At 38.4% G+C, this 56,703-nt stretch carries 63 protein-coding genes and 3 pseudogenes (2 of these 66 only partly in view); 46 read left to right on the plus strand and 20 right to left on the minus strand.

Going from position 1 to position 56,703, the window contains the following annotated elements; translation table 11 throughout:
- The 4 genes from PI20285_RS01680 to msrA form a co-directional block, all read left to right on the plus strand.
- Positions 1–186, plus strand: partial view of a MarR family winged helix-turn-helix transcriptional regulator gene (locus PI20285_RS01680; protein ID WP_057773460.1) — the final stretch only. It extends 276 nt beyond the left edge of the window; 186 of the gene's 462 nt are visible here — the last part of the coding sequence; the start codon falls outside the window, past its left edge; it ends in the stop codon at positions 184–186.
- Position 187: 1 nt separating this feature from the next.
- On the plus strand, positions 188–1,600 hold the full coding sequence (locus PI20285_RS01685; RefSeq protein WP_057773463.1) for a DHA2 family efflux MFS transporter permease subunit: 1,413 nt from the start codon (positions 188–190) through the stop codon (positions 1,598–1,600).
- Between the two features lie 198 nt (positions 1,601–1,798).
- On the plus strand, positions 1,799–2,233 hold the full coding sequence (gene msrB / locus PI20285_RS01690; protein ID WP_057773465.1) for a peptide-methionine (R)-S-oxide reductase MsrB: 435 nt from the start codon (positions 1,799–1,801) through the stop codon (positions 2,231–2,233).
- Between the two features lie 24 nt (positions 2,234–2,257).
- Positions 2,258–2,773 (plus strand): peptide-methionine (S)-S-oxide reductase MsrA, encoded by a 516-nt coding sequence (gene msrA / locus PI20285_RS01695; RefSeq protein ID WP_057773466.1) that lies wholly within the window; start codon positions 2,258–2,260, stop codon positions 2,771–2,773.
- Between the two features lie 78 nt (positions 2,774–2,851).
- Here msrA and PI20285_RS11585 read toward each other — a convergent pair whose 3' ends face one another.
- The 3 genes from PI20285_RS11585 to PI20285_RS01705 form a co-directional block, all read right to left on the minus strand.
- A complete protein-coding gene (locus PI20285_RS11585; protein ID WP_156406511.1) occupies positions 2,852–3,007 on the minus strand; it encodes a hypothetical protein in 156 nt (51 codons plus the stop codon).
- A 77-nt stretch (positions 3,008–3,084) separates the two neighbouring features.
- Positions 3,085–3,714 carry a histidine phosphatase family protein gene (locus PI20285_RS01700; protein WP_057773469.1) on the minus strand — a complete coding sequence of 210 codons (630 nt, stop codon included), beginning with the start codon at positions 3,712–3,714 and terminating at the stop codon, positions 3,085–3,087.
- A 104-nt stretch (positions 3,715–3,818) separates the two neighbouring features.
- Positions 3,819–4,697 (minus strand): aldose 1-epimerase family protein, encoded by an 879-nt coding sequence (locus tag PI20285_RS01705; RefSeq protein WP_057773471.1) that lies wholly within the window; start codon positions 4,695–4,697, stop codon positions 3,819–3,821.
- Between the two features lie 184 nt (positions 4,698–4,881).
- On the opposite strand from PI20285_RS01705, the gene PI20285_RS01710 reads away from it, so the two are divergent.
- The 6 genes from PI20285_RS01710 to PI20285_RS11780 all read left to right on the plus strand — a co-directional run bounded on the left by PI20285_RS01710 (position 4,882) and on the right by PI20285_RS11780 (position 9,528).
- On the plus strand, positions 4,882–5,685 hold the full coding sequence (locus PI20285_RS01710) for a Cof-type HAD-IIB family hydrolase (protein WP_063698265.1): 804 nt from the start codon (positions 4,882–4,884) through the stop codon (positions 5,683–5,685).
- A 173-nt stretch (positions 5,686–5,858) separates the two neighbouring features.
- Complete coding sequence (locus PI20285_RS01715; RefSeq protein WP_057773475.1) at positions 5,859–6,311, plus strand: MarR family winged helix-turn-helix transcriptional regulator; 453 nt, start codon at positions 5,859–5,861, stop codon at positions 6,309–6,311.
- 8 nt (positions 6,312–6,319) lie between these two features.
- On the plus strand, positions 6,320–7,297 hold the full coding sequence (locus tag PI20285_RS01720) for an amidohydrolase family protein (RefSeq protein WP_236698828.1): 978 nt from the start codon (positions 6,320–6,322) through the stop codon (positions 7,295–7,297).
- A gap of 469 nt (positions 7,298–7,766) precedes the next feature.
- Positions 7,767–8,807, plus strand: coding sequence for a zinc-dependent alcohol dehydrogenase family protein (locus tag PI20285_RS01725; protein ID WP_057773479.1), 1,041 nt, complete (start codon positions 7,767–7,769; stop codon positions 8,805–8,807).
- Positions 8,808–8,959: 152 nt separating this feature from the next.
- Entirely contained in the window at positions 8,960–9,286 is a 327-nt protein-coding gene (locus PI20285_RS11775; RefSeq protein ID WP_057773481.1) for a TMEM175 family protein, read from the plus strand.
- 41 nt (positions 9,287–9,327) lie between these two features.
- Positions 9,328–9,528, plus strand: coding sequence for a hypothetical protein (locus tag PI20285_RS11780; protein WP_057773482.1), 201 nt, complete (start codon positions 9,328–9,330; stop codon positions 9,526–9,528).
- A 13-nt stretch (positions 9,529–9,541) separates the two neighbouring features.
- Here the strand turns inward: PI20285_RS11780 and PI20285_RS01735 are convergent, their stop codons facing one another.
- Genes PI20285_RS01735 through PI20285_RS12035 form a run of 5 tightly spaced genes read right to left on the minus strand, consistent with a single transcriptional unit; the run spans position 9,542 to position 11,275 of the window.
- Positions 9,542–10,120 (minus strand): histidine phosphatase family protein, encoded by a 579-nt coding sequence (locus PI20285_RS01735; protein WP_057773484.1) that lies wholly within the window; start codon positions 10,118–10,120, stop codon positions 9,542–9,544.
- A complete protein-coding gene (locus PI20285_RS01740) occupies positions 10,117–10,332 on the minus strand; it encodes a hypothetical protein (RefSeq protein ID WP_057773486.1) in 216 nt (71 codons plus the stop codon). The genes PI20285_RS01735 and PI20285_RS01740 overlap by 4 nt, the downstream gene beginning before the upstream one ends.
- Positions 10,333–10,355: 23 nt before the next feature.
- Positions 10,356–10,571, minus strand: a complete 216-nt coding sequence (locus tag PI20285_RS01745; RefSeq protein WP_057773488.1) for a hypothetical protein — start codon at positions 10,569–10,571, stop codon at positions 10,356–10,358.
- A 4-nt stretch (positions 10,572–10,575) separates the two neighbouring features.
- Positions 10,576–11,055: an amidohydrolase family protein gene (locus PI20285_RS01750; protein WP_323707580.1), complete on the minus strand. Its 480-nt coding sequence runs from the start codon at positions 11,053–11,055 to the stop codon at positions 10,576–10,578.
- Positions 11,056–11,083: 28 nt separating this feature from the next.
- On the minus strand, positions 11,084–11,275 hold the full coding sequence (locus PI20285_RS12035; RefSeq protein ID WP_338107466.1) for a hypothetical protein: 192 nt from the start codon (positions 11,273–11,275) through the stop codon (positions 11,084–11,086).
- Positions 11,276–11,406: 131 nt separating this feature from the next.
- Between PI20285_RS12035 and PI20285_RS01755 the strand changes: the two genes are divergently transcribed.
- Entirely contained in the window at positions 11,407–11,775 is a 369-nt protein-coding gene (locus PI20285_RS01755) for a MerR family transcriptional regulator (protein ID WP_057773492.1), read from the plus strand.
- Between the two features lie 117 nt (positions 11,776–11,892).
- Here the strand turns inward: PI20285_RS01755 and PI20285_RS01760 are convergent, their stop codons facing one another.
- The 3 genes from PI20285_RS01760 to PI20285_RS01770 form a co-directional block, all read right to left on the minus strand.
- On the minus strand, positions 11,893–13,527 hold the full coding sequence (locus PI20285_RS01760) for an APC family permease (RefSeq protein ID WP_057773494.1): 1,635 nt from the start codon (positions 13,525–13,527) through the stop codon (positions 11,893–11,895).
- Positions 13,528–13,547: 20 nt separating this feature from the next.
- On the minus strand, positions 13,548–14,213 hold the full coding sequence (locus PI20285_RS01765; RefSeq protein WP_057773496.1) for a histidine phosphatase family protein: 666 nt from the start codon (positions 14,211–14,213) through the stop codon (positions 13,548–13,550).
- Between the two features lie 187 nt (positions 14,214–14,400).
- Entirely contained in the window at positions 14,401–16,257 is a 1,857-nt protein-coding gene (locus PI20285_RS01770) for a cation:proton antiporter family protein (RefSeq protein WP_057773498.1), read from the minus strand.
- Between the two features lie 244 nt (positions 16,258–16,501).
- Here PI20285_RS01770 and helD point away from each other — a divergent pair, with 244 nt between their 5' ends.
- From helD to guaA, 3 genes are all read left to right on the plus strand, one after another.
- Entirely contained in the window at positions 16,502–18,796 is a 2,295-nt protein-coding gene (gene helD / locus PI20285_RS01775; protein WP_057773500.1) for an RNA polymerase recycling motor HelD, read from the plus strand.
- 19 nt (positions 18,797–18,815) lie between these two features.
- Positions 18,816–19,742 carry a type I pantothenate kinase gene (gene coaA / locus PI20285_RS01780; protein WP_057773502.1) on the plus strand — a complete coding sequence of 309 codons (927 nt, stop codon included), beginning with the start codon at positions 18,816–18,818 and terminating at the stop codon, positions 19,740–19,742.
- Positions 19,743–19,879: 137 nt separating this feature from the next.
- Entirely contained in the window at positions 19,880–21,433 is a 1,554-nt protein-coding gene (guaA, locus tag PI20285_RS01785; protein WP_057773504.1) for a glutamine-hydrolyzing GMP synthase, read from the plus strand.
- 35 nt (positions 21,434–21,468) lie between these two features.
- On the opposite strand, the gene PI20285_RS01790 is transcribed toward guaA, so the two are convergent.
- Together PI20285_RS01790 and PI20285_RS01795 are read right to left on the minus strand one after the other, a co-directional pair.
- Entirely contained in the window at positions 21,469–22,692 is a 1,224-nt protein-coding gene (locus PI20285_RS01790) for a site-specific integrase (RefSeq protein WP_057773506.1), read from the minus strand.
- The gene (locus tag PI20285_RS01795; protein WP_057773508.1) at positions 22,689–22,940 is read right to left on the minus strand and encodes a DUF3173 domain-containing protein; all 252 of its coding nucleotides are present in this window, start codon (positions 22,938–22,940) and stop codon (positions 22,689–22,691) included. The genes PI20285_RS01790 and PI20285_RS01795 overlap by 4 nt, the downstream gene beginning before the upstream one ends.
- A 488-nt stretch (positions 22,941–23,428) precedes the next feature.
- On the opposite strand from PI20285_RS01795, the gene PI20285_RS01800 reads away from it, so the two are divergent.
- The 10 genes from PI20285_RS01800 (at position 23,429) to PI20285_RS11590 (ending at position 31,119) form a co-directional block, all read left to right on the plus strand.
- On the plus strand, positions 23,429–23,788 hold the full coding sequence (locus tag PI20285_RS01800) for an ArsR/SmtB family transcription factor (RefSeq protein WP_010579436.1): 360 nt from the start codon (positions 23,429–23,431) through the stop codon (positions 23,786–23,788).
- Positions 23,775–24,134: an arsenite efflux transporter metallochaperone ArsD gene (gene arsD / locus PI20285_RS01805; protein ID WP_010579435.1), complete on the plus strand. Its 360-nt coding sequence runs from the start codon at positions 23,775–23,777 to the stop codon at positions 24,132–24,134. The genes PI20285_RS01800 and arsD (PI20285_RS01805) overlap by 14 nt, the downstream gene beginning before the upstream one ends.
- Positions 24,135–24,214: 80 nt before the next feature.
- The gene (arsA, locus tag PI20285_RS01810; protein ID WP_057773510.1) at positions 24,215–25,945 is read left to right on the plus strand and encodes an arsenical pump-driving ATPase; all 1,731 of its coding nucleotides are present in this window, start codon (positions 24,215–24,217) and stop codon (positions 25,943–25,945) included.
- A 75-nt stretch (positions 25,946–26,020) separates the two neighbouring features.
- Positions 26,021–27,316: an arsenic transporter gene (locus PI20285_RS01815; RefSeq protein ID WP_010579433.1), complete on the plus strand. Its 1,296-nt coding sequence runs from the start codon at positions 26,021–26,023 to the stop codon at positions 27,314–27,316.
- A 16-nt stretch (positions 27,317–27,332) separates the two neighbouring features.
- The gene (locus tag PI20285_RS12000; protein ID WP_010579432.1) at positions 27,333–27,467 is read left to right on the plus strand and encodes a hypothetical protein; all 135 of its coding nucleotides are present in this window, start codon (positions 27,333–27,335) and stop codon (positions 27,465–27,467) included.
- A 187-nt stretch (positions 27,468–27,654) separates the two neighbouring features.
- A complete protein-coding gene (gene arsD / locus PI20285_RS01825) occupies positions 27,655–27,984 on the plus strand; it encodes an arsenite efflux transporter metallochaperone ArsD (RefSeq protein WP_010579431.1) in 330 nt (109 codons plus the stop codon).
- A gap of 23 nt (positions 27,985–28,007) precedes the next feature.
- Positions 28,008–29,408, plus strand: coding sequence for an FAD-dependent oxidoreductase (locus PI20285_RS01830; protein ID WP_010579430.1), 1,401 nt, complete (start codon positions 28,008–28,010; stop codon positions 29,406–29,408).
- A gap of 202 nt (positions 29,409–29,610) precedes the next feature.
- Positions 29,611–29,967, plus strand: coding sequence for an ArsR/SmtB family transcription factor (locus tag PI20285_RS01835; protein WP_057773512.1), 357 nt, complete (start codon positions 29,611–29,613; stop codon positions 29,965–29,967).
- 25 nt (positions 29,968–29,992) lie between these two features.
- The gene (locus tag PI20285_RS01840; protein WP_010579428.1) at positions 29,993–30,607 is read left to right on the plus strand and encodes a CadD family cadmium resistance transporter; all 615 of its coding nucleotides are present in this window, start codon (positions 29,993–29,995) and stop codon (positions 30,605–30,607) included.
- 341 nt (positions 30,608–30,948) lie between these two features.
- Entirely contained in the window at positions 30,949–31,119 is a 171-nt protein-coding gene (locus tag PI20285_RS11590; protein WP_156406512.1) for a hypothetical protein, read from the plus strand.
- Positions 31,120–31,259: 140 nt separating this feature from the next.
- Here the strand turns inward: PI20285_RS11590 and PI20285_RS01845 are convergent, their stop codons facing one another.
- Positions 31,260–31,460: a helix-turn-helix domain-containing protein gene (locus PI20285_RS01845; protein WP_010579427.1), complete on the minus strand. Its 201-nt coding sequence runs from the start codon at positions 31,458–31,460 to the stop codon at positions 31,260–31,262.
- Between the two features lie 78 nt (positions 31,461–31,538).
- Positions 31,539–31,931 (minus strand): sigma factor-like helix-turn-helix DNA-binding protein, encoded by a 393-nt coding sequence (locus tag PI20285_RS01850; protein WP_010579426.1) that lies wholly within the window; start codon positions 31,929–31,931, stop codon positions 31,539–31,541.
- Positions 31,932–32,375: 444 nt separating this feature from the next.
- On the opposite strand from PI20285_RS01850, the gene PI20285_RS01855 reads away from it, so the two are divergent.
- The 13 genes and pseudogenes from PI20285_RS01855 (at position 32,376) to PI20285_RS01915 (ending at position 43,651) form a co-directional block, all read left to right on the plus strand.
- Complete coding sequence (locus tag PI20285_RS01855; RefSeq protein WP_057746220.1) at positions 32,376–33,548, plus strand: IS256 family transposase; 1,173 nt, start codon at positions 32,376–32,378, stop codon at positions 33,546–33,548.
- A 103-nt stretch (positions 33,549–33,651) separates the two neighbouring features.
- Entirely contained in the window at positions 33,652–34,122 is a 471-nt protein-coding gene (locus tag PI20285_RS01860) for a hypothetical protein (RefSeq protein ID WP_041094431.1), read from the plus strand.
- Positions 34,123–34,199: 77 nt separating this feature from the next.
- Complete coding sequence (locus PI20285_RS01865) at positions 34,200–34,571, plus strand: BlaI/MecI/CopY family transcriptional regulator (protein WP_041094429.1); 372 nt, start codon at positions 34,200–34,202, stop codon at positions 34,569–34,571.
- Complete coding sequence (locus PI20285_RS01870) at positions 34,558–34,809, plus strand: heavy-metal-associated domain-containing protein (RefSeq protein WP_041094427.1); 252 nt, start codon at positions 34,558–34,560, stop codon at positions 34,807–34,809. The genes PI20285_RS01865 and PI20285_RS01870 overlap by 14 nt, the downstream gene beginning before the upstream one ends.
- Positions 34,769–36,127 carry an HAD-IC family P-type ATPase gene (locus PI20285_RS01875; protein WP_342353095.1) on the plus strand — a complete coding sequence of 453 codons (1,359 nt, stop codon included), beginning with the start codon at positions 34,769–34,771 and terminating at the stop codon, positions 36,125–36,127. The genes PI20285_RS01870 and PI20285_RS01875 overlap by 41 nt, the downstream gene beginning before the upstream one ends.
- A gap of 72 nt (positions 36,128–36,199) precedes the next feature.
- A complete protein-coding gene (locus PI20285_RS01880) occupies positions 36,200–37,276 on the plus strand; it encodes an IS30 family transposase (RefSeq protein WP_057775409.1) in 1,077 nt (358 codons plus the stop codon).
- 81 nt (positions 37,277–37,357) lie between these two features.
- A pseudogene (locus PI20285_RS01885) lies at positions 37,358–38,134 on the plus strand (HAD-IC family P-type ATPase); the annotation flags it as partial.
- An 18-nt stretch (positions 38,135–38,152) separates the two neighbouring features.
- On the plus strand, positions 38,153–39,604 hold the full coding sequence (locus PI20285_RS01890) for a multicopper oxidase family protein (protein WP_057736512.1): 1,452 nt from the start codon (positions 38,153–38,155) through the stop codon (positions 39,602–39,604).
- A gap of 223 nt (positions 39,605–39,827) precedes the next feature.
- On the plus strand, positions 39,828–40,520 hold the full coding sequence (locus PI20285_RS01895; protein WP_041094421.1) for a response regulator transcription factor: 693 nt from the start codon (positions 39,828–39,830) through the stop codon (positions 40,518–40,520).
- Positions 40,517–41,872 (plus strand): sensor histidine kinase, encoded by a 1,356-nt coding sequence (locus tag PI20285_RS01900; RefSeq protein WP_225423649.1) that lies wholly within the window; start codon positions 40,517–40,519, stop codon positions 41,870–41,872. Before PI20285_RS01895 ends, PI20285_RS01900 begins: the two co-directional genes overlap by 4 nt.
- 14 nt (positions 41,873–41,886) lie before the next feature.
- A complete protein-coding gene (lgt, locus tag PI20285_RS01905) occupies positions 41,887–42,690 on the plus strand; it encodes a prolipoprotein diacylglyceryl transferase (protein ID WP_041094419.1) in 804 nt (267 codons plus the stop codon).
- A 30-nt stretch (positions 42,691–42,720) separates the two neighbouring features.
- The gene (locus tag PI20285_RS01910; RefSeq protein WP_057736513.1) at positions 42,721–43,128 is read left to right on the plus strand and encodes an ArsC/Spx/MgsR family protein; all 408 of its coding nucleotides are present in this window, start codon (positions 42,721–42,723) and stop codon (positions 43,126–43,128) included.
- Between the two features lie 151 nt (positions 43,129–43,279).
- Positions 43,280–43,651 (plus strand): CopY/TcrY family copper transport repressor, encoded by a 372-nt coding sequence (locus PI20285_RS01915; protein ID WP_057775412.1) that lies wholly within the window; start codon positions 43,280–43,282, stop codon positions 43,649–43,651.
- A 30-nt stretch (positions 43,652–43,681) separates the two neighbouring features.
- Here PI20285_RS01915 and PI20285_RS01920 read toward each other — a convergent pair whose 3' ends face one another.
- Both PI20285_RS01920 and PI20285_RS01925 read right to left on the minus strand, forming a co-directional pair.
- Complete coding sequence (locus PI20285_RS01920; RefSeq protein ID WP_105782154.1) at positions 43,682–44,566, minus strand: IS3 family transposase; 885 nt, start codon at positions 44,564–44,566, stop codon at positions 43,682–43,684.
- Complete coding sequence (locus tag PI20285_RS01925) at positions 44,551–44,808, minus strand: transposase (protein ID WP_063698079.1); 258 nt, start codon at positions 44,806–44,808, stop codon at positions 44,551–44,553. The genes PI20285_RS01920 and PI20285_RS01925 overlap by 16 nt, the downstream gene beginning before the upstream one ends.
- Before the next feature lie 160 nt (positions 44,809–44,968).
- Between PI20285_RS01925 and PI20285_RS01930 the strand changes: the two genes are divergently transcribed.
- The 6 genes from PI20285_RS01930 (at position 44,969) to gshAB (ending at position 51,641) form a co-directional block, all read left to right on the plus strand.
- Complete coding sequence (locus PI20285_RS01930; protein ID WP_041094417.1) at positions 44,969–45,340, plus strand: cupredoxin domain-containing protein; 372 nt, start codon at positions 44,969–44,971, stop codon at positions 45,338–45,340.
- Between the two features lie 35 nt (positions 45,341–45,375).
- The gene (locus PI20285_RS01935; protein ID WP_052467356.1) at positions 45,376–45,648 is read left to right on the plus strand and encodes a cupredoxin domain-containing protein; all 273 of its coding nucleotides are present in this window, start codon (positions 45,376–45,378) and stop codon (positions 45,646–45,648) included.
- Positions 45,645–47,564: a copper-translocating P-type ATPase gene (locus PI20285_RS01940; protein ID WP_041094413.1), complete on the plus strand. Its 1,920-nt coding sequence runs from the start codon at positions 45,645–45,647 to the stop codon at positions 47,562–47,564. The genes PI20285_RS01935 and PI20285_RS01940 overlap by 4 nt, the downstream gene beginning before the upstream one ends.
- A gap of 254 nt (positions 47,565–47,818) precedes the next feature.
- Complete coding sequence (locus tag PI20285_RS01945) at positions 47,819–48,406, plus strand: LemA family protein (protein WP_041094412.1); 588 nt, start codon at positions 47,819–47,821, stop codon at positions 48,404–48,406.
- A 12-nt stretch (positions 48,407–48,418) separates the two neighbouring features.
- Positions 48,419–49,207, plus strand: a complete 789-nt coding sequence (locus tag PI20285_RS01950; protein WP_041094410.1) for a TPM domain-containing protein — start codon at positions 48,419–48,421, stop codon at positions 49,205–49,207.
- Between the two features lie 160 nt (positions 49,208–49,367).
- Complete coding sequence (gene gshAB, locus PI20285_RS01955; RefSeq protein ID WP_082623200.1) at positions 49,368–51,641, plus strand: bifunctional glutamate--cysteine ligase GshA/glutathione synthetase GshB; 2,274 nt, start codon at positions 49,368–49,370, stop codon at positions 51,639–51,641.
- 129 nt (positions 51,642–51,770) lie between these two features.
- On the opposite strand, the pseudogene PI20285_RS01960 reads toward gshAB, so the two are convergent.
- Positions 51,771–52,028, minus strand: a pseudogene (locus PI20285_RS01960) (NusG domain II-containing protein); the annotation flags it as partial.
- 215 nt (positions 52,029–52,243) lie between these two features.
- Here PI20285_RS01960 and merR point away from each other — a divergent pair.
- The 3 genes and pseudogenes from merR (at position 52,244) to PI20285_RS01975 (ending at position 55,864) form a co-directional block, all read left to right on the plus strand.
- Positions 52,244–52,636 carry a mercury resistance transcriptional regulator MerR gene (gene merR, locus PI20285_RS01965; protein ID WP_020220203.1) on the plus strand — a complete coding sequence of 131 codons (393 nt, stop codon included), beginning with the start codon at positions 52,244–52,246 and terminating at the stop codon, positions 52,634–52,636.
- Between the two features lie 24 nt (positions 52,637–52,660).
- Positions 52,661–54,300: pseudogene (gene merA, locus PI20285_RS01970) on the plus strand (mercury(II) reductase).
- Positions 54,301–54,541: 241 nt separating this feature from the next.
- Positions 54,542–55,864, plus strand: coding sequence for an ISL3 family transposase (locus PI20285_RS01975; RefSeq protein WP_041094404.1), 1,323 nt, complete (start codon positions 54,542–54,544; stop codon positions 55,862–55,864).
- Here PI20285_RS01975 and PI20285_RS01980 read toward each other — a convergent pair.
- Together PI20285_RS01980 and PI20285_RS01985 are read right to left on the minus strand one after the other, a co-directional pair.
- Entirely contained in the window at positions 55,836–56,087 is a 252-nt protein-coding gene (locus tag PI20285_RS01980) for a SurA N-terminal domain-containing protein (RefSeq protein ID WP_179947332.1), read from the minus strand. The two genes, PI20285_RS01975 and PI20285_RS01980, sit on opposite strands and share 29 nt — an antisense overlap.
- An 18-nt stretch (positions 56,088–56,105) precedes the next feature.
- Positions 56,106–56,703, minus strand: the 3' portion of a protein-coding gene (locus PI20285_RS01985; RefSeq protein WP_236698810.1) for a C40 family peptidase. 530 nt of this gene lie beyond the right edge of the window; 598 of the gene's 1,128 nt are visible here — the last part of the coding sequence; its start codon lies beyond the right edge, outside the window — the gene reads right to left on this strand; the stop codon is at positions 56,106–56,108.

Genomic DNA, 56,703 nt, shown 5'->3' on the forward strand with positions numbered 1-56,703 from the left:
CAAATTCAATTGACATTCAAAGCGCAGCCGTTTGTGAAGCTTAATCAACGTTACATGGAAGTTAGACGGGCTAGTTTGGAAGCTAGTTTTACTGCTGCAGAGCTTCAAAATTTTACCGAAATTTTGAAGTTTTTAACTATTGATGAAGCTGGAAAGAACTATGGGAAGGATCACGAGAAAAAATAATATGAAGAGTAAAAATAGACAACAAATTCGCCCCCAAGTCATTGCGGCGGTTATTGCGACAGGATTAATGTCTTTTAGTGGTGTGATTGTCGAAACCGCCATGAACATTACATTTCCAACCTTGATGAAGGAATTTAACATCACAACCAGCACTGTACAATGGTTAACCACGGGATATTTGTTAACCGTGGCGATTATTGTGCCACTCTCGTCAGCGTTAAAAACACGTTTTAAAACCAAATCCTTATTTATGGTAGCTAATTTATTATTCTTGCTAGGCCTAATTATGGATGCTGTTGCTCCTGTTTTCCCAGTGTTGTTGCTGGGGCGAATCATTCAAGGGTGTGGAACTGGGATTGCCTTGCCTTTGATGTTTAATATTATTATTGACCAGGTTCCGGCTAGTAAGCTGGGCATGATGATGGGGATCGGAACCCTGATTACCGCTGTGGCCCCCGCAATTGGCCCCACGTTTGGCGGTGTGGTCGTTGCTAGTCTAGGCTGGCGGTTTGTGTTCATCATTTTAATGCCTTTATTGTTAATTTCGTTGTTTACAGGAATGAAGACGATTGAACAAAAACGGCCGACGAGAAAGATCAAATTTGATCCACTAAGTATTTTGTTAATTGCTGTGACGTTTATTGGTTTAATTCTTGGATTCAGCAATATGGGTGCGATGCGTTTTGCTAGTTTGCCTGTCGTGGGGGCTCTTATCGTTGGATTGCTTGGCGTAATTGGGCTTGTTTATCGTAGTTTACATATTTCCCAGCCAGTTATTGATCTGCGTGTGTTAGGGAACAAAACTTTTTCGGCACATGTATTTGTATTTTTTAGTTTGCAACTAATTTCATTAGGGATGTCCTTCATTTTGCCAAACTACATGCAGTTGGTAAATGGTGCATCATCCACTACCGCCGGGTTAATTGTTTTACCAGGCGCTGCTTTAGGTGCAGTGATGTCGCCAATTAGTGGCCGAATTTTTGATCATTTTGGGGCCAAAAAACTGTTGCTTACCGGAAGCGCGGTCGTCTTTATCGGTTTGGCGTTATTTACGATTTTTGCCCTAAACATTAAAGACAGCCTTATCTTAAGCATCTACGTGTTCTATATGTTTGGGATTGGTTTGATTTTTGGAAACGTCATGACGAATGGCTTAGCCAACCTTAAAAACACACAACAAACAGATGGAAATGCCATTTTAAATACGATTCAACAATTTGCTGGAGCAGTGGGAACCTCACTTGTCTCCACAATTATTGGAGCGAGTCAATTAAGTAAAGGCAGCTCACAAGGCGAATTAACAGCTTTAGGTTCACGCAACGCTTTGTTAGTTTTAACAATTTTGATGGGCTTTGTCATAATTGTGCTAATGTATGCAGTTAAAAGTAAGTCGTCCGCTGAGACTGGTCATTAAAAAATATCAACAACATGCTAGAAATGAGTAAATGCAAGTTGATAGCATTGAGGCTGAGCAATCAAAATTTGTTGTGTGATAGCAACAGTTATTGCTGTTAAGCTCGCCCGCGAATAAGCATAAGACAAAAACCTTGCAATTTAATGAGAAGCTCGTAGAATAACCTTTGCACCAAAATCTAACAAGGGGTGATTTTAAATGGCAGAATCAGATAAAGAATTACAACAACGACTTACACCAGAAGAGTTTGAGGTTACGCAACATGCTGTCACGGAACGTCCATTTAGTGGCAAATATGATGACTTTTATGAAGATGGCATTTACGTTGATGTAGTGAGTGGTGAACCATTATTTAGCTCCAAGGATAAATATGATGCTGGTTGCGGGTGGCCGTCATTTACCCATCCCATTGATCAGGCGGCGCTTAAATCAGACACAGATACGTCGTTTGGGATGGTTCGTGATGAAGTACGAAGTAAAACTGCCAACTCGCATTTAGGACATGTCTTTGATGACGGCCCAACTGAAGCAGGTGGCCACCGTTTTTGTATTAATTCAGCGGCGCTACGCTTCATTCCCGCCGACAAATTGACGGCAAACGGTTATGAACAATATGAACATCTTTTTAACTAATTTTTGTGAGGAGTGACAATAATAATGGAAGAAACAGCAATTTTTGCAGGTGGTTGTTTTTGGTGTATGGTCCAGCCATTCGAAGATCAACCAGGAATTAAAAAAGTCCTGTCAGGTTATACGGGTGGCCATGTTGCCAATCCAACGTATGAACAAGTTAGTACGCATACAACTGGCCATACCGAAGCCGTAGAAATAAAATTCGACCCAGAAAAGATTTCCTATAAAGCATTGGTTGAACTGTACTGGCAACAAACGGACCCAACTGACGCGATGGGCCAGTTTCAGGACCGTGGTGATAGCTACCGTCCCGTTATTTTTGTGCAAAATGACGAACAACGCCAAATTGCTGAAGCATCTAAACAGGCATTACAAGAAAGTGAACGATTCAGCGATCCAATTGTAACAACTATTGAAGACGCAAAACCATTCTACGTAGCAGAGGAAGAACATCAAGAGTTTTATAAAAAGAATCCTGCACGATACGCGATAGAAGAAATGGGCGGCAGGGAGAAATTTATAAACGATAACTGGAAATAATGAATTCTGATAAGATTGCGGTGACGTGATCAATAAAAACGACATTGCCTATTTAAGGCCAATGTCGTTTTTTAAAATCTATTTTTCTAGTTTGCGGATCGGTAAACCCATTTCAGCGAGTTGCCGGTTAACCAATTCGTCATGGATCCGACTTAATTTATCCTGTTCGGTTTTGTCTTTGCCAGTCGGCTCAGTTAAACATGCGGGCATGTCAGTTTGGTTCTTATCTGTCATTTTGCCACCTGCTTTCTATTTAACTTCATTGTCTCACGAGGCGAAACTAAATAAAAATATCTTGCTTAAACTGCTTTCTACTTATCGTAGGCCACAACTTCTGCTTGATTATCAGTAAAGTTGAGAATGTTTAGACTGCCATTTTTGATTGGTAAGTGGACATCGATCTGCGGATTTAAAAGCTGAATAAGACTTCGGATGGCATCCATGTGTGAAACTACCAATAGCGTTTCCCCATCGTTTGCTTTTTCGGCTAGTTGATCAATCCCGGCTAAAATTCGTTTTTTAAAAGTTTGGGCGTCTTCGGCATCATGAAAAGGATCAGCGGCATGCATGGCATCGCGAGTCTCATAAAAAGTGTGGTCCTTTAAAAAGTCATCAATGCCATTGTAGCCGAGGGGACGGCAAATTGTGTCCCACGTTTCTGGACCGTTGGCACCTTCAAAGTAACCAAAGAAAGCCTCACGAATGTTTGGAAGTTGTGTGACTTTTAGAGCGTCATTTTTTGTGTCATCCAAAATGATGTGAGCCGTATGAACGGCTCGGGTTAGATCACTAGAAAATGCTTGATCAAAGTGAACGTCTTGTACTTTTTTTGCAGCCATATGGGCGTCTTCAATGCCTTGTGGTGTGAGCGGTGCATCGGCCCAACCTTGCATCCGATCATATTTATTAAGATAAGTCTCACCATGACGAATGAGATACACAGTAAATTTTTTGATAAGAACACTTCCTAATTTTAGTTTAATTATAAAAAGAGCAGCACATGAAAATCGCACTACTCTCAGTTTAACATGATTGTTCGATAAGCTTATGAGAATTCAATCCCATATTCAAAGGATTGTGTTTCGCCAGGTTCGGCGAAGTTGTTACCCTTCTTGTTTGCCCAATCGGTTGGTTCGTTGCTAGCCTGATCGGGTAAACCAGCAAATGGTTCGATGCAAAGGTAAGGTTCAGTCGCATTTTCCATAGTCCAAAGAGTGACATAAGGGAAATGTTTGATGTTTAATTTGATCTGGTGAGCAGTCTGATTGGAGCTAACTGTGACTGATTCAATCTTTTTCGCATCAAGAATAATTAAACCATCATCAAAAGTTTTATGGTCTAGTTTTAAGACATTCCCATCGACAGCTTCAAACGGTGCTTTGGTGCCATCTCGGAAAGGTGCCGGGTTGATGCCTAACTGTTGGATTTCCTTTGGATGAGGTCCAAAAGTTAGGGAATAATCTTCAAAAACACCATCGTCATCGATTGGAATATTGAGACCGGGATGAGAGCCCAAAGCATATGGCATTGTCTGTTTGTCATTATTTGTGACGCTGTATTTTGTTAAAAGTTGGTTGCCAACTAATTTATAGTCAACTTGTAAAGTGAACTCAAATGGATAGTACTCTTTAGTTTTTGGACTAGCCTTTAATTGTAGTAAAACTTGATCATCGGCTTTACGAACATTTTCCCATTGTAAATCGCGCGCAAAACCGTGTTGAGGCATTGGGTAGGTTTGACCATCGACAACATAATGATCATCATTTGATCTCCCAATTGAAGGGAAAAGGATTGGTGCATGACGTTTCCAAGCTTTCCCATTCCAGATGTAGTCAAAGTTTCCTTTTAAATCTACCACGTGTGTAATTTGGGCACCAAGTTGGTCAATTTCAACTTCAAGTTTGTTATTTTTAATTGTAATCATTCATATTGCCTCTTTTCAATTTATTGGGTACAGGTATATGATGGAACAGTTGGCAAATAATGTAAAGGCTTTCTAGATTAAAAATGAAGAACTTTAAAAACTTTTCAGACGATTTCAGAAAACTTAAAGCAAAAGGTTTACTTATGGCCAACAGAAAGTTAGGAGGTACCATATTTTGATCAAAATGATTGCACTAGATTTGGATAATACATTACTTAATTCCAAGATGGAAATAAGTGATATGAATACAAAAATTTTGAAAAAGTTGCACAAGCAAGGTAAAAAAATTGTTTTGTGCACTGGCCGACCGATTAATGCAATTTGGGATTGGCTGAACCAGTTAGGGCTCATGAGCGAAGATGACTATTCAGTTAATTTTAATGGGTCATTAATTGTGCATAACATCGATAAAAAGCCCTTGATGGCAGATGGCATGAAACGAACCCATTTTAAGAATTTGCACGACTTTTGTGTGAATAATAACTTTCCGTTAGATATTTTGGATTTTAGCGGTCTGTACCCAATTAGTGATTTACCGATTTCAGGGTATGAAAAACGGTTTGGGACGAGTTTACGGGCAGCCTATACGCCATTTTTCAAACTGCCTGAAGTTGACTATAGTAAAGCGGTAATCTGCACAGAGCCGGCAACGATTGATCAAATTGTGAAAACTTTGCCTAAACAATTAAAAGAAGATTTTCACATTGTCAGATCACAACCGATGATTTTGGAATTTTTAAAACCCGGTATTGATAAGGGGTCGGCACTTGATCTATTGTTAAGGCATTTTGAATGGACGAGAGAAAATTTAATGACTTTCGGGGATGCTGAAAACGATTTGGAAATGTTGGCTAGTGCTGGGATCGGTGTCTCAATGGCAAACGGCACCCCAGAGGCCAAACAAACCGCTAATCATGTCACAGCTTTGGATAATAATCATGATGGTGTGGCGGATTTTTTGGAGACTTATTTTGCGACAAATGATTAACACTGCTTATCAAGAGAGCTTACTAAATTTGATTCATTTTTATGGATTAAGTTTAAGTAAGCTCTTTTTTTTAAAACTAATTACTTGCGTGCGCAACTGTATTGCCATATAATCTGTATTTGAATCTTAAGAAAACCAGTTTGTCCAAATAATAACAGACAGGAGATGAGGATTTGCAAGGAGCACGTGAAAATTCAATTCATAAGTGGTTAATTATTGCTAGTCGACAGGTTAGCCTACATCTTGATCAGCGATTAGCCACAATTGGCATGAGTGTCAGTCAGTATTTTTACATTCTAAAAATTCACGATAACCCTGGCCTCACGCAAAAGGCGTTGGGGGAGACTGAGTTTATTGATCAAAGTAATGTGACGCGAGCGATTAAGCAATTAATTGTTCAAGGCTTTGTGAAACGGCATCAAAATCCTGATGATAAACGAGCATACCAACTTACTTTGACTGAAAAAGGAACAACGATTTATCCACAAATTCTGCAGATTCTTGATACAGAAGAAGCAGAATTGGTGAAGGGGATTGAAGCACAAGGTTCCAGCTTTAATCAAAAAGCTTTTGTTGATGCGTTACAGACCATGAGTCGGCTGCATGAAGAGCCAAACAAAAAATAAGGAGAACTATGATGAAAATTATTACCGTTGAAGAACATTTCGATACACCAGCTAATATTAAGCAGTTTAATGAATACTCAAAAGTGAAGAATAACAATCCGCGCCAAGAAATTCTTGGAAAGACTTTGACTAATTTCGACAAACGGATTGAGTATATGGATAAATATGGCATCGATATGCAAGTGATTTCTGATGCTGGTAACTCGCCGCAAGTTTTACCTGATGAGTTGATTGTCGATGCTTCTCGTGCGCAAAATGACACATTGACAGAGGCGGTTTCTACCCGTTCAGATCGTTTGGCCGGGTTAGCAACATTACCAGTCAATAAACCTGAAGAGGCCGCTAAAGAACTTGAAAGAGCTGTTAAAACACTTGGCTTAAAGGGTGGCATCATTAGTGGTACGATTGATGGCCAATTTTTAGACGCTCCTAAATTTGAACCGATTTTTGCGATGGCCGAAAAATTAGATGTACCATTGTATTTACATCCTGGCGTTATTAGAGATGAGCAAAAGAAAATTTTGTATGATAGTAAAGCTTATTCACCAGCCTTAGCTACGTTTATGGGCGGCGCTGCCTGGGGCTGGCATATGGAACAAGGAATCCAAATGGTTCGGTTGATTGTTTCTGGTTTGATGGAAAAGTATCCTAATCTTAAATTAGTTTCGGGGCATTGGGGTGAATTCGTGCCAATGTTCCTTGAACGATTATCAGAATTTTTACCATTCTCTGGGCTAGATTTACCACATTCTTTTGGGTACTACTACAAACGAAATGTCTACGTCACACCATCTGGGATGTTCACTAATCCGCAAATGCAAATGGTACTCACGGAAATGGGCGCCGTTCATTTAATGTATTCAGAGGATTATCCATACATTGAACGAAAAGAACAAGTCAATGAATTTATTACCAAAGCTGATTTGACGGATGACCAACGTGAGCAATTTGCCCATGGGACGGCCGAAAAATTATTTAAACTATAAAATCTAAAAATAGACATTACAAATTAACTTTCAGTTAAGAGAGTTGCTGTAATGTTTATTTTTGATTGGTCGGAATTTTTTGAAATTGCTTGCCATAATGGTTAGTGTAAAGTTTTAGTAGGAAAATTAAAAAAGCCTTTTCAAAACACGAGAAGACCGTTAATCTTCTAATTAGGTGTAGTGGAGGCGTTGATGAGAGAGTGTGTCGATGTCACTTGGCGATTTATCGCTTAGAGACATGGGAGACTGGAGAGATCCACTTCTGGCCTGTAAAAGGCAGAAGTTAGCTCGCAAGCGACCCACACGGCCCCACATCAGCGCCGGAACGGAACTAAAAGCAGATAAAATCTAATTAGCGGCACTACCTACTAAAACTTGAAACATATGCCATAATGCGGACTTTAAGATTTATGATAAACTTGTATAATATTAAGCATAGCAATAAAAAACTTTTTTAGGAGATGTTTTTTTGAAAGCAGCAGTATTTATGGAACCAGGAAAAATGGAAGCTCATGAGGTTGAAAAACCACAAATCGAAAAACCAAGCGATGCGCTCATCAAAATTGTCAGAGCCTGTGTGTGCGGTTCTGACTTATGGTGGTATCGTGGCATTTCAAAGCGAGACACAAACGTCACGGTAGGGCATGAAGCGATTGGCGTTGTGGAAGAGGTTGGCTCCGAAGTCACTGATATCAAAGTGGGAGACTTCGTGGTTGCGCCATTTACACATGGTTGTGGACACTGTGCTGCTTGTTTAGCTGGTTTTGATGGCGATTGTTTGAATCCAGTATCTGGGACTAGAGGCGGTTATCAAGCAGAATATTTACGCTATACAAACGCTAACTGGGGATTAGTTAAGATTCCTGGACAACCTAAAGATTATTCAGATGAACAGCTAAACTCGTTGTTGACCTTATCGGACGTTATGGCTACTGGTTATCATGCAGCTGCAACTGCTGAGGTTAAAAAAGGCGACACAGTGGTGGTTATGGGTGATGGTGCCGTTGGGTTATGTGGTGTGATCGCTGCTAAATTACGCGGTGCAAAACGCATTATTGCCATGAGTCGCCATGAAGACCGACAAAAATTGGCTCTTGAGTTCGGTGCTACTGATATTGTACCTGAGCGTGGTGATGAAGCTGTTAAACACGTGATGGAATTAACTGGTACTGGTGCTGATGCGGTGCTTGAGTGTGTCGGAATGGAACAATCTGTAGATACGGCCGTTAAAGTTGGCCGTCCCGGTGCCGTTGTTGGCCGAGTGGGTATTCCTCAAAAAGCCGAAATGAATACTAATAACCTTTTCTTCCGCAATATTGGGTTGCGTGGCGGAATTGCGGCTGTGACAACGTATGACAAAGAAATTTTGTTGGATGCAGTCTTAAATAACAAGATTAACCCAGGAAAGGTATTCACAAAGCGCTTTGACCTGGATCATATTGAAGATGCTTATGAAGCAATGGACAAGCGAACAGCCATTAAGTCTTTGTTGGTGATCAGCGAAGGTTAAATAAAAAATCATTCCTAATTGAATAGGGATGATTTTTTTGCGGCCTAAAATTTTGATTAATTGCCAGAGAGAAACATAATTTTCGCGTATTTTAAAGAAACGTTATAGAATTGGTTTTAAATTGATAGTCAATAAAGATAGAAGGTGTTGTGATGTCTAAAAGTCGACTTGAAGCTTTTACTGATGCAGTTATCGCAATTATTATGACTGTTTTGGTATTGGAATTAGGACCATTGACTGATTTATCTTGGCATGGTTTATGGCATATTAGGACAGAATTTTTATCTTATATATTTTCATTTTTCATTTTGGCAGTCACATGGAATAACCATCATCATATGTTGCAGGCGGCAAAAAAGATTGACGGAAGTGTTCTATGGGCAAATATGAATCTCTTATTTTGGCTTTCGCTATTTCCATTTGTGACGGCGACAGTCGACAAAAATTGGTATTCACATTTTGCTGAAACTCTCTATTGATCTTGTACTTGTTATACAATGTGGCGTGGAATATTTTAAGGATGACGTTAACACATGCCAATCCGAAGCTGGGGCGATTTTTAGGTTACAAAGACGTCTATACTTTCTTCGGGGTCCTTGTGGTCATGTTCTTAACATTTTTCTGGGCCCAAGCCGGAATTATCGGCTGTTTTGTGGCCACTTTATTTTGGATAATTCCGTATCGAGATATTGAAAGGCTCTTTGCTAAGTCAGATAATTAAAAAATAAGGAAGGTTAGGTTTCTGGGTTAAAATCACGAATGACTTTTGCTAACTTAAAAGTGGACTGGTCAAAGTGATAAACGAAAATGGTGCCATTTGAAAAACCTTTTTCGAGTTCTTCCGTAGGGTCCTGTAACATGCGCAAAAAATTAAAACAGGCGCCACTATGAGAGACTGCCAAGACTTGTTGATTACCGGGTTTAGACATAATCTTTGTCAAACATTCCAACATCCGTTTACCAACGGTATTAGAAGATTCACCACCATAAGGCAAGAAAAAAGTTTCAAAATCTTTGGGGGCCTTGGGACTCAGACGCTCGCTTTCACCTTCAAAAACACCGTAATTTTGTTCCTTGAGAGCTTTTACCCGTTGATAAGGTAAACGATTTTGTAAAATTAACTCAATTGTGTCAGTGCACCGCTCAGAAGTTGAACTATAAGCATGATCCAGTGGAATTTTGGCGAAGAATTTTCCTAGGTTTTGCGCTTGGTCAACTCCTTTTTTAGTTAGCGGAGAATCACACCAGCCTTGAATTTTATGTTCAATATTAAATAAAGTTTCTCCATGACGAACAAGATATAAAGTTTTCATTTTGAACCATCTCCTGACAAAGTAAGTGCAGCTGTATGAATTTTTTGAACACTATTGATAACAAAAGGAAAACCAATATAGGGTAATAGCTGAACGGTTGCACCAAAATCGGCTGATTGCCTCTCCTTTTTTTGAGTAAAGGAGAGGCTTTTTTGTTGAAAAACACCGTTTATTATTGACAGGGCGGTGGCAACTTTGGGGATTCCAATCACAGGAGTTAGCTGGTAGACGATTTCTAAAATCTTTTCCGGTTGAACAGGTCAAGTGCTTGTTGCGTTTGGAATTCGATTAAGTCGGTAGTGCCTTGAACAAGCATAGCAATTAACGGAATCAATGTGCGATCACTTTTTAAATGCTGAGCTGTTTTTTGATCAATATCAGTTAATAAAGGTTGCACTAATTTAGAAAATTCTGGATCTGTTTTGAATAAATTAATATTTGTATTGGGCATGGATTTATTCCTCCGATGACTGGTTGAGTAAACTTTTCCAATTATTAAAAAATATTTGTTGTCTTTCTATTTTAGTCAGATTGATCTTTTCAATCGCTTCTTGAATAACTTTGGTGGGCCCGATTGGCGGAATTCCCAGCGGGGTATCGGTTCCAAATAAAACATGCTTAATACCAAAGAAATTAATGGCTAACTGTAAGGCCTCAGAATTAACCAGAAGTGCGGTATCTACATAAAACTTTTTAAAATCTTGATAGTTTTTTTCGCCTTGAATATGGCGGATGCGTTCAGAGAAATAAGGAACCATTGCTCCAGCATGGTGGACAATAATTTTTAGCTCGGGGAAACGGGTAAAGTAATTTTGGTTCACAATTTGGTTCATGGGCAATGTTAATTCGTATTCCCAGCTAAAAGTTATATTATTATCTTTTTTTTGAGTATCAAAAACGGGATGCAACCAAATTGGTTTATTAATCTGAGCCATCTTTTCAAAAATTGGCGCATATAGCGGATCAGTGATTGGCCTGACGACACAGTTTTGCTGCCTGAGCCGCATCTGTAAAATCTTCAGGATTTAAATTAATGATCGAAAGAATTTCTTGATGGTGAGCAAGAAGGCCTTTTTTTCGTTGTTCAAGATCAGAAAGTAGGGGATTTTCCATCCACTTATTTTGTTCTAATGCGTTTGGCGCGATTTGCAGCATCTGATTTTTAAAATGTGGTGGAAGAACGTGAGCGAAAACATCAATGATTGTGTTTATTTTTTTGCCTCCAGTTTTATCTATTGTAAATATTACTACTTGAAGTATACTTCAAGTCAAGGAGTGTGTGGATAATGAAAATTGATGGTGTAGCCAAAAAATATAATCTATCGACAGCCACGCTTCGTTACTATGAGCGAAATGGCTTGTTGGGTCCGATTAAACGGGTGAATGGGATTCGGTATTTTGAAGAGTCCGATTTACAACGAATCGAATTTATTTTATGTGTCAAAGAATGTGACATGACGCTGGGACAAATCAGGCATTTTATTGAGATGTTTCAAAAAGGTGATCAAACGTTGACTGAACGTCTAACTGTTTTAGAGAATCAATTGGCACAATCCAAACAGAAAATGCAGCAGCTACGGCAATCTATGCAACATTTGGAAGGAAAGATTGACGATGTGAAACTACTAATTGATGAAAATGTGTATGTAAAGTAGGATTTTTTTGAAAGTGAATGTTTATGGAAAACATTTAAAAAATCACTAAATGCAATCGAAAAAGCCCAAGTCCATGTATTCACAGGACTTGAGCTTTTTTCGTCGGTAACGGTTATTTTAATTTTGTGTAGAATGATTTCGCGTAATTAGTTTAAAGACAATCTGGTAAACAATCATAAATAAAATGACGTTTAAAGCCCAACTAAGAATCATTGTGGCAATCCCTGCACCGTGTAACCAAGGGGTGAGGAAGAAGCCGATAACTACAAACACAACCAAAGCTAAAGGCGTTGATAACCAAGCTTGTTTGGTGAGATGCTCACGACCAATTTTTGCCATGTAAGGTAAAACGGCAGAAAGGGCGATGAAGATAATCGGAATAACAATATTTAGTGTTAATTCCTTTGTATATAACACCGTTCCTGGAGTAGCATCGGTTGGTCGAATTCCCATGACTGAGAAAATCAAGGTTATCAATAAGCACCAAAGCCCTACTAACCAAGCAAAACGGTCACTTTTAATGAATTTGTATTCTGAAGGATATTCCTTACTTTTAGCACGAATACGCATGAATGCGTAGAATACAAAACTTGTGACAAATGGTGACACAATTCCGTTGATATTTAACAGCCAATTGAACATGTCATTGATACTTGGGAGCCAATTGCTTAAGAACAATACCAGAGAAACGATGGCGGTTGTTAACCAGTAACCATTGATTGGCAAACCATCATTATTTAATTTAGTAAGCTTCTTGGGCAAGTATTTTTTAGAAACATTTGAAATGAAGATTCGGGTGCTAGCATCCAAAATGACAGCCAATTGGGCACACATGTAAACAAATTGGGCAACGGCAAAGATGTACATCAGGATATTGCCCATGCCGAATTGCTTACCAAGCGCTTGAAAGGCGTAGTAGGAACCGTTCATCTTCAAATCATAAGGCAAATGATGGGCGTTAAAGAACACCCCTAATGAGAATGAACCAAAGACAGTTAAAAATCCAGTCATAATCAAAAGCATCATCATGGCTTTAGGAAAATCACGATTGCCATGTTTCATTTGTTTAACGTAAGGACCAGCCAATTCGGCTCCGTTAATGGCAAAGATTAACAAACCAAAAGTGGATAAGAAATGACCATCGATTTTTGGAATGAACGCTTTTAAATTAAACGGTTGGGTTTCAATGTGACGACCATGCATCAAAGCGGCCACTGTCATGACAACAAACAAGATGGTCATGATAAACATTGCGGCGCCACCGATGGTACTCATAATTTCCAAAGACTTGTTTTTAAATAAATGCTGGAACCAAATGAATCCAAGGAAGATAATGGCTGTGAAAACGGCAAACATAAATGTCGACATGTATTTATTGAGATCGCCGTTTCCTTTTACTAGCCAGCTGATAGAGACAACTACGGAATTGGCGACGTCGACTACGTAAGGAAGCCCGGCAATCCAATACAGGAAGGCAACCATGTAGCCAGCTAAGTCGCCGTTTGTGGAACGAATCCATGACGATAAACCGCCACCTTCGTTTTGAAAAGTGGAACCTAACTGGCCAACCATCATTTCATAAGGCCAAACAAAGAGGAGCAGCATAAGGATCCAAGTTGTGACAATCGCTAAACCTTGGTTATGGAAGTTGTAAATTAAATCATCAAACCCGATAACTGTTACAAAGTCCATCAGGGCAACGACTGGCCAACTTATGTAGTGTTTGTTGGCATCTAAGGGTGAGTTTTTCATTTTTTTAAATTCTCCTAATTTTAATTAATTGTTTCGTCTGTTCGATTGAAATAATTAACAGAAATTTGAGAATCCTGAATGGTTAATTTTGTGATGCTGCCGTTGCTAGGACTGGTGGTAATATCCATGTCCGGGGCATAGCGGCCCACAATACTGCGAATCGTTGTCCCATGAGAAACAACGAGAATTTTATCCTGATCTTGACTGTGGTCGATCAAGTAATCAAAGCCCTTATCCAAGCGTTGCCAAAAATCATGGTGGTCTTCAGCTTCATGGAAAGGATCAGCAGCCTTAACGGCATTTTTTGATTCACTTATATCGTGATCAATCAAAAACTCGTGAAAAGTCCGTACAGAACTGATCGGTTGTAAGACTTGGAACCAGGTTTGTGCAGAATCAGCACCTTCAAAATAACCATAGAATTCTTCTCGAAACTCTGCTAATTGTTTTACAGCGAGGCCCGGAGATTTATTGCTATGAGCGATGGTGTTAGCTGTATTAAACGCACGCGTGGTATCACTTGAGTAGGCCGCAGTGAAGGGGATATTTGCTAATCGTTGACCAGCAACTTTAGCATCATGCCAACCTTGCTCAGTTAAAGGTGAGTCTGACCAGCCTTGCATCCGATTGTAACGGTTGAAAAAAGTTTGACCGTGACGTACAAAATAAACTTCAAATGTTTTCATATCAATGCTCCTTTCTGTTTAATGTCCGAAAGTTATTGTATCACAGGCTATGACTGTAGTTGTAGCCTTTTTTAGATGCTAATTAGACCGATTTAAGTCCAATCGGTGTGATAGCTTATAAGGCATCGCTTACAAAAAATAAGAAAATCATCAGATATCATCCGATGATTTTCCTATTTTTGGTGCATTAATTCATTTTTCCTAGTTCGTGACGAATTTCTTCAGTATCTTCTTTGTTACCAGTAAAAATAAGTCGATCGTTTAGTTCTAATTGGGTAGACCCGACTGGACGAATGAGATGGCGATTGCGAAAGATTTGACTGATGGTGATTTTTTGAACAAATGGTAAATTCTTAATTTCAATGCCAGTGTATTTCCGATTGCGGACTTGTACTTCAAAAATAGTGTTTTTCGTGTCCCTTAAGAGCAGCAATGTGGATGGAGTTTCAATTAGGCCACGTAACATGGCAATGTTGACCTCTGGGGTATTGTAGATTTCAATTCCTAGATCTTGTAATTCTTTTTCATGCTCATTTAAGATGTTCCGATCCTCAAAACGGACAAGTACCCGCCGCACACCATAAGCTTTAGCAGCTTTTGCTAATTCATAATTTTCCTCTGCGCGAAAATGCCCCACAACTAAAATATCAGTATCAAATACGCCTTGGTTAATGAGCTCATCAGAATTTAGATTAGCTAATAGGTTAGCTTTGACTTCACTGTTGTAGGTACGAAAGTTCTTTTCGTTATCCGTATACATTTGAATATCGTACCAACCTTGTGTGAGTTGCTGGGCGACTGGAACAGTAAAAATATTTGCGCCGATGAAATGGACAATTTGTTTATTGAGATCTTCTGGTTCGGGTTTGTAAAACTTGCTAAAAATTAACGGTGACACAATGCAAGTTAGGACGGCAGCCAACAAGAACGCGCCAGATTGGTGACTATTAATGGTGTGCATGTTCTTTGCGACCTGGAGAATTGCGACAACCATTGTAATGGTGGCGGCTGATAAACTCGTTCCGGCAATGGCATTCATATTTTTAAATCGTAATTTTAAAATTGGATATACTGCTAGTTTGGCAATGATATAGGCGAGAAAGAACAACGGAATTAAGGTTAAGGCTTGCGGATCACTTAATAAGGTCCGAAGATTTAAGCCAATGCCACTCATCATAAAAAAGATGGGGATGAAAAAGCCGTAGCCAATCGAATCTAGTTTATCCTTAGTGCTTTCACTAGGTCGCAAAAGTTTGAGAATAATTCCGGCAATAAAGGCGCCTAAAATATTTTCTGCACCTACTGAAGAGGCCACAGTAACCATGGCTACAATTAGGAAAAAGGCTAGGCGAATATCTAGCTGGGTGGTCGATTTATTGATCTGTTCAAAAAAGTTAAAGAATAGTTTAAACCGATGCAATAAGAAAATCGCCACTACAATAATAAGCAAGAGTAGCCAGAGACTTTTACTGCTATTACCAAAAACCGAGGCATAGATAGTTAAGCCTAACATCGGGACAACTTCACCTAAAACCGCGATCAGAAGCACTGTTTGCCCGAAAGCTTTACTCAGGAGTTCGTTTTCTTTTAGCGTCGCAATTACGATACCCAGCGAGATTGTCGCAAACAAAATGGCAGCTAACCAGAAATCGGAAAAAAGGTTGGCCCATTTAAAAATTCCGGCCAATCCTAAAGAAATGACGATAATCGTTAAGTAAGCGAGACACGCCAATAGAACCGGGGACCATTTTGAAACTTGAGCCGCGTTCTTTTTGGCGAGTGGTGAAAGCTCTGGAGATGATTTTTTAAACAAATCAAAGTTAATTTCCATGCCACTTAGAAATAATAAAATGATGACACCAATGTCGGAAAGCTGTTCTAAAATTCCGGTCGTGTGAACAACGTTTAACAAACTGGGGCCAAGAATGATGCCGAGGATGATTTCAACAACCGCGGTTGGTAAAAAAGTGATTTTAAAATGAGCCATTAGCATGGGTGTAATTAAGGCCGCAAATAGCATAATGAGTAACGACAATTGATTCATAATAGGTTTCCTCCCGCATCATCATAATTATGGAATTAGAATAGCACAAGTAATTTTTATAAACAATTTTTCCTATGAATGAAAATTCGCTTATACTATAGGAAGGACAATCTTTGAGTTGTAGCTAAAAGAGTGGTATCATATTTACTTAATTTATTAGAATTTTTTGCGGCAAACATGCGCGCATGAAGTTTCCATTTTTTTGTGTCACTTATCGTCACAACAAGCAATTTGGAGGGGTTTCATGACAGATTCAATTCAAAAGTATGAACAGACACATCTTGACGGTGTAATTGCTAAGGTTCAAGAGGCAATTAAGAAGGCTGACAAAGATGCCAAAACTGCAGAAACAGACTCTAAAGCGATTGATAAAAACTTTGTCAATGAAGTTCGTATAAATACGAGCTCGTATACAGGCATGATGGACACTGCAATTTCGGTCCGTCAGCAACAACAGTTATTATCTGAGCGTCAAAATAGTTGGCGACATGCAAGTCAACAATTAGACGTCTTGAAGCGTCTTGAAAAGCGGCCTTATTTTGCGCGCATTGATTTTCACGAAGCTGGTGAAAAAAAGGATGAAACGATCTACATTGGACTCGGTTCGTTTTCTGATAATCCAGATCATTTCTTGATTTATGACTGGCGTGCACCAATCTCGAGTGTTTATTACGATGGTGAATTAGGAAATGTTTCTTACGAAACGCCGGATGGCACCCAAGAAGTGGATGTAAAATTAAAACGTCAATTTACTATTGAAGACGGCAAAATTGTGACAGTATTTGATACCAATGAAACGATTGGGGATCAGATGCTGCTTAAAGCGCTTGGTAACTCTTCTGATACCAAGATGAAGAGCATTGTTTCGACCATTCAAAAAGAACAAAACCAAATTATTCGAGACACGCATTCCGATCTTCTGTTTGTACAAGGGGCAGCGGGTTCTGGTAAAACGGCTGCAATTTTACAACGGGTGGCTTATCTGTTGTATCGCTATCGAGGAAATTTAACGGCGAGCCAAGTCATTATGTTTTCACCAAACCAAATTTTTAACGATTACGTGGATCAAGTTTTGCCTGAACTGGGCGAGCATAATATGGTTCAGATGACGTATTATCAATTTACGAAACGCCGAATCCCTAATATGGAAGTAGAGACCCTGCAGCAACGATTTGAAGGACGGACTGATTCTGTTTCCAAGAAAATTAGACGTTTAGAGAATAGTTTGGTTTACTTTAATGCCGTTACGAAATATGCGGAACACCTTGGATCAGCGGATATGAAGTTCCGTAATTTGATGTTTCATGATAAACCATTTGCGGATCAACAAAAGATTCAAGATATTTATTACGGGTACAACGAAAATTATCACTTGGGCAATCGCTTAGATGCAACCAAGGAAGCTTTATTAAAGTCGCTAAATCAACATATTGGTAGCGAGGTTCGTTCAAAGTGGGCTGAAGAGGCTGTTCAGTCGTTAAACCATGAAGATCTTGAGAAACTATATGGTGGTGAACCAAAAGAATTTGATGATAGTGATAAGGAATTCAAATTCTTAGCTCGTAAATTGGTTATCCAAGCGCTGCAACCCGTTCGCAATGCCATTGTGCATAACCGTTTTCTAAATATTAATTCTCAGTATGTACACTTTTTAAAGAGCGTTCCGCACCTGGTTAATTTGGAAAAAGCCGGTTTAACAGCGGCCGATTGGCAAACTTATGTGGATGAGACGGTTGCTAACTTTAAGAAGCACACGATTTCACTAAATAATACGTCTGCATATCTCTACCTTTATGATTTAATCGTCGGTAAAAAAGGCGAACGTGATATGCGTTATGTGTTTATTGATGAAATTCAAGATTACACGGCCTTTCAGCTAGCTTACTTAAAGTACAACTATCCACGGGCTAAGTTCACTTTATTGGGTGATTTGAACCAATCAATTTACAGTAATGAAAGTACTTCAACACTATTGGCGGAGTTATCCACCATGTTTGACAAAGAAAAAACGCGTGTGATCCAACTTGAAAAATCTTACCGTTCCACGCAACAAATTACAGATTTCACTAAAGAAATCTTGAAAAATGGTGAAGCGATTGAAGCCTTTCAGCGCGAGGGAGATTTGCCCGTTGTTAGTGTGAAGGCAAGTTTTGATTTAGCTGTCAAACGGGTCCAAGCACAAATGGCGAAAAATGAAAAAGACGGCGAATCTACTGCCATCATTGGGAAATCCGTTGCCGAGTGTCAAAAGATTACCGATGGTTTACGCAAACAAGGTGAAAAAGTTACCTTAATCAAGACAGAAAATCAGCGCTTGGCCGACGGAGTGGTGGTCGTGCCTTCATACTTGGCTAAAGGACTTGAGTTTGATGCAGTAATTGTCTGGGATGCTTCAGATGCAACGTATCATGACGAAGATGAACGCCAATTATTGTACACGATTTGTTCACGTGCAATGCACCGTTTAACAATTGTGGCGACTGAAAAGATGTCACGATTGTTCGATCGAATTGATTCCAATTTGTACGACTTGGATTAAATTTTAGTGGAGAAGTGAAATGGTAGAAGAAGATCGCAGTTACTATCGCTTTTTTAAAGATGATTGGAAAAAGCTTGCACCAGAAGCTAAGTTACCATTGTCTGGTCAGCAATTAAAAGCCATTAAGTCTTTAAATGACCGCATTTCATTACAGGATGTGCAGGATATTTATGTGCCGTTAGTCCATTTACTGATTAAGAAATTCCGCAGTTTTCAGGAGTGGCAGGCAACTAAGACTGACTTTTTAAGTTTGCCAGAAAAACGAGTGCCATTTGTGATTGGTATTTCTGGGAGTGTGGCGGTTGGAAAAAGTACCACCGCCCGGTTGTTACAAGTGTTACTGACGAATTTCTTTCCAGATTTAAAATCGCAATTAATTACAACAGATGGGTTCTTATATTCAAATACTGAATTAGAGAAACGTGGGATTCTAGATCGAAAGGGATTCCCGGAAAGCTATGATATGGCGAGTCTTTTGAGTTTTATGGGCTCAGTAAAAAATGGCCAGGAAAAGATTCAAGTGCCCCTTTATTCACATCAAAGCTATGACATTGTGCCAGATCAATATGAGTCGATTAATAATCCGGATATTCTGATTGTTGAAGGGATTAATGTTTTACAATTGCCTTCTAATCAAAATATTTATATCAGCGATTTCTTTGATTGGTCTGTTTATGTGGATGCTAATCCGGAATTAATTGAGAAATGGTTTCTGGAACGATTCGGAATTTTGTTAGATACGGCTTTTCACAATCCAGATGACTACTATTATGAATATGCCCAATGGCCGCGTGAAAAAGCCTTTGCGGAAGCCAAAAGGGTCTGGGAAACGGTTGATTTACCTAACTTAAATGAATTTATTTTACCAACCCGATCTCGCGCCAATGTGATTTTGCATAAGGTAGAGCACCATGCGATGGATATGGTTTATCTTAGAAAGTACTAGACGCAAAGGAATCTTTTGTTAAATAAGCCAGTTTGAAACAAACATGTTTCAAACTGGCTTTACTTTAAGCTTTATAATAGATAGAATTGAACCAGAATGTTTTTGTTACTTAAACTAATATTAATGAGGTGAAAGGCTTGGCTAATGTAGATTTATCGCAATTTGATAAAATCATTGTTTTGGACTTTGGTAGTCAGTATAACCAACTAATCACACGAAGAATTCGCGAATTTGGCGTTTATTCGGAATTGATGTCACACAAGATTTCAGCAGATGAAATTCGTAAAATCAATCCGAAGGGAATCGTGTTTTCTGGTGGCCCCAATAGTGTTTATGATGATGACGCTTTTCGGGTTGATCCTGAAATTTATAACTTGGGGATTCCAATTTTAGGAATTTGTTATGGGATGCAGTTGATGTCTTATAACTTGGGCGGCAAAGTCGAACCAGCTGATAACCGTGAATACGGACACGCTGATATTGATGTTACAGACGCGCAAACACCTTTGTTTAAAGGATTACCAAGTCATCAAACTGTTTGGATGAGCCATGGTGACTTAGTCAAGGAAGTACCAGAAGGTTTCACGGCTGTTGCAACCAGCAAGAATTGCCCAATTGCTTCCATTGAAGATCCAAAGCGGAAATTCTACGGGATTCAATTCCACGCCGAGGTACGTAATACTCAGTATGGAAATGAAATTTTGAAGCACTTCGCGTTTGATGTCTGTGAAGCACGCGCAAACTGGTCAATGGATGACTTTATTGACTTACAAATCAAGAAAATTCGTGAAGAAGTCGGCGATCGTAAAGTATTACTCGGACTTTCTGGCGGGGTTGATTCTAGTGTGGTTGGGGTGCTTTTGCATAAAGCCATTGGCAATCAATTAACCAGCATTTTTGTAGACCACGGTCTGTTACGTAAAGGTGAAGCTGCCCAAGTAATGGATAGTCTTGAAGGTAAGTTTGGCCTAAACGTTGTAAAGGTTGATGCCCAAAAACGGTTCATGGACAAATTAGTTGGTGTTTCTGATCCTGAAAAGAAACGAAAGATCATTGGCAATGAGTTTATCCAAGTCTTTAATGATGAAGCTCAAAAGCTTGATGGGATTGACTTTTTGGCCCAAGGAACGCTATATACAGATGTGATTGAAAGTGGAACCGATACGGCACAAACAATTAAATCGCATCATAACGTTGGTGGATTGCCAAAAGATATGCATTTCACATTGATCGAACCATTACGGACTTTATTTAAGGATGAGGCACGTGATTTAGGTGAGAAACTAGGAATGCCTTCCGATTTAGTTTGGCGGCAACCATTCCCGGGTCCTGGTTTGGGGATTCGTGTGCTTGGTGAACTTTCTGAAGATAAATTAAATATTGTGCGCGATAGTGATTGGATTTTGCGTGATGAAATTAAAAAAGCCGGATTAGATCGTGATATCTGGCAGTACTTTACCGTTTTACCAGGCATCAAGAGCGTTGGTGTGATGGGTGACGGGCGCACATATGATTACACAGTTGGTATCCGGGCCGTTAATTCAGTCGATGGGATGACAGCTGACTTTGCCCGCATTCCATGGGATGTGTTGCAGAAGATTTCGGTGCGGATTGTAAACGAAGTCGATCATGTTAATCGAATCGTGCTCGATATTACGAGCAAGCCACCAGCAACGGTTGAATGGGAATAGGCGAAGCTAAGATATAAATACCGTTATACCGGCGTTTATTGACTCTTTTCTTCTGTATTTCCCGTTGCTGGCACCGAAATGGCACCAGTAATGTGTTTCTTACCCGTAAACTGATTACGAGTGGGGGTAACGGCCTGATGATCTGCTGGCGTGAAATCAACTAGACCATTAAGGTGTCGTGCTGTTTCAAAGTTACTGTTTGGATATAGATGTCCATAAGTTCCTAAAGTTGTTTGAATGTCTTCATGTCCCAAACGTTCCTTAATAATTAATGGGTTTTCCCCAATACTAATTAACAAGGAAGCATGAGAATGTCGAAGCGCGTGGACACGAATTCGATGAACATTCGCGGTCTTAGAATAAACGCTGATTACTTTGGACAGTGATCCGCGAGTAGTTGGTACACCATTGTAAGAAAGCACAAAATCTGTTTTAACTTCAGACGCTTGAATCTCTTTCCACTCGGAGAGATATTCAAGTGTCTTTTTGTCTAACGGAACTGTCCGAACACTGGCGCGAGTTTTAGGTGAAGTAAATTCATAGTTAAACGCATTTAAATAATAAAGTGTTTTGTTGATACGCATTGTACCGGCTTCAAAATCAATGTCTTCCCACTGAAGGGCGGTTGCTTCACCGATGCGGGCACCGGTCATAAACAGAAGCCAAATTGTGGTGAAATTGAAACGTTGATAGTAGTCATTAAGATCCATTAAGGAAATGACTTTCTCGAACTCGGTTTTAGTCCAGAAATCAATCTTCTTCTTTTCCTTCTTTAAATTGCCAACAATTTTTGTTGGATTCTCTTCACAGAATCCTAGTACAATTGCACGATCAAAAACCAAAGATAACAAGCATTGAACTAGGCGGGTGTATGAATTACTTACTTGACTCTTCATCGTGATTTGCCATTTCTGTATATCCACCGGCGTAATTTTGTTAATGAAATACTTGTTAAATCCTTTGAATTGCTTTCGAAAGACGCTAACGCGACTGTCAAAAGTAGCCTTTTTGACATGACCTTCATACCAAGGAATAAAGAATTGCTGACAGAAGTCGCCAAAGGTGATCTGATTAGTTGAATCTTCTTTAACTCCATTTGCCATTAAATCACGATAAGCAGTTTTTGCCTCACGCATTGTTTTAAATCCGCTACGGCGCTTTTGGACTCGTTTACCGGTTTGTTCATCTACGCCAATATTAGCACGGAAATAATAGGTACCACCTGCTGCTTTTTTTATTACTTCGGTTGTCTTTGTCATTGTGATTGCTCCTCTGACGCAGATGCACCGATTTTAGCTAACTCTGAAAGAGTTCGAGTATTAAGTGTAAGACCTAATACTTCTTCAACCGCAGTTACTGGAACGCGGCCTAGCTTCTGTGACTTGTAATAGGGACAACCTTTCTTGACCATTAACAGTTTTGCACGTCTGATAATGTCTTTGGAAGCCCAAGGCCCATATCCTAAAGCCACAAGTTCATGTTTAGTCATAGTGACAACGTGAACCATGATTAGCCTCCTTTCGTTGGAAGCTAGACCGTATACCTTAGCTTCCATATTAACAGGATTGAGGAATAAGTGCAGCTCAATTGTGTCGGAAAATTTGCTACCCAGTTCCGTCACTAACGGACATAGGAATTGCACCTCTCCTGCTTACGTGGGAGCCTCGCGGAAGTATCATTATTAACTTAACTTGTACGATCATTAGTTAAAGGTCGTAATCGAAGAGTGGGTGGCGCTCGTATTCCTGGTCATGGCGTCCGCTGATCAACAGTTCAAGTAAAGTTAGAAAGTTTGGGTAGCAATATTCAGTTTTCAAAGGACTCACAGGTGTTATTGCCTGCTCACTATATACATACAGATAAAAATAGAAAATGAAACCCAAAAAGCAAACTAATCGAAAAAAGATTAGCTGAAATAATGCTTGACGTTTACATAGATATAGGTCTATATTGTAGATATAGATACGTGTCTATATTTGTGAGGGGAGAACGTCAATGGATTATCAAAATTATGTGCTAATGCTAAAAGCAATGGCTGACCCTAATCGTCTCAAAATCATTGATTTACTTTCCTGCGGTTCGCTTTGTGCCTGTGATATTTTAGAACATTTTGATTTTTCACAACCAACGTTATCGCACCACATGAAAGTTTTACAAAATGCTGGGATCGTCACGGCACGTAAAGAGGGTAAGTGGCAGCATTATACATTGCAGGCTGAATTTACGGCTAAATTTAGGCAAGGGACTGAACTACTTTTAGCCAGCAATGAAGAATGCGTTTGTCATGGTGACGATTGCATAGATCAGCAGACAAGTCATTCCAGAAAGGTTGTTATCACTAATGAAAAAAGTTGAATTATTTGAACCAGCGATGTGCTGTTCTACCGGGGTTTGTGGGCCAGCGGTCAATGAAGATCTATTAATGATCACTTCAGCGTTTGACGCGTTACAAGGTGTTTCCAGCGTTGAAGCCGACCGGTATAATCTTAGCAATAATCCAGATGTCTTTAGTCAGCGGGCCGATATTCTAGCTGCAATCAAGGATGATGCCGATGCAACATTGCCGATCACTGTTGTCGACGGCAAAATTGTTAAAACCGGCGCTTACCCAACAATTGATGAGTTATCGGAATATACTGGTTTAGTTTTCGTGCCGGCTGATCAATCAAGCGGCTGTTGTGGTGGAAGTGGCTGCTGCTAATTTTTTGGTTGAAGCAAGAAATGGCACAGCCGTTTCTTTTAAATTATATATAGATGATTATCTATGTTAGGAGAATATATATGCGCGAATATCAACCACAAAATGCTAATTTAACTCATTATTTATTTTTCACTGGTAAAGGGGGCGTCGGTAAGACCACAACGGCTAGTGCCACCGCCCTCAATCTAGCTGATAGCGGTCAGCAAGTGATGCTGGTCTCCACTGATCCAGCTAGTAATTTACAGGATGTATTTGATACTGATTTGACCAATAAACCCAAGGCAATCACCGGTGTGCCCGGTCTATTTGCCGCTAACTTTGATCCGGTGACTGCTGCCGGTGAATATCGGGAAAGCGTCGTTGGTCCTTACCGCGGCGTGTTACCGGATGCAGCAGTCAAAAATATGGAGGAACAGTTGTCTGGTTCATGTACGGTCGAGATCGCATCGTTTAATGAATTCGCTAAATTTTTAACTGATCCCGCTGTCGATCAGCGCTTTGATTATATTATTTTTGATACAGCGCCGACTGGTCATGCGTTGCGTATGCTGCAATTGCCCTCAGCTTGGAATAATTACTTGGCGGAAAATGATCGTGGGGCTTCATGCTTAGGCCAACTAGCCGGGATGGGCGACAAAAAAGCAATTTACGCCAAGGCTGTGGCTACTTTAAGTAATGGCGAATTGACCACCTTAATGTTAGTCACGCGTCCCCAAAAAGCATCATTACTGGAAGCGGCGCGGGCAGCCCAAGAATTAGCTGATATTGGCATGCAAAATCAACAATTAATTATTAATGGAACGTTGAAAACACCGACTGATCGTGCTTCCCATGCTATTTTTGAGCAGCAGCAGACTGATTTGCAACAGATGCCAGCAACATTACAGGCGTTGCCCCAAGCAGAAGTACCGTTACGAGCGTACAATGTTACTGGCCTAGATAAGTTGAGATTAGTTTTACAACCGGAACAACCAAGTTTAGCAACTTATCCGGCAATTACCAATCACTATCCTAATTTAGATACCATTGTTGCTGATTTAATTAAGACTAACAAAAAAATTATTTTCACCATGGGTAAAGGCGGCGTAGGTAAAACTACGGTGGCCGTGCAGATCACTAAAAAGCTGGTGGCCCAGCATAAAACCGTTCATTTAGCCACCACTGATCCGGCTGATCATCTTGATTTCTTTAACACAGATGATCCTGCAATCACCATCAGTCATATTGATGAACAGCAGGTACTTAAGGACTATCAAAATGAAGTGCTGACGACGGCGCGTCAAACCATGAAATCGGCCGATGTTGACTATGTGGCTGAGGATCTACGCTCACCATGTACGCAAGAAATTGCCGTTTTCCGCGCTTTTGCTAACATTGTCGCCCAAAATGATAGTGATGTTGTAGTCATCGATACGGCGCCAACCGGCCATACGCTACTGCTACTGGATTCGACTCAAAGCTATGCCAAAGAAGTCAAACGCACTGCCGGTGATGTGCCTCAAGCAATCGTTGATCTGTTACCGCGGCTACAAGATCCAGCGCAGACTGAAATTGTAATGGTGACTTTACCGGAAACAACGCCAGTTTATGAGTCGATGCGCTTGAATGATGATCTAGATCGGGCCCAAATTGCGCACACCTGGTGGTTGGTCAATCAAAGTATGCTGGCAACGGAAACAACGCATCCTTGTTTGCAGGCCCGGGCGCAAAATGAAGTTGAATGGATCGAAAAGGTTAAGCAGATTTCCAATGGTCATTTTGCAGTTGAACAATGGCAACCAGATTTTGAGCAGGCGTTATTAACGATTTAGCGTTATTAAAATTTGAAATAAAGGTATCAATTAATCAGGGTAGCAATACCCTGATTTTGGTAGTTGGGAGGAACCATGCAAGTCTTTTTCGCCGTTTTTATATTTTTACTGACATTATTATTTGTTATTTGGCAACCTAAGGGACTATCAATTGGCTGGACTGCGATTGGTGGTGCCGTTCTAGCACTATTATTCCGGGTGGTCACGTTTAAAGATGTTGGCACTGTCACCGGAATCGTTTGGAACGCGACTTTATCTTTCGTCGCAATTATTTTGATCTCACTAATTTTGGATGAGATTGGTTTTTTCGAGTGGGCTGCCTTACATATGGCGCGGCTAGCTAAAGGTAATGGCGTGCGCATGTTCATTCTGATCGCCGTTTTAGGTGCAATTGTCGCCGCCTTATTTGCTAACGATGGTGCAGCGTTGATTTTAACGCCGATCGTCTTGGCAATGGTCCGTGCGTTACATTTCGATGAAAAGCGGGTTTTCCCATTTATCATTGCTAGTGGCTTCATCGCTGATGCAACATCACTACCGTTAGTTGTCAGTAATCTAGTCAATATTGTATCAGCTGATTTCTTTGGTATCACATTTTCGGAGTATGCGCTACGGATGTGGCTACCGGATCTTTTTTCATTAGTTGCTAGCATCGGTATTTTGTACTTATATTTTCGTAAGGCGTTACCTAAACACTATGATGCCAGCCAAGTTGCTGAACCAAAATCGGCGATCAAGGATCAACGATTATTTAAATTTTCTTGGGTCGTGCTGGCAGCGTTATTGATTGGTTACTTTAGCAGTAGCTTCCTAAATATTCCAGTTTCGATTATTGCTTTGACGATTGCCTTGATCTTTTTGCTAGTCGGTCAGCTAAGTCATCACGTCAATACCAAGGCCGTTATTAAAGGTGCACCGTGGAATATTGTTTTCTTCTCAATTGGAATGTACGTGGTGGTTTATGGCCTACAAAACGTTGGCTTAACGGCATTGCTTGCGGGAATCATTGCTAAAATGGCAACTGGTGGGCGTTTTGTCGCCACCATGGGCATGGGCTATATGGCTGCGTTCTTGTCGTCGGCCATGAATAACATGCCAACTGTGATGATCAATGCTTTATCGATCAAAGGGGCGAATGTCTCTGGCTTAATGCACCAAACCTTAGTTTATGCTAATATTATTGGTTCTGATCTAGGACCAAAAATTACGCCAATCGGTTCATTAGCAACTTTAGTTTGGCTACATGTTCTAGCGCAAAAGGACGTTAAGATTGCTTGGGGCACTTATTTTAAAATTGGTATCACGATCACGATTCCAGTTTTATTCATTACACTATGTGGTTTATGGTTATCGTTAAGTATCTTTGGTTAAGGAAGGATAGCTGATTATGATGCAAACTAAATATGAGCAACAGAATTCATTGGGTAATAGTCTAAACATAATCGATACTTTGGTGAAGCAAGTTGTAAGTGCAGAAATAGAAGCAATTTCTGCGGCGTATCTGATTCAAGCCAATCAATAAATTAATCTGCTTGAATTAAAATATAGCCATGAACTAGTAATTCAACAGAACTTGTCTCAGGTGGAAACGGCCTTTTTGCAAATCAATTAGTTAATTCTAGATAATTTAGCGGTTAGTTATTTTCGTGACTATACTCAAGTGGAGAAAGAGTTTGATCATTTTGACCGCCTGATAGGTGAGGTAAAAGATGATCAAAATAGAGATTTTTGAAGCAGCAATGTGTTGCGCAACTGGTGTTTGTGGGCCAAGTGTTAACAAGAAACTTATTCAAACGACTGCAATTCAGCGTCATGTTAATGCAGACAGCAAAAACAGAATCACACGTAAAAATCTAGCACAAAACCCAGATGCCTTTGTTCATAGTCAACAAGTGCATGACTTATTAGAAAAGTATGGCGTCGCAATTTTACCAATTACTATGGTCAATGGTAAAATCGTTAAACAAAAAGATTATCCAACTTTTCAAGAGTTCTCAGACTACCTACAGCAAGATTTAAGTCGGGCACGTGTTCATTAACCGGAGTGAAAGGAATTAATTAAATGGTACGTGATGCAGAAAAATTATTGATCATCGGTGGTAGTGACGCTGGTATTTCAGCGGCCTTAAAGGCCAAAGAACTTAAACCGCAACTAAGAGTTCAAGTATTATTGGCAGATGAGTACCCTAATTTATCAATTTGTGGATTGCCCTATGCAGTTAGTGGGGAGGTACCCAATTGGCATTCATTAGCTCATCGGGATTTACAAGAATTAACGTCGACTGGCGTTGAGTTTCAAATGAATATGATTGCTAAGAAAATTGATCCGCAGCAACATGAAGTTATCGCGCATTCGTTTGCGGGTGAATTACAAATTTATCATTATGATCATTTGGTTGTAGCCACTGGAGCCAAGCCAAAATTATCTGGTATTACAGGGATAGACTTAGCGCGTACACAACAGCAGAATAGTAAAGTTCGTGTTTTGCATACGATGGCAGATTATTTTGCGCTTGAAACGAATTTGACTACAAACAGTGTGCAAAATGTGGCTATCGTAGGCTCCGGCTATATTGGGATTGAAATGGCGGAGGCGTTGCAGAAACGTCATTTAAACGTGACTATTTTTCAACGTGGCGCAGAGATACTATCAACGGTCGATGCTGATTTAGGCCAAATCGTTCATCAAAAATTAGTTGCTAATGATGTTCAGGTTGCAACTAACTTAACTGTTTCAGAAATTAATGAAACTGAAACTAAGGTGAAGGTTGTTGGTGTGAATGCGGATCAAAAGATAAATACTTATGATTTTGATTTGGCTTTAGTTGTGGTTGGTGTTCAGCCGAATACTGATTTATTAGTCGCAGCTGGTTCCGAAACTGGAATTGCTGGTGCCGTCAAGGTTGATCAATATATGCAAACTACGTTACCAGATATATGGGCGGCCGGTGATTTAGTTGAAACAAAACATCATTTGTTAGGGAAGGCTTACTTACCGCTGGGCACAACGGCACACAAACAAGGGCGAACTGCCGGGTTCAATGTTGCTGGTGTTCCACGTACCTTTAAGGGTAGCATTGGGACTCAAGTGCTAAAGGTATTTGATCTAGTAGTTGCGCGGACTGGATTATTAGCAAAGGAGGCCATACAGGCAGATTTTGCGCCATTTACTGTAACAACCGACGTCGATGATCATAAAGCGTATTTTCCGGGTGCACATAAGATTAAGATCAGGATTACCGGTGATCAACATACCGGCCGACTTTTAGGCGTACAGGTAATTGGTTATTACGGTAGTGAAGTTGCCAAACGTTGTGATATTTTTGCAGTGGCAATTTTTAATAATATGACGGTGGCGGAAATTAGTGATTTAGATTTATCCTATTCACCACCAGTTGGCTCACCTTGGGATGCAGTACAGATTGCGACTCAGAATTGGGAGCAACAAAGTTTGAAATATTAATTATTTATTTAAAATATTCCAACATCCAGTTGAAGCTTATATTTTAAGCGTCAACTGGATGTTGGCGTTTTATAACCTAGTTATTTTTGTGATGGAGTTTCAATTACTAATATTAAGTGTAAAATATGGTTCACCATTAAACTATTACATGATATAATGTAATAGTTGGTCGTCACATAATTGTATTACAAGGAGGATACGCATGATAAAAGTAGACTGTTGTCCGGATAAACCAGAATTAGCTAGCCGTGATTTACTGAGTGAAGAGAACGCAAGTGAGATCATCTTACTTTTTAAAGTTCTATCCAATGATACAAGATTAAGAATTTTACATTGTTTAACGCGCGAGCCTAAAATATCAGTTGGCAAGATTGCGGCTAGGCTTAATATGAAAACTGCAGCTATTTCTAACCAGTTGCAGCGATTAGTTGATCAAAAAATTGTGAAAACTGAACGTGATGGAAATTTCATCAACTATGAAATTATTGATGAATGTACTGCTATTCTATTAGAACGTGCTTGGTGTTTAGCAGAAGACACAGGTAAAATTACGGGTTAATAAATATGTGAAATGGGATGTTGCTATGATTAAAACCATTATAACTGGTATTGTGCTATACGCCTCCACCGCGATTGATTTATTAGTTATTCTGATGTTATTATTTTCAAAATATCGGTCAACAAAACATAAGCAACAAATTTATATTGGTCAATTTTTAGGTTCATACACATTGATAGCAATCAGTCTTTTTTTTGCGTTAGTACTTCACTATGTGCCTGCTAAGTGGATTCTTGGATTTTTAGGTTTAATACCGATTGGCTTTGGGATTAAATATATCCTGAGTGACGAAGATGAAGCCGCTGAGGTTGATGAAAAAATCGAACAGCGAAAAGACAAAAATTTGATCGCAACGGTTGCTTTAATCACCGTTGCATCTTGTGGCTCTGATAACATTGGACTTTTTGTGCCTTACTTTGTATCGTTAACAATCGAACAACTAATAACGACGTTTATTGTTTTTACATTCTGTATCTTCATACTTGTCTATTTGGGTGATAAATTTTCGCGTGTGAAGATTGTTAAGAAATTGTTAGATAAATTTGGTAATTGGATTATGGCAATTATTTATATTGGATTAGGCATGATGATTATTTTAGAGAGTGACACAATTTCACATCTTATTAAAATACTTTTTTGAAAAAATAGGATATCTTTTTTGTTTATATAGAGGTGTTATAGTGGCATCAGAGAATTGGTTACTTGCAAAAAAATTGTTTCGAATTACGGGTGTGGATTTGAAACATATTATAATATGAAAGTGAACGACGATCTTAGCTTAGCGTGATATTCTACGTAAAACTGAGACTTTTTGTTATTTAGGGGGCGGTAGGAGAAACATTTTGTTTTGTCTGGATTGATGGCGTACACGAGACAATTTTAGTTTTGACCATACAAGAAAGCTGTTATCACGAAAGAAGAGACAATTATGGTCAGAATTAAATAAGGAACGATATTATTGGTGATTAAAAACTTAGTTTGATGACTAATACTGATCCAACTACATTATCAGATATGAATACAAGTAGTTTCATGATAGACACTATGTTTCAACGACTTTTGAAAGAAGGTTCAGAGCTTTCTAACAATTTCATGGATGTCCCAGATTTAAAAGCGGATACGAGTCGTATGTTATTCAGTGTGAAAAAATGAAAACAGCTGTTTGTCCAGATTAGTGGTTCAAAACAGTAATTCTGTTCGTTGCGCATACAAAAAAGATCCGTTGACTCCGCTACACAAGAATAATTAAAAAAGCAAATTAATCGAAAAAAAGATTAATTTACTTTCAGTGATTACTCTAGATAGCGTTCTAAATTGAATTTATGAACAGTGTGGATAAAGTGTTCGTTTAATATTTGGTAACGATCCTCGTCAAAATATGAATGGCCCCAAGTAGTGATGTTGATAATTAATGGCTGAAATTCTTTAATAAGCTTTGCCATGGCAATTGGATCACCTTGTTGAGCTGCACAAATCGTTTCGGTATAATTCATCGCTATTCTCCTCGTAAAGTTAGATTTGGGTCGTCTAATTCTTATGGAGGAGGGGGTGAACGAATCTTGATGACTAAATTAGTCGAAGAAAGTAGCAGCAATTTTGCTTAAGACCTTGCGATGCTGTTTAGAAATCGCTTGACTACTAACGTGCAAGATTTGTCCGATAGCTTTATCCGAAAGCTGCTCAACATATTTATAATAGAGTAATTTCTTTTGTGGATCGGTCAATCTGGCTATTGAAATAACCAGCCTTTCATTGATGAAATACTCTTCAAGGTGTGCTGCTTGTTCCGCTTTAATTAATTTAACGCCCGGTAGCATCTCATCAATCAGGTATTCCAGCGTTTCCTCATTTAGTGGAACTTCAGGAACTTTGTGCTGCTCCTCCACATAAAGTGAGCGAGTCTTGTTTACCAGTGATAGCTTGGCATAATGCGAAAATGCTTGTTTGACATCTTGATCAGACATAACAAATCCTCCTTTTACCAAACAAATACTAAAAATTGTTGCAAAATGAAACCGTTTTATAAACTTGTATAAATAGATTATAAAATAAAGTCAGTCAATAATCTCAATAAATATTTTAGTTTGTCGAGGAAGTAAAAAAAATAAGTTCTAGGTGCATGTTTGTGACAAATTGTAAATAATCATTTTTGTGTTGGATAGTTCTGTTGCTTTATTTCAATTGATTAAATATAGGTGTTCAGGAAAAGACTTCATTAAAAATATTTGTATGAATAGGTTTCAATACAATAAGTTCATTGATTTAAAAAAAGTTGAACTAAAATGCTAAACCAACAAATTAACGAGTGTTTAAATAATTATGTGTAAATGAATTATTGGGAATTGAAAAAGGGAAGCCTCTCCCTTATGATAGTTAGCGTCTAAACAAACATCACAGGAGGCTTCCCCATGAATCAGTTTACCAAAGAAATTGTCACAGCACTAGCTCAGAATCAAGATTTAGACCTCATTTTTAAAGATCACCTAGAAATTGCCGTTAATGAATTACTTCAAAATGAGCTTTCCGCCTTTTTAGGCTATGAACGCTATGATAGAGCTGGATTTAACTCTGGTAATTCACGCAATGGCAACTACTTAAGAACCTTCAAAACTAAATATGGCGAGTTGAATCTCACGGTTCCACGTGATCGTAATGGCGAATTTATTAACCACACCTTACCTGCTTATCAGCGCCAAACAGACCAACTGGAACAGACGGTCATCCAGCTTTATCAAAAAGGCATTACTACCCATGAAATCTCCGATCTCATGGAAAAAATGTATGGTGCTTATTACACACCGCAAACAGTTTCTAACTTAACTAAAGTCGTTAATGAACAAGTTGAAGCTTTCAAAAGTAGAACATTGTCAGAAAAATATGCGGTTATCTATCTGGATGCCACTTATCTGCCGTTAAGACGCGACACCGTCGCAAAAGAAGCAGTCCACATTGCGATCGGTATACAGCCTAATGGGCATAAAGAAGTCTTATCATACAAAATAGCGCCTACTGAATCTGGTGCAATTTGGACAGAGGTATTGGCTGATCTGAAACAACGAGGGGTGCAACAGAATTTACTTTTTGTGGCCGATGGCTTAGTTGGATTGGCGTCTGCGGTTGGCAAATATTACCCCGAAGCCGTTATTCAACAATGTCTCGTTCATGTAAGTCGTAATATCTCGCATCGTATTCGTGTGAAAGACCGTAAAGAAGTCTTAGGTGATTTTAAATTAATCCATCAATCATCTGATAAACAGGCGGCAGAGCACAGCCTAGCTAACTTTATCAATCGCTGGCGCAAACGATATCCTAAAGTTACCCAAGGGTTATTAGAAAATCAGAAATTATTGACGTGTTTTGATTTCCCAGCAGCTATTCGGGCTAGTATTTACAGCACAAACCTAATTGAATCATTTAATAAAAAATTCAAGCGGCAGACTAAAAAACGTGAACAGTTTCCAAATGAGGAATCCTTAGAAAGAACCTTGATGACGGTTATTCTGGATTACAATGACAAGTTTGATCAGCGGGTGCATAAGGGATTCAACATGGTTGAAGACACATTAGAATCTATGTTTTAAAAAAAGGACGAGAGGCTTTTCTATTTACACATAAAATTTGACACTCTCAAATTAACTCCATAAATACAATCTACAATGAATATAGAAAGTGAGGTTTTTAATTTTGATTATTATAGCATTAATGGTTTTAGCGCTTATATCATTGGCTGTGTTTCATGTATGGCAAGAATCACGACTTTTATGGAAATCCAATTATATGGTAACTGTTGCTATAAGTAATATTTTATTTTTAGTTCTTGCTTTTATTATGTGGATTCCGGCTAGAAATAATATTTTGCTCAGTGCATTGTTGGCCATTTTAATACTTCTTGGACTTATGTCGGGGGTTAGTGGCGTCGCTAAGGATGGATTTATGATATCGGGTCTGTTGCCAACTTTAATTGACTTTAAGGACATTCAACAAATAAGTATGATGAACAAACAAATTGCACCCGATAAAACAGTTTTAGTGATCACGGGTCAGTCAAAACGGAACAAACGGTTTAGTTTTATCTTCAAAAGTAATTCAGTTGAAGTACAGAACTTTGTCAATAAACACATTGCTGATCATGCTTCTGTTCAGAGTCATGAATAATTTTTTTTGCGTTTTCGTTTACAAATGTAATCATAAATGCTATGTTACAGATGTAGTCATCAGTAGAGGTGATGGTTTTGTTAAATCGCGAAGTTTGTTGTGTGACCAATGCTGAATATGAAGTCCTGCGAATTATTTGGCACTATCCGGGAATTTCAACCAAAGATATTTGTAAGGAAATAAAAAAGCGAAAGAATTGGCAACTTAGTACTATAAAGACATTATTATTACGACTTGAAAATAAGACTTTGATTGTTAAGAATACCTACTATCATCAGGCTCATTATTATGCCCAATATAGTGAATCAATAGTCGTCTCTGCCTTTATCAAAAGGTTGCTTTCTAGGCGAGAAACCTTGTCACAAGAAGAATTCTTAGAACTTGTGGAAAATAATCTCCAAAATAACTCCAGTGACATTGGTGGGCTGAAAATAAATGAAAAAACTTAAACTTACCCTTGATAAAATGTGCTGTGAAAATGCTGTAAAAAGAATTTTTTTTGAGTTACATTCAATTAATGGAGTAGAGGAGACCCATTTTGATTTGGCGAGTCGTTCAGTGTTGATTTATCTTCAAGCAGGCACTTTACCGGCAATAGAGAGTAAATATCAGGATGAAAATTTGATTAATAAAGGATGTAAACAAGATGAAAAACAAAAAAAAGAAACAACAAAATCATGGAGATAATGATATGCAATCAATGGATCATACTCATATGAATATGGAATCCAATGGTGGCGACATGATGCAACACGGTGGACAAATGATGCATATGGGGAATATGAAACGTAAATTTTGGGTATCACTGATTTTTTCACTTCCAATCATTGCATTATCACCTATGCTAAAATTCAGCTTTATGCCTAATCTAGTTTTTCCAGGTTCAGAGTGGTTAGTATTGATCTTGGCTACTTTTCTTTATATTTATGGTGGTGCACCATTCATTAAAGGTGCAAAAGCCGAATTAAAGGAAAGAAAACCAGAAATGATGACGCTTGTAGCGTTAGGCATAACTGTCTCCTATTTCTATAGTCTCTATGCTTTCACTATAAATCAATTTTTTGTAGCAGATACCCACGTTATGGATTTCTTTTGGGAGTTAGCTACATTGATCGATATCATGTTGCTAGGTCATTGGATTGAAATGGATGCCGTTATGGCAGCAGGAAATGCACTTGAAAAAATGGCGGCTTTGCTACCTAATACTGCTACTATTGTTGCTGATAACGGTGATCATATTGAAAAACCACTAAATGAAGTTGTGATTGGTGAATCAGTAATTGTTAAGGCAGGTGAGAAAATACCTACTGATGGTATTATTCTTGATGGAAATACAACTGTGAATGAAGCTTTAGTCACCGGTGAATCTAAAGCAGTAACTAAAATGAAAAATGATAAGGTTATTGGTGGATCCACTAACGGCTCTGGTGCCATTATGGTTAAGGTAACTGGAACTGGACAGTCTGGCTATTTAGCACAAGTTATGCAAATGGTAAGTAACGCACAAAAGGAGCAGTCTAAGGCAGAGGGCGTTGCTGATAAAGTTGCAGGACTATTGGTTTACGCAGCAGTTAGTGCTGCTATTCTTACCTTTATTGTGTGGTTATTGGTTTCAGGTGACTTTAATCTGGCATTAGAACGTACCGTTACGGTTCTGGTTATTGCATGCCCACATGCTTTAGGTCTTGCCATTCCGCTAGTAGTTGCGCGTTCAACCTCAATCGGTGCACAAAATGGATTGTTAACTAGAAAACGCCAAGCGTTAGAAGATGCTACTGAGTTAGATGCTATTCTTATGGATAAGACGGGTACTCTGACTGAAGGTAACTTTGCAGTAAATGACTATAAGGCTACAGACACAGCATATTCAAATGAACAAATTCTATCGTTGATGGGTGCACTTGAATCTGGCTCAAGCCATCCATTATCGGTTGGTATCTTGTCAAAATTAAAAGAGCTAAATTTAAAACGCGAATTTTATAATCAAGTTAGCCACCCATGTTGATTGATCAAAAAATGGTCAAAAAAAGACACCAAGACGAAAAATCAGGTATCATTGAAGTTCCAACACTAAACAATGAGAGAGGTTTTCGTCTTGACGCAACAACAGCTTACCACAAATCGTCAAAAGGGTCACCACTTAACTCAAATTGAACGTGGAATGATTGCTTCTCTACACTCCGAAGGCCATTCTGCACGCCAGATTGCATCTATTATCGGTGTTAGTCATCAAACCATTAATAATGAGCTTTCTCGTGGCACTATTAAGCAGGTTAAGAAGATTAACGGAGAGAAGCACTACCTTAAGGTTTATTGTCCTGAAGCAGCTCAGGCTCGCTATGAGGAGAACCGGTCCAATAGTAGACGTCCATTAAAGTTTAAGCAAGTCACCGACTTCCTAGCCTACTTTGATGACAAGTTTCACACGGAGCACTGGTCACCCGACGCAACGGTAGGATATGCTAAAAAGCACCGTTTATTTTCACCTCATAAGATGATTTGTGCGAAGACACTGTACAACTATATTGATGCACAATTATTGGAGATCCGCAATATCGATCTTGTGGAGAAAGTAAGACGCCGAATGGCTCATCATAAAACAACGAAAGTTAAACGGCTGGCCGGTTCTAAAAGTATTGATGAACGCCCCAAGAAGGTCAATAACCGTCATGAGTTTGGACATTTTGAAATTGATACCGTTGTTGGTGAGCGTAATGGTAGCCAGAGCATCTTGTTGACTTTCACAGAGCGTAAAACACGCTTTGAAATAGTCTGCTTGATTGAGGGTAAAGACGCAGATTCAGTATCGTATGCATTGCGAAATATTGTTAATCAATATGGTGATATTATCAAGACCGTGACGGCAGATAATGGTACTGAGTTTACGACCTTAGAGACTGCACTGAATGGCATAGCTGACACTTATTTTGCCCACCCGTACACATCTTCAGAACGAGGCACTAATGAAGTTCATAATCGGATGCTTCGTCGCTATTTTCCCAAGGGGCAATCACTCGACATTGCCACTCCAAGCCAAGTTCAGATTGCTCAATCGCATCTGAACAACCTGCCTCGGCGAATTTTAAAGTTCAAAACACCAGCCGAAGCTTTTGAAAGAGAAGTCAAGCGTGCTCGCAAGGCTCATACTGCTTAGCTTTCTTCAATTGAAACTCACTGAAACCTTTCCGCCAGCTGTCTTCGCCTGCGCTGGCTAACTTGCACTTGCAATTTGCGGCTAAATTTAAAAACTATTAAAGCAAAAAATATTCAAAGCCTTCCTGGCGTAGGAATACAAGGCGAAATTAATAAAAAAAATATGACGATTGTTAATGAAAAGTATTTGCGTGAAAATAAAATCAAGTACGACAAAAATACAGCCAGTAAGTTAGCGTCTGCTGGTAACACAGTTAGTTTTCTCCTTGTTGCAAATATTAATGTTGGTTTTGTGGCCCAAGGTGACCAAATTAAACCAGCGTCAATAGCATTGATCAATGGACTTAAAGCACAGCATATTCGTCCAGTTATGTTGACTGGAGATAATCAACAGGTGGCACAGCAAGTGGCTGAACGTCTTGGAATTGATCGACAGGATGTTCATGCCGAATTAAAGCCTGATGATAAGGAGAAGATAGTTAAGCAATATCAAGATAAGGGGTTTAAGGTTGCTATGGTTGGTGACGGTGTTAACGACGCGCCAAGTCTGGTTCGGGCAAATGTTGGGATTGCAATTGGTGCTGGAACCGATGTAGCGGTTGATTCTGCCGATATTGTTTTGGTACGAAGTGATCCGGCTGACATACTGAACTTTCTAAAGTTGGCAAAGCATACGACTAGAAAAATGGTACAAAACTTGTGGTTTGGTGCAGGGTATAACATTTTTGCTATTCCATTAGCTGCCGGAGTATTGGCATTTGCAGGAATTGTATTAAGCCCAGCTTTAGGTGCTGTTCTTATGGGGCTTTCAACTATTATTGTTGCTATCAACGCGCAGACATTACGAATTGGCAAGTAAGTGCGAGGAGGGATTGATGTGCAACGCAAACGGCTTTATTTAATACTCATTGGCTTTATTATTATCGTGATCGGACTCAATGTGTTTTGGTTAATTAAATTTAAGCAATCGCCAGTTAAAGCAGGAATGATGCCAAATACAAGCTCACAAATCACTAATAATAAGGAAAAACAAAGAATATTGAACATTCCTCCTGTATTAAAACCAGATTCAACTGATGCTAACAATGTTTATTACACTTTGCGAGCACAAACAGGTATGACACAGTTAGTATCTGGGGAAAAAACAAAAACGTATGGTTATAATGGCCCATTTCTCGGCCCAACGATTCGAGTTGAAAGAGGGCAGAATATCCATATTCATACTCAAAACCGTTTAAAACAAGCAACTTCTTTTCATTGGCATGGTGCTATTTTAGATGATTCAAGTGATGGTGGTCCACATCAAACAGTTGCAGCAGGACAGAACAAGTTGATAAGTTTTAAAGTTAATCAACCTGCTGCTACGCTCTGGTATCATCCTCATGCTGTTGGTAGTACGGCTAGTCAAGTTTACAATGGACTAGCTGGTTTTTTGTTAGTTGATGACCAAAATAGTCGGCAACTAAAACTACCTAGAAATTATGGCAAAGATGATTTTCCAATTGTAGTACAAGATCGAAGCTTTGATAAAAATAATCAGTTAGATTATAAAAAAATTGTATCTAGTAATGGTACGTTGGGTAATACGTTACTAATAAACGGTACTCAAAATCCATATATCGAAACAACTACTAAATATGTTCGGTTACGCTTATTAAATGGTTCCAATGCTCGTGAATATACCTTTAAATTAGATGATCGTAGTTCCTTTTACCAGATTAGTACTGATGGAGGATTTTTGAAAAAACCGGTCCAAGAAAATAAAATTACGCTTGCACCGGGTGAACGAGCCGAAATCGTTGTTGATTTAGGTCACTATTCACAGGGAAGTCAGGTCAAACTCAAGTCGGCAGACAGCAACATTCTGACGATGAAGGTGAAGAATAATCATGACGGGGAAACAAAATTACCACGACAACTGACTAATCTTCAGACAGTCACTAAGTCAGGACAAAAAGTAACACAAAATATTGCTTTATCGGATATGGGACATATGGTAAGCATCAATAATAGGCAGTTTTCAATGAATCGAATTGATTTGAAAGTAAAGCAAAATACGACGCAGGTTTGGAAGATCCGCAATAAAAATAATATGATGGGTGAAATTCATCCTTTTCATATCCATGGTGTTCAGTTTCGATTATTGAGTATTAATAACAACGCATCACCAAGCAACATGCACGGTTGGAAAGATACGATCATGACAAGACCGGGTAACCAATACAAGATTTTGATTAAATTCACACAAACCGGAGTTTTCATGTATCATTGTCACAATCTTGAACATGAAGAGGCTGGAATGATGGGTCAAATTAGAGTTGTGCCGTAAATATTACTTAATTCGCTTAATGAAATTAAGCCAAGTTTGTCTAATGGCATCAAGCTGTTGCGGTGGAATTAAGCCTAGCATCATGATAAATAGTAACAATGGGCAGAGGATAATCAGAAGAATTGTTGCTAGCATCCACATATTTATTCACTTCTTTTTCTTTTTGATAATTATGCCAGATGTGTATGGAGATTATATGCAAAATATATGGAGGTAGAAAAATTTGACAAAAATTTTAGTTGTTGACGATGAAAAGAAAATTGTAGATATTGTTACCGCCTATCTAATTGCGCAAAAATTTGAAGTTGAAGTAGCCTATTCTGGAACGGAGGCCTTAACAAAGTTTTATAAGGGACAGCCTAATTTAGTAGTGCTTGATCTTATGCTGCCAGATTTGGATGGTAATGAAGTAACTAAAAGAATACGGCAGGATAGTAAAACACCAATAATTATGTTGACTGCCAAATCAAGCGATGAAAGTATTGTTAATGGACTAAAATCTGGAGCAGATGATTATGTGGTTAAACCTTTTAGTCCACGAGTAGTAGTGGAACGGATAAAAACTGTACTGCGACGTGTCACAGAGGAACAAGTAGAAAAAGTACTTTCTTTTAATAAGGGACAGTTAAAAATAAAACTAGAATCTCAGCAAGTTTTTGTTTGCGACGCAGAAATTGCACTCACACATACAGAGTACGATATTCTGTCAACAATGGCGACCTATTATAGACAAATATTCACTCGTGAACAGTTGATTGATTCAACAAGAGGTATTGACTATGACGGATTAGACCGAATGATTGACTCACATATTAAAAATTTAAGGCGGAAAATTGAAGATGATAGTACTAAGCCAGTTTTTATAATAACTGTTCATGGCCGCGGTTATCGTTTTGGTGGGAGTAAAGACGAATGAAGCGGCAGATTCGAACACAGCTAATAATCTCTTTTCTATTTTTGGTGTTGTTGATTGTTGGTTCAATTAGTTTAATGACAGTAAGCCTGGTCAGTGATCATTTTGATAAATATGTGCAACAAAAACATGATACAACGCTCACTGCATATAAAAATGAATTAATGGTTAGTTATCTGACTAGCAATGGTACTTGGAAACAATCTAAAGTTAAAAAGATTGGTGCTAGAGCACTACAGGATGGCCTTATTTTAGTTTTAAAAGACGCTGATAATAAAATCGTATGGGAACCAAGTCAGACCTTGTTACATAAGGCCACTAATGCTAAAAATATCGATAGTATGAATAAAACGACTGAGGCCATCAAGATTAATTCTAAACAAATTGCCCAAGCACAATTCTCACATAATGATGCTTTAGGTTATACACGACATGATGTGGCGTTTATCAATGATTTACGAATTAGTTTGGCCGGTATCTCGGCCTTTGTTTTTTTAGTCGCGATAATTATTGCGGTATGGATAGCCCGTGATCTAAGTAAGCCGTTACGACAAATTGTATCCTTTACTCAAGCGGTTGCATCTGGTGATTATCGAAATCAATTACCACAACAAACCCAAATTGTAGAAATAAACGCGCTAATAAATGTAACTAATGAGCTCTCACGTCAGTTATCCAAGAATCAGGCTCTGAGAGAACGCTTATCTTCCGATATTGCTCATGAATTACGAACGCCTTTAACAACGATCCAAGGTTCGTTAGAGGCGATGATCGATGGTATTTGGCCAATTAGTGAGGCTAGGTTGGTTAGTTTAAATGATGAAGTCATAAGGCTGACCCACTTAATCAATAACATTGAAAATATCGCTTCAATTGAACATAGTGAGGATAAGTTAATTAAGGTTGATACAGATCTTAGTAAATTAATACAACAAGTTTTAAGTAACTTTCAGAGTAACCTTGAAGAGAAAAAAATAACACTTGATTATCATACTGAGAAAGTTATTGCCGTGATAGATCCAGACAAAATAAATCAGGTTATTACAAATTTATTGTCAAACGCCATAAAATTTACACAAACAAGAGGCAAAATAATAATTAAGTTAAAACGAATATCGGATAACATTGTTTTGACTGTAGAAGATAATGGTAGTGGTATTGCGGAAAAAGACGTACCACATATATTTGATCACTTCTATATGGCTGATCCAGCACGAAATCGACAACAAGGTGGGCAAGGAATTGGTTTAGCAATCGTTAAGACAATTGTGGTGGCTCATGGTGGCTCAGTTTCTGTTGATAGTAAATTAGGTATTGGGACGATTTTTACAGTTAAACTACCATTAAATAACTAAGAGGGGATGATTATATGGGGGCATTAAATCCGATTGCGTTTAAACTAGGACCTTTTCTGGTTCATTGGTATGGCATTATTATTGCTAGTGGTGCAGTGCTTGGCGTACTACTTGCAATTAAAGAGACTAAGCAGCAAAAGATTTCTGCGGATGATATTTATGATCTGATACTCTGGGCTTTACCAATTGGCCTGATAGGTGCACGACTTTATTATGTTATTTTTGAATGGTCGTATTATTCGCAACATTTAAATGAGATCATTGCAATTTGGCAAGGCGGAATTGCAATTTATGGCGGTTTGATTGCTGGTGGTATTACATTGATTATCTTCTGCCGGCGACGTGGCCTGTCAATTTGGCAAGTTTTAGATGTTGTTACGCCAGGCATCATGCTAGGACAAGTTATTGGGAGATGGGGGAATTTTATTAATCAGGAAGCTTTTGGTACTGTCGTCTCACGTGGCTTTCTGCAGCAGCTCCATTTACCCAATTTTATCGTACAGCAGATGTATATCGGTGGTGCGTATCATCAACCGACATTTCTATATGAATCGGTATGGAATCTTATTGGATTGATTTTACTTATTAGCTTACGACATAAAAAAGGGCTTTTTAAACGAGGAGAAATTGCGTTAAGCTATGCAATTTGGTATTCGTTTGGTCGATTTTTTGTTGAAGGAATGCGGACTGATAGCCTGTACCTATTTGGACAAGTACGAGTCTCACAATTATTATCATTAGTTATTTTTGTTGTTATGATAATTATCTTCGTTTATCGACGAAAGCAACAAAAGATCTCTAATTATTTAATCAGCTGACCAATATTTGATAGAGGATGATGCTAAATTATGATTAATTTATATTTTCATACCAGTGATCCAGCAAAAAGAAAAATGTTGGATTGGTTTCGTTGTCAAAAAATAGAAACACAAACCAGAAATATTATGCAAAAACGCTTAACAAAATTAGAAATTAGACATTTATTTTTGCTGTCTGATAATGGTAGTGATGATTTAATTGCAACACGTTCAAAGACTGCTCGAGAATATACTTTCGATAATAGTTTAACCTTTGATCAATTAGTTACTATCGTGTATAAGCATCCTAAAATCATGAAAAATCCAATTGCTTTTAATGAGAATAATTTAATTTCTGGATTTAATCTTGAAGATATCGGTGTTTTCATACCACGAATACAGCGTAAACGTGAGCGCTTGTCACTGTTTAGTAAATTATATACCGTGGAGTTTGGTTAAGGAGATTACAACAACAATCAGTTCCGAAAAGAAACTAAAATTTTTTAATTTTTGTGTTTACAAATGTAAACAATAGAGGTATGGTGATTTGTGTTTACAAGTGTAAATTAAGCGAGGAGTGATTAATCTGAATAAAAATAATCTAACGTACATGACGCCTTCTGAATGGGAGGTGATGCGCATCATTTGGACTAAGAGAAGTATAAGTAGCCTTGATGTTATTGAAGTGATGCAGCGAAAACGTGATTGGTCGGAATCTACAATCAAAACTTTACTTGGTCGGTTAACTAAAAAAAATATTTTGGCGACAACTAAAGAAGGTCGTCATTTTAATTATCGACCTACTGTGCCGGAAACAACCGCAATGGACAAAACTGTGGCTGAATTATTTCAACATCTCTGTGATATGAAAAAAGGAGCCGGCATCATTAATCTGTTAGCTAAGTTAAATCTTAGTAAAGGTGATATTGAGCGTATGCAGGCTCAGCTTGATAAAAAACTAAAGGATGCGCCTTGGATCTGAGTCAAGAATCCGGACACGTTTATGTATAATTTAAGCGACTAATTCTTCCTTTTCATTCGGGGTTAAATAATCAATGGCACTATGAATCCGATCATTGTTGTAAAAGCTCTCAATGTAGCTAAATAAAGCCACATTTGCTTCATCAAAATTTTGGTAATGGGTCTGATAAACTTCCTCTTTTTTTAAGCTGGCATGGAATGACTCCAGAACTGAATTGTCATATGGACAACCGCGCTTGCTATAAGAGTGCTGGATATGGCGTTGTCGTAGAAGTTCTTCAAAGGTGGTGCTGCGGTATTGACTGCCTAAATCGGTATGAATGATCAACTGGTCTGTTACTTTTCTGGTTTCAAAAGCTTGTTTTAAAGTGTCGAGCACTAGATCGGCAGTCATGTGACGACTCAACTTGTGGGCAATGATTTTACGTGAATACAGATCCTGGATGCTTGATAAATAACACCAGCCATCAGCTTTGGTGTGAACGTAAGTGATATCGGCACACCATTTTTGATTTGGTGCTGTCGTGCTAAAATCCTGAGCGAGCAGGTTCGGATAATTCGCTTCGTCGATATTATTTGCTTGTTGGTAATGCCACTTCTTTAGGGTGATCGATTTAAGTTCCATTTGGCGCATTAAACGCTGAACTAACTTGATGCTTGCGGCTAGTCCCTCTTTTTTCAATTCCTTTAAAATCTTAGGAGCGCCATAGACCCGACGGTGATTATAATAAATGCGCTTGATCGCTTGGCAGAGCGTCTTTCGATGTTCTGCTTGTGGTGAGATATAATGATTCTGTTGATCATAATACGTGGAACGAGGGACTTGTAGTACCTGACAGATCTCCTTAATGCGATGTTGCTTTAGATTTGGTTTGATTGCGGCTTGCCAATCTTCCGAGCTTACTTTTTGGCGAATATGGTTAAGGCTTTTTTTAAGATATCATTCTCACTTTCAAGCCGATTAAGACGCTTCTGTAGCGCTAAAATATCAGCTTTCGAGGCACCAGTTTCTTTGTCCTCTTTGTATAAATTGATCCATTTGTAAATAGTGACATTTGCAATACCATATTCATTTGTAAGCTCAACTACCGAGGTGCCATCCTGGTAGAGTTTAACGATCATTTTTTTGAAATCAACTGAGTATTTCTGTTTAGACATCAGAACACGATCCTTCCTATAATGGCATTATACTAAATCGTGTCCATAGATTCATACTACATCCACCTAGCACAATTAACTGCAACTGTTTGTCTAGTGGAAAAAATGATTGTTATATAACTGATTGAAAAATAATTTTTTACAAGAAGGAAGTCTGATTATGGATAAAATTTTGGTAACAATAATAGCCGGTCTACTAGTTGGTTTTATTGTCTGGTGGTTCTTCGGCAAACATGTGACTAAGGAGGTTGCGGCCGATGTAACAGGTAATGAACAAGATGTTAGTGTGATCGTTAATGGCGGTTATACACCTAGTACTGTAGTTTTGAAACGTGGTATTCCTGCCCAAATTACGTTTAACCGTAAAGATCCCTCAAGCTGTTTAGAACAAGTTGTTTTCGAAGACTTCGGCATCAATGATTTTTTGCCACAGAATAAGGATCATGCAATCGACATTGATACAAGTAAACCTGGTGAATACAGCTATGCCTGTGGAATGAACATGTTTCATGGGAAGGTGATCGTTAAATAGAAAGTTTAGCTCATAAAAATATTGGAGGAGTTATTATGGTAGAAAAGAAACAAAGTATTGTGGTAGTTGTTGATGGTGGCTATCATCCAGATACAGTGAAACTAACCAAAGGAATTCCTGCAGAAATTATTTTTAAGCGGATCAGTGATAAGGGATGTGTAGATACGATTGTATTTCCAAAACTTGGTATCAAGCGTTTCTTACCAATAAACGAACAACAAATTTTCTCGATTAATACAGATAAGGCTGGCGAATATCAATTTCATTGTGGGATGGATATGGCCTACGGAAAGGTGATTATAAAATGAGTATAAGAAATCGATTTATATTTTCTTTGATTGTTTCTACTCCAATATTAATAAATATGGTCGCTAGTCCTTTTGGCTTCGGGTTACCAGGAGGTATGTGGACGCAGTTTCTACTGACAACTGCAGTAATGGCCGTCTCTGGCCGAGCATTTATACAAAGTGCTTGGGCATCATTTCGGCATCACCATGCTAATATGGACACTTTAGTAGCGATTGGCACGGGAACGGCCTATTTATATAGTATTTATGCAATGTTTAGTAACCAAGACGTTTTCTTCGAAGATGCAGCCCTTGTCATCACCTTAATTTTATTGGGCCAAGTTTTTGAAGAAAATATGAAACGTAATGCATCTGGTGCTGTGGCAAAGCTATTGGATTTACAAGCGAAAGAAGCCGAAGTTTTGCGTGGTGGCGAAATTATTAAAGTTCCAATGGCTGAAGTTGTCGTAGGCGATATTCTTCGTGTTAAACCAGGACAAAAAATTGCTGTAGATGGCGTAATTACTGAAGGTAGTTCGACAATTGATGAGTCAATGGTTACAGGTGAAAGTATGCCGACTGAGAAAAAAGTTGACGATACGGTAATTGGCTCAACAATGAATAGTACTGGAACATTTATGTTTAAGGCCAGTAAAGTAGGCAATGATACATTACTAGCACAAATTGTTGAAATGGTCAAAAAAGCTCAAACTAGTCATGCACCAATTCAAAAAACTGTTGATAAGATTTCCGATATTTTTGTTCCTGCTGTTTTAATTATTGCAATTCTGGCCTTTTTTGTTTGGTATGTTTTACTTGGAGCCAGCGTAGTAACTGCCATGCTATTTACCGTTTCTGTAATCATTATTGCTTGCCCTTGTGCATTAGGAATTGCTACGCCAACGGCCTTGATGGTTGGTACCGGACGCAGTGCTAAGATGGGCATTCTAATTAAAAACGGTGAAGTGTTGGAGGCTGTCAATACAATTAAAACGGTTGTTTTTGATAAAACAGGTACGATTACAGTTGGAAAACCAAAAGTAACGGATATTATTGGTGATGAACAAATGGTACTTGACGTAGCAGCTAATCTTGAAGCTTCTTCGGAGCATCCTTTAGCAGCAGCTGTGCTAGAAAAAGCTAAGGAACAAGGCATCACACCCAACGCTGCACAAAATTTCAAGGCAATCGAGGGTAAAGGTGTACAAGCACAGATCAATGGTAAAAAAGCCTTCATTGGTAATGATAAATTACTTGATAATTATAATCTTACTGATCAATTAACAGCTAAAATGGTACAGTTGCAAAGCGAAGCCAAAACAGTGGTAATTGTTGGCTACGACGATAAAATTGTTGGGTTAATTGCTATTCAAGATGCGCCAAAGCAAAGCTCAGCTACAGCAATTGCGGCCTTGAAGAAACGTGGCTTACGTCCAGTTATGTTAACTGGTGATAACGAACGGGTTGCTCGGGCAATTGCTGATCAGGTTGGCATTGATGAAGTAATTGCCGATGTACTACCTGGTGATAAGGCAGATCATGTTAAACAGCTTCAACAACAGGCACCAGTTGCGTTTGTTGGTGATGGTATTAACGATGCACCGGCATTAACAACAGCTGACGTTGGAATCGCCATGGGATCAGGAACAGATATTGCGATTGAATCAGGCGGTATTATCTTAGTTAAAAATAACTTATTGGATGTTGTTAATGCACTTGAATTAAGTCAAAAGACGTTTAATCGAATTAAGCTGAACTTGTTCTGGGCATTTATATATAATTCACTGGGCATTCCTGTCGCTGCTGGTATTTTTGTCGGACTTGGTTTGATCTTAAGCCCAGAGCTGGCTGGTTTGGGGATGGCATTGAGTTCATTATCAGTTGTTGCGAGCTCGTTGATGCTTAATAAAACCAAGTTAACCACTGTAACTGCGTGAGATTGGAGGTCATAAAGTGGAAAATCAAAATTCAAAGAAATCTACAGTAATAACAGTTGCTGTAGCAGTTATCTATACTATTGTTGCAATTTTTGCTGGAATACTCTTGTTAAATTAATTAAATTAACTACGAGTTTGAATTAAAGAAGTAGAAATTTAAATCTTGTTATACTGCTTTTGGTATTGGTTTAATTTTCTGGGATTTCATTAAACGATAACGATAAATGTAGAGTTTTTTTGAGAGGATGAGAGCAATGCAATCTCGAAGATTTAAGCCTTGGTGGGTTGTTTTAGTAGTATCTTTAGGCATTTTTGCTGTTATAGGAGCGATTAGTGTCGATACCTATAATAATTTAGCTAAACAGAATCAAGAAGTTGAAGCGCAATGGAGTCAAGTAGAGAACGTGATGCAACGACGCTATGATTTAATTCCAAACTTGGTAAGTGCAGTTAAAGGCAGCATGAATCAGGAACAGAAGGTTTTTGGTCAAATTGCTGATGCACGGAAGAGTTATGGCAGCGCGACAACAGTTAAGGAAAAGGCTAATGCTGATAATAAAGTCAATAGTTCAGTTGGTACTTTGATCAATGTGATCCAAGAAAATTATCCTAATTTGAAGTCGAATACCAATGTTGCGACGTTAATGACCCAACTAGAGGGATCTGAAAATCGTATTGCGGTTGAACGGCGTCGTTATATTCAGCAAGTTAAGACTTATAATCAAAGTGTGGTTACTTTTCCTAAAAATATTTTTGCATCTACAATGGGCTTAGGTAAAAAGACTGAATTTAAAGCAAATTCAAATGCAAGCAAGGCTCCTAAAGTTGATTTTAACAACTAGGAAGTGGACACAGTGAAACGAAAAAAGACGAATATCTGGCTGTGGTTATTATTATTACCATTTTTGTCACTGTTCCAAACTACTCTTGTTCAGGCAGCCAGTTTACCTAATACGCCAGCTGAAAATTATTTTGACCAAGTGAATTTGTTAGATTCACAGACACAAAATTTAGTTAATGCTAAGAACCAACAATATGAAGGAACTAAGGCTAAACCACAAATTATGTTGGCTGTGGTAAAATCTACTGGCGATACTGATATAGACCAGTATGCAGCTGATTTATTTTCAAAATGGAGAATTGGTCAAAAGAACTCGGATAATGGTATTCTAATTCTTTACGCCTTAAACGGTGGTAAACGTAATGTTCGTATCGAGGTTGGTTATGGATTAGAAGATGTGGTTACAGATAGCCAATCTGGACAAATTTTGAACAATAATACGGTACAATTGAAATCCACTTCCTCTACAATCGTAAACCAGGGATTACAGAAAACATTCGATAGCGTAGCAACATTAGTTGATAAACATTATGGCTATAAAAATAATAAAAGTGCAATTTCTGGTAATGAAAATCAGAATGTAGTGAAATCTGATCGTAATCTTTTCAATTGGAAAAATATTTTGCAACTAATCGCTTTGCTTATTTTTATCGGTTTTATAATCAGTCCTTGGGGTCGCAGTTGGCAATTCTGGTCAATAATAGCTTGGCTTTTCAATAATAATAATGATCATTTTGGTGGCTTTGGTGGTGGTTCTTCAGGTGGTGGTGGATCCTCTGGCGGTGGTGGTGCAAGCATTTAGATTCTAGAATATTTAAGATTTATTTTCCGTTTATTTTTCCATTTGGAATACCGAGATAATATTTACGCTTAAAATATCGTAGTATTTGCGGACTATGATGTAATAATAGTTATTTATAGTTTCTAAAAAGCAAAAGTGTGAAAAAGAGAGATGAAAATAGTTGATTATTTTTAGTGAATTATTGCAGCAAACGCCAAGTGTATCTGCAATATCGCATTCGAGAATTGGTGTAGAGCGCGAAAGCCAGCGAGTAACTTTAGACGGAAAGTTAGCTGGTACTGATCACCCGATCGTATTTGGTAGTCGTCGGTTTCATCCCTATATTAAAACAGACTTTGCCGAGACACAGTTAGAAATCGTAACCCCGGTAGTGGATACTGTGAATGATTTGTTCCATTGGTTGGCTGCATTACATGATGTGGTCTACCAGTCATTACCAACTAATGAAATGTTGTGGCCTCTTAGCATGCCACCAGCATTGCCAAGTTGTGAAGATCAGATTAGCCTAGCTAAGTTACCCGACTTTAAGGATGTTTTGTATCGACGTTATTTGGCAAAAACTTATGGTCGGCGTAAACAGATGATCAGTGGCTTACATTTTAATTTTGAGCTTCCGGCTGTGTTGGTTGAAGCATTGTATCGCCAACAATGTGAAATTAAGGATCTTGCCTGTTTTAAAACAACTCTCTATTTGAAAATAGCGCGTAATTATCTGCATTACCGTTGGGTGATTACTTATTTGTTCGGTGCATCTCCTGTTGCCGAACGTAACTACTTTAAGCACCATGAAGAGAAGCCCCAGAAGATAGTTCGAAGCATTAGAAACAGTGAGTTCGGTTATCACAATAAAGAAAATGTTCAAGTATCGTTCGAATCATTGAAAATCTATCTCAGTGATATCGAATCTCAAATACGCAAAGGTAATTTACTTGAAGAGAAAGAATTTTATTCTTCAGTTAGGTTGCGCGAGAGCCAAAATATAGTCAGATGTAAACAAACAAAAATTGATTATCTTGAGTTAAGAAATATCGATATTAATCCATTTGAACGATATGGAATTAGTAAAAATCAGATTGTGTTTATGGAACTATTTATGCTATTCATGCTTTGGACAGATGAGAAGAAAAATGGTGATGATTGGATAGCAACTGGTAATCAAACCAATAATGAGGTGGCGCTTGAGTCACCATTAGCACCAACTTGTTATCGAACAAACGGCCTTAAAATAATTAATTTAATGAAAAAAATGACAAAGCAGTTGAATTTAAATGGTTATGAAGAAGTGCTACAACAGTCCCAGGACATGCTCATAGATGTTACAAAAACGATTGGTGGACGAATGACGAAGGGGTTAATGGCCACTAAACAATCGGATTTGGCAACAGCAATCGGATTAAAGAATCGTAGGGTTACCATGCAGGTACCTTATCAATTAAACGGCTTTGTCAATATGGAGCTATCAACACAAATCTTAATGTTTGATGCAATTCAAAAAGGTATTATGGTGGACATGGTCGATGAAAATGATCAGTTATTAAAACTACAATTGGGTCACCAAATTGAGTATGTTAAGAATGGTAATATGACAAGTCGAGATAGTTATATTGTGCCGCTGATCATGAAAAATAAGACGGCTACTAAAAGGATTTTGGTCACGGCGGGGTTTAATGTTCCAATCGGAGTTGAATTTGTTAACGCGGACACGGCTTTAGCGGCCTATTCAAGATTTGTGGGTGAACCGATTGTGATTAAGCCCCAGTCGGCTAATTACGGTAGGGGAGTTTCCGTATTTCAGTTTTCTCCTTCTCTAGCTGATTATCAACAAGCAATTCGGCGAGCATTTACTGAATGTTCGACTGTACTGGTTGAGAATTTTTTTGCAGGGCCTGAATATCGGTTTTTAGTAATTAATGATAAAATAAAGGCAGTATTATTACGAATTCCAGCTAATGTTATTGGTGATGGGCATCATACAGTAAAACAGTTAGTTGCAATTAAAAATAAGAGTACTTTACGTGGCCTGAATGATCGAACACCGCTTACAAAGATTTCTTTGGGTGTGGTCGAACAAGCCATGTTGAAAAGCCAAAGCCTTACGGTTGATTCAATTCCGGTGGTTGGTAAGCGCACCTATCTTAGAAAAAATTCAAATATCAGTTCCGGTGGTGATTCCATTGATGTAACTGATCAAATTGACTTTACTTACAAGGAAAAAGCTGTAGCTGCTGTGAAGTGTTTAGGTGCAAAAATATGTGGAATTGATTTGATTATTCCAGATAGATTAGTTCCGGTTTCTAGTCACGAGTCCTACTCAATTATCGAGGCCAACTACAATCCGATGATGGATATGCATTGCTATCCCTATAAGGGTAAAAAACGTCGAGTAACAGTAGACGTGTTAGAGTTCCTGTTTCCACAACTAACCAATTTGTAATGCTTCATTCAATAATGATAATAATGATGAGTACGCAAAAATAAATATATAGTAAAAGGCAATCATAATTTCCAATTTGGAGTACATCCTTTTGGAGGATCATGATTGCCTTTTTAAACGCTTGTATGTTTAAGGCTTTACAAGAGAGTTATCTGGTGTGGTAGACTTATTACTACTTTTTATCGTTATAATTAGACGGTGAGAAAGACAAATACTTTGTTGACCTGGTTTACTAATCCAACCAGTATTGACAGCAATCTGGTCTGGTGTATTGTCTTCCTTGTCTCGAATGCGTGTCCCATTAACTTCTATAATATTATATTCACCAGAGTGTGGGTGTAAGGTAAATAATTTATGTGGTTTTTTTTTTGATAATTTAATTTTTTTTGGGTCTTCGGAATATATAGTGGAATTACTTTTTTAATAGTTTAAAAACAACTGGTGTTTAAATCGGATTTTCTAGTGGGATGTTAGGACAATCAATAGTATTATAAAAGTATCAATCACATACGAGTGATACGTTGGGGAAAAAATAAAATAGTCCAATTTACTTGACCGTGTACTATGGTACACGGTTTATAATATTCATGGGGTGAAATAAGATGATTTACCGCATTAGTGAGTTTGCAGAAAAATGTGGCGTTAATAAAGAAACGATTAGATATTACGAGCGAAAAAATTTACTACAAGAACCTCACCGAACGGAAGCTGGTTATCGGATATATTCATATGATGACGTTAAGCGTGTTGGGTTTATTAAACGAATACAGGAACTTGGATTTTCTTTAAACGAGATTTATAAATTACTTGGTGTTGTAGATAAAGATGAAGTTCGTTGTCAAGATATGTTCGAATTTGTTTCTAAAAAACAAATGGAAGTTCAAAAACAAATAGAGGATTTAAAACGAATTGAAACTATGTTAGACGACTTAAAACAACGATGTCCAGATGAAAAGCAATTACATTCGTGTCCAATAATAGAAACATTAACATGAGAGATTAACGAAAGGGGCTTTATTATGAATAAATTTAAGGTAAACATTCAAGGAATGACCTGTGCGGGTTGTGAAAAACACGTTGAATCAGCACTTGAAAAGATAGGTGCTAAAAATATTGAGTCTAGTTTTCGTCGTGGTGAAGCAGTATTTGAACTACCCAATGAAATTGAGGTTGAAAGTGCAATAAAGGCGATTGATGAAGCAAATTACAAAGCCAGAGAAATTGAAGAAGTATCATCACTAGAAAACGTGGCGTTAAGTAATGAAGACAATTATGACCTTCTTATTATTGGTTCTGGTGCTGCTGCCTTTTCATCGGCAATTAAAGCTATAGAATACGGTGCAAAAGTTGGAATGATTGAGCGTGGAACGGTTGGGGGAACCTGTGTGAATATTGGCTGTGTTCCGTCAAAAACTCTTCTTAGGGCAGGGGAAATCAATCATTTATCAAAAGACAACCCGTTTATAGGTTTACAAACATCCGCTGGAGAAGTGGATTTAGCTAGTTTAATCACGCAAAAGGATAAATTGGTGAGCGAACTTCGGAATCAAAAATATGTGGATTTAATTGATGAATATAATTTTGATTTAATTAAAGGTGAAGCAAAATTCGTTGATGCTAGTACGGTTGAGGTCAATGGGGCAAAGTTATCTGCAAAACGCTTTTTAATTGCAACAGGTGCATCTCCTTCATTGCCCCAAATTTCAGGACTTGAAGAAATGGACTATTTAACTAGTACAACACTTCTTGAGTTAAAGAAAATGCCAAAACGATTAACTGCAATTGGTTCAGGATACATTGGAATGGAGCTTGGACAACTATTTCATCATTTAGGTTCAGAAATAACGCTTATGCAAAGAAGTGAGCGACTTTTAAAGGAGTATGATCCTGAGATTTCAGAGTCAGTTGAAAAAGCGTTAATTGAACAGGGGATAAGCCTTGTCAAAGGGGCAACTTTTGAGCGTGTTGTACAAAGTGGAGAGATAAAAAAGGTTTACGTAACAGTAAATGGCAGTAAAGAAGTTATTGAATCAGATCAGTTACTTGTTGCCACTGGAAGAAAACCAAATACGGATTCTTAAAATTAAGTGCGGCAGGTGTTGAAACCGGAAAAAATAATGAAATCCTGATCAATGATTTTGGTCAAACAAGTAATGAAAAGATTTATGCAGCAGGAGATGTGACGTTAGGACCGCAATTTGTATATGTAGCAGCCTATGAAGGTGGAATTATTACTGATAATGCTATCGGTGGGTTAAACAAAAAAATAGATTTATCGGTAGTTCCTGCTGTTACGTTTACGAATCCAACGGTTGCAACGGTTGGTTTAACAGAAGAACAAGCAAAAGAGAAAGGGTATGATGTGAAGACATCTGTATTACCTTTAGATGCTGTTCCAAGAGCAATTGTAAACCGTGAAACAACCGGTGTATTTAAACTAGTAGCAGATGCAGAAACACTAAAAGTATTAGGGGTTCATATTGTATCTGAGAATGCAGGAGATGTCATCTATGCAGCATCATTAGCTGTTAAATTTAACTTAACGATAGAAGATTTAACAGAAACCCTAGCACCATATTTAACAATGGCTGAAGGGCTAAAATTAGCTGCACTTACGTTCGATAAAAATGTTTCGAAATTATCTTGTTGTGCAGTCTAAGTGAACTTTTTTTACAATTCCCTATTCAAGTGAACCAGCTAATACTGTACTAAAGTGTGCAGTAGTTTAGCAAAGTCTACAAAAGGATTTCATACACTATTTTGCGATCACCCATTATATAAATGCTTTAAGGGATTTTCTAAGTGCATTTGTGGTCACAAAAATAATTTAACACTGATGATTTCGACATCAAATCTATATTTGATACCTTAACACCGCAGAGTAATAAAGGATGAACAATATGTCAGACTTATTATCCCTACCAGACATTAAAACAATAGAATCACCACAAGAAAATGAAACCGATATGATGTTTAAAGTTGAAGCAGTCGGACCACCTGAACGTTGTCCTGAATGTGGTTTTGACAAGTTGTACAAACACAGTTCAAGAAATCAACTAATTATGGATTTGCCCATTCGTTTAAAGCGAGTGGGCTTACAATTGAACCGTAGACGATACAAGTGTCGTGAATGCGGATCTACCTTCTGGGAACGCCTAGTATCTGTAGATGAAAAGCGTAGTATGACCAAAAGGCTTTTAAAGTCTATTCAAGAGCAATCCATGTCTAAGACCTTTGTAGAAGTCGCAGAAAGCGTTGGCGTTGACGAGAAAACTATTAGGAACGTTTTTAAGGACTATGTGGCACTCAAAGAACGTGAATACCAGTTTGAAACTCCTAAGTGGCTTGGGATAGACGAGATACATATTATCCAAAGACCTCGGCTTGTATTGACTAATATTGAACGCAGGACTATTTATGACATCAAGCCTAACCGTAACAAGGAAACAGTCATCCAACGTCTTTCAGAAATTAGTGACAGGACTTATATTGAGTACGTCACAATGGATATGTGGAAGCCCTACAAAGACGCAGTGAACACTATCCTTCCACACGCTAAAGTGGTCGTAGATAAGTTTCATGTAGTTAGAATGGCTAATCAAGCCTTAGATAACGTCAGAAAGTCTTTGAAAGCTCATATGAGCCAAAAAGAAAGACGTACCCTTATGCGTGAAAGGTTTATCCTTCTAAAGCGTAAACACGATCTAAATGAACGTGAATCATTCCTCTTAGAGACTTGGTTAGGTAATCTTCCTGCCTTAAAAGAAGCCTATGAACTCAAAGAAGAGTTTTACTGGATATGGGATACTCCTGATTCAGATGAAGGTCGTCTTCGTTATAGTCAATGGAGACACCGTTGTATGTCCAGTAACTCTAAAGATGCATATAAAGACCTCGTGAGAGCCGTAGACAACTGGCATGTCGAAATATTCAACTACTTTGATAAAAGGCTCACTAACGCTTATACGGAGTCAATTAACAGCATTATTAGGCAGGTAGAGCGAATGGGTAGAGGTTACTCGTTTGATGCCTTACGAGCCAAAATCCTTTTCAATGAGAAGCTCCATAAAAAGCGTAAGCCACGATTTAATTCAAGTGCTTTCAATAAAGCTATGTTACACGATAATTTCAATTGGTATGAAGTGAATGATCATAACATTACAGACAACTTTGGTGTCGATTTTTCCACACTTATTAAGAATTTGGAGAAGGGTGATTTATAAGCCCTTTTCCACCATAAAATCCGAATACCCTTTTTTTTATTACTTTTTTATCAATAGAAATTTCAGCATAGATAATTGGTTTAGTATTATTATCGGCTGCTGCGGCCAATTGTTGCTTTTGAGAATATCCAAATATGGCTAATGGTATAAAGGAAACTATTAATAATATGAGAAAAATTATATAATCCCAAGGACGCACTTGTTTTTTTAGATTTTTAAACATTTTTATTTATCGACATAATTAAAAGACACGAACTGCGAATGAGGGAGAAAAATAACTATTGATCGTGCGAATTCCAACTGAATCACTAGGTTTTGGTGAATCTATATATTGATTATTACCAATATAAATAGCGTCATGGTAGCTGGCACCAGGTTCTCCCCAGAAAAGAATATCACCTGGTTGCAGATTATCTAGACTAACTTTAGTACCAGCACTTTCCTGAGCAACGGTGTAACCGCCAACTTCTTTCCCTGCTTGGCGAAACGCATAGCCAACTAGGCCAGAACAATCGAATCCGCTTGGTGTTTTTCCACCCCACACATAAGGAACACCAATTTGTGCTTCTGCTGCATTAATAATATTTTCTATAGTAGATTGTGAGGCAGCGTTTGTGTTAGTAGTTTTTTGTGCTCCTGTATTAGCAGCAGCCGAACTTTGATTGTTGACCGATTGTTCTTGCGGTAGAGCCGATTTAGTTGTTTGCATAATATTTGAACTAGTTGAACTTTGTGCAGCTGTAGTGGGGGCAATCGTATCATCGCTTGAATCATTGGTACCAACTGTTTCAGAAGTAGCGCTTTGTTGCGGAGCTGATAATTGTTTTGTTTGAGAATTA

This window comes from Pediococcus inopinatus, assembly GCF_002982135.1.
GTDB lineage: Bacteria > Bacillota > Bacilli > Lactobacillales > Lactobacillaceae > Pediococcus > Pediococcus inopinatus.

Excerpts from the sequence above, each read along its gene's own strand:
- PI20285_RS01830 (WP_010579430.1), top strand. The coding sequence starts at position 28,008 with ATGGTACGTGATGCAGAAAAATTATTGATCATCGGTGGTAGTGACGCT.
- PI20285_RS01855 (WP_057746220.1), top strand. The coding sequence starts at position 32,376 with ATGAATCAGTTTACCAAAGAAATTGTCACAGCACTAGCTCAGAATCAA.
- PI20285_RS01945 (WP_041094412.1), top strand. The coding sequence starts at position 47,819 with ATGCAATCTCGAAGATTTAAGCCTTGGTGGGTTGTTTTAGTAGTATCT.
- PI20285_RS01845 (WP_010579427.1), bottom strand. The coding sequence starts at position 31,460 with ATGAATTATACCGAAACGATTTGTGCAGCTCAACAAGGTGATCCAATT.
- PI20285_RS01910 (WP_057736513.1), top strand. The coding sequence starts at position 42,721 with ATGATTAATTTATATTTTCATACCAGTGATCCAGCAAAAAGAAAAATG.
- PI20285_RS01790 (WP_057773506.1), bottom strand. The coding sequence starts at position 22,692 with ATGACAAAGACAACCGAAGTAATAAAAAAAGCAGCAGGTGGTACCTAT.
- PI20285_RS01745 (WP_057773488.1), bottom strand. The coding sequence starts at position 10,571 with ATGCCCAATACAAATATTAATTTATTCAAAACAGATCCAGAATTTTCT.
- PI20285_RS11585 (WP_156406511.1), bottom strand. The coding sequence starts at position 3,007 with ATGACAGATAAGAACCAAACTGACATGCCCGCATGTTTAACTGAGCCG.
- PI20285_RS01980 (WP_179947332.1), bottom strand. The coding sequence starts at position 56,087 with ATGTTTAAAAATCTAAAAAAACAAGTGCGTCCTTGGGATTATATAATT.
- PI20285_RS01765 (WP_057773496.1), bottom strand. The coding sequence starts at position 14,213 with ATGAAAACATTTGAAGTTTATTTTGTACGTCACGGTCAAACTTTTTTC.
- coaA (WP_057773502.1), top strand. The coding sequence starts at position 18,816 with ATGGTAGAAGAAGATCGCAGTTACTATCGCTTTTTTAAAGATGATTGG.
- PI20285_RS11780 (WP_057773482.1), top strand. The coding sequence starts at position 9,328 with ATGACGTTAACACATGCCAATCCGAAGCTGGGGCGATTTTTAGGTTAC.
- PI20285_RS12000 (WP_010579432.1), top strand. The coding sequence starts at position 27,333 with ATGATGCAAACTAAATATGAGCAACAGAATTCATTGGGTAATAGTCTA.
- PI20285_RS01870 (WP_041094427.1), top strand. The coding sequence starts at position 34,558 with ATGAAAAAACTTAAACTTACCCTTGATAAAATGTGCTGTGAAAATGCT.
- PI20285_RS01720 (WP_236698828.1), top strand. The coding sequence starts at position 6,320 with ATGATGAAAATTATTACCGTTGAAGAACATTTCGATACACCAGCTAAT.
- PI20285_RS12035 (WP_338107466.1), bottom strand. The coding sequence starts at position 11,275 with ATGCTGCAAATCGCGCCAAACGCATTAGAACAAAATAAGTGGATGGAA.
- PI20285_RS01710 (WP_063698265.1), top strand. The coding sequence starts at position 4,882 with ATGATTGCACTAGATTTGGATAATACATTACTTAATTCCAAGATGGAA.
- PI20285_RS01770 (WP_057773498.1), bottom strand. The coding sequence starts at position 16,257 with ATGAATCAATTGTCGTTACTCATTATGCTATTTGCGGCCTTAATTACA.
- PI20285_RS01940 (WP_041094413.1), top strand. The coding sequence starts at position 45,645 with ATGAGTATAAGAAATCGATTTATATTTTCTTTGATTGTTTCTACTCCA.
- PI20285_RS01685 (WP_057773463.1), top strand. The coding sequence starts at position 188 with ATGAAGAGTAAAAATAGACAACAAATTCGCCCCCAAGTCATTGCGGCG.
- PI20285_RS01835 (WP_057773512.1), top strand. The coding sequence starts at position 29,611 with ATGATAAAAGTAGACTGTTGTCCGGATAAACCAGAATTAGCTAGCCGT.
- PI20285_RS01880 (WP_057775409.1), top strand. The coding sequence starts at position 36,200 with ATGAGAGAGGTTTTCGTCTTGACGCAACAACAGCTTACCACAAATCGT.
- PI20285_RS01935 (WP_052467356.1), top strand. The coding sequence starts at position 45,376 with ATGGTAGAAAAGAAACAAAGTATTGTGGTAGTTGTTGATGGTGGCTAT.
- PI20285_RS01735 (WP_057773484.1), bottom strand. The coding sequence starts at position 10,120 with ATGAAAACTTTATATCTTGTTCGTCATGGAGAAACTTTATTTAATATT.
- PI20285_RS01705 (WP_057773471.1), bottom strand. The coding sequence starts at position 4,697 with ATGATTACAATTAAAAATAACAAACTTGAAGTTGAAATTGACCAACTT.
- msrA (WP_057773466.1), top strand. The coding sequence starts at position 2,258 with ATGGAAGAAACAGCAATTTTTGCAGGTGGTTGTTTTTGGTGTATGGTC.
- PI20285_RS11775 (WP_057773481.1), top strand. The coding sequence starts at position 8,960 with ATGTCTAAAAGTCGACTTGAAGCTTTTACTGATGCAGTTATCGCAATT.
- PI20285_RS01815 (WP_010579433.1), top strand. The coding sequence starts at position 26,021 with ATGCAAGTCTTTTTCGCCGTTTTTATATTTTTACTGACATTATTATTT.
- PI20285_RS01755 (WP_057773492.1), top strand. The coding sequence starts at position 11,407 with ATGAAAATTGATGGTGTAGCCAAAAAATATAATCTATCGACAGCCACG.
- msrB (WP_057773465.1), top strand. The coding sequence starts at position 1,799 with ATGGCAGAATCAGATAAAGAATTACAACAACGACTTACACCAGAAGAG.
- merR (WP_020220203.1), top strand. The coding sequence starts at position 52,244 with ATGATTTACCGCATTAGTGAGTTTGCAGAAAAATGTGGCGTTAATAAA.
- PI20285_RS01850 (WP_010579426.1), bottom strand. The coding sequence starts at position 31,931 with ATGTCTGATCAAGATGTCAAACAAGCATTTTCGCATTATGCCAAGCTA.
- arsD (WP_010579435.1), top strand. The coding sequence starts at position 23,775 with ATGAAAAAAGTTGAATTATTTGAACCAGCGATGTGCTGTTCTACCGGG.
- PI20285_RS11590 (WP_156406512.1), top strand. The coding sequence starts at position 30,949 with ATGACTAATACTGATCCAACTACATTATCAGATATGAATACAAGTAGT.
- PI20285_RS01975 (WP_041094404.1), top strand. The coding sequence starts at position 54,542 with ATGTCAGACTTATTATCCCTACCAGACATTAAAACAATAGAATCACCA.
- PI20285_RS01795 (WP_057773508.1), bottom strand. The coding sequence starts at position 22,940 with ATGGTTCACGTTGTCACTATGACTAAACATGAACTTGTGGCTTTAGGA.
- helD (WP_057773500.1), top strand. The coding sequence starts at position 16,502 with ATGACAGATTCAATTCAAAAGTATGAACAGACACATCTTGACGGTGTA.
- PI20285_RS01875 (WP_342353095.1), top strand. The coding sequence starts at position 34,769 with ATGAAAAACAAAAAAAAGAAACAACAAAATCATGGAGATAATGATATG.
- PI20285_RS01840 (WP_010579428.1), top strand. The coding sequence starts at position 29,993 with ATGATTAAAACCATTATAACTGGTATTGTGCTATACGCCTCCACCGCG.
- PI20285_RS01930 (WP_041094417.1), top strand. The coding sequence starts at position 44,969 with ATGGATAAAATTTTGGTAACAATAATAGCCGGTCTACTAGTTGGTTTT.
- arsA (WP_057773510.1), top strand. The coding sequence starts at position 24,215 with ATGCGCGAATATCAACCACAAAATGCTAATTTAACTCATTATTTATTT.
- lgt (WP_041094419.1), top strand. The coding sequence starts at position 41,887 with ATGGGGGCATTAAATCCGATTGCGTTTAAACTAGGACCTTTTCTGGTT.
- PI20285_RS01800 (WP_010579436.1), top strand. The coding sequence starts at position 23,429 with ATGGATTATCAAAATTATGTGCTAATGCTAAAAGCAATGGCTGACCCT.
- PI20285_RS01925 (WP_063698079.1), bottom strand. The coding sequence starts at position 44,808 with ATGTCTAAACAGAAATACTCAGTTGATTTCAAAAAAATGATCGTTAAA.
- PI20285_RS01915 (WP_057775412.1), top strand. The coding sequence starts at position 43,280 with ATGACGCCTTCTGAATGGGAGGTGATGCGCATCATTTGGACTAAGAGA.
- PI20285_RS01760 (WP_057773494.1), bottom strand. The coding sequence starts at position 13,527 with ATGAAAAACTCACCCTTAGATGCCAACAAACACTACATAAGTTGGCCA.
- PI20285_RS01900 (WP_225423649.1), top strand. The coding sequence starts at position 40,517 with ATGAAGCGGCAGATTCGAACACAGCTAATAATCTCTTTTCTATTTTTG.
- PI20285_RS01750 (WP_323707580.1), bottom strand. The coding sequence starts at position 11,055 with ATGGCTCAGATTAATAAACCAATTTGGTTGCATCCCGTTTTTGATACT.
- arsD (WP_010579431.1), top strand. The coding sequence starts at position 27,655 with ATGATCAAAATAGAGATTTTTGAAGCAGCAATGTGTTGCGCAACTGGT.